The organism is Mesorhizobium sp. WSM4822, assembly GCF_055811155.1.
This window is the reverse complement of the sequence record NZ_JBVVQM010000001.1, coordinates 277,423-333,978: the sequence shown is the minus strand read 5'-3', so window position 1 is coordinate 333,978 and position 56,556 is coordinate 277,423. Positions and strand designations below refer to the sequence as shown.

55 protein-coding genes (2 of these 55 cut by a window edge) are annotated in these 56,556 nt (G+C 63.3%); 26 read left to right on the top strand and 29 right to left on the bottom strand.

The window, feature by feature from the left end; all coding sequences use genetic code 11:
• The 9 genes from doeA to ehuR form a co-directional block, all read right to left on the bottom strand.
• On the bottom strand, positions 1-265 hold the 5' end (the start) of the coding sequence (gene doeA, locus AC0L3E_RS01760; protein ID WP_127271633.1) for an ectoine hydrolase DoeA. 914 nt of this gene lie to the left of the window's left edge; the window shows 265 of its 1,179 coding nt (coding positions 1-265); the start codon lies at positions 263-265; the stop codon falls past the left edge of the window.
• 154 nt (positions 266-419) lie between these two features.
• Positions 420-1,412, bottom strand: coding sequence for an ectoine utilization protein EutC (gene eutC, locus AC0L3E_RS01755; protein ID WP_292634389.1), 993 nt, complete (start codon positions 1,410-1,412; stop codon positions 420-422).
• Positions 1,409-2,404: a hydroxyectoine utilization dehydratase EutB gene (eutB, locus tag AC0L3E_RS01750; RefSeq protein WP_473604090.1), complete on the bottom strand. Its 996-nt coding sequence runs from the start codon at positions 2,402-2,404 to the stop codon at positions 1,409-1,411. The genes eutC and eutB overlap by 4 nt, the downstream gene beginning before the upstream one ends.
• 183 nt (positions 2,405-2,587) lie before the next feature.
• The gene (gene eutA / locus AC0L3E_RS01745; protein WP_127398026.1) at positions 2,588-3,364 is read right to left on the bottom strand and encodes an ectoine utilization protein EutA; all 777 of its coding nucleotides are present in this window, start codon (positions 3,362-3,364) and stop codon (positions 2,588-2,590) included.
• 3 nt (positions 3,365-3,367) lie between these two features.
• Positions 3,368-4,027, bottom strand: coding sequence for an ectoine/hydroxyectoine ABC transporter permease subunit EhuD (gene ehuD, locus AC0L3E_RS01740; RefSeq protein WP_127270574.1), 660 nt, complete (start codon positions 4,025-4,027; stop codon positions 3,368-3,370).
• 34 nt (positions 4,028-4,061) lie between these two features.
• The gene (gene ehuC / locus AC0L3E_RS01735) at positions 4,062-4,721 is read right to left on the bottom strand and encodes an ectoine/hydroxyectoine ABC transporter permease subunit EhuC (RefSeq protein ID WP_013530328.1); all 660 of its coding nucleotides are present in this window, start codon (positions 4,719-4,721) and stop codon (positions 4,062-4,064) included.
• Positions 4,722-4,933: 212 nt separating this feature from the next.
• Positions 4,934-5,785: an ectoine/hydroxyectoine ABC transporter substrate-binding protein EhuB gene (gene ehuB / locus AC0L3E_RS01730; protein WP_256746102.1), complete on the bottom strand. Its 852-nt coding sequence runs from the start codon at positions 5,783-5,785 to the stop codon at positions 4,934-4,936.
• Between the two features lie 87 nt (positions 5,786-5,872).
• On the bottom strand, positions 5,873-6,664 hold the full coding sequence (gene ehuA / locus AC0L3E_RS01725) for an ectoine/hydroxyectoine ABC transporter ATP-binding protein EhuA (RefSeq protein WP_027035592.1): 792 nt from the start codon (positions 6,662-6,664) through the stop codon (positions 5,873-5,875).
• A gap of 272 nt (positions 6,665-6,936) precedes the next feature.
• A complete protein-coding gene (gene ehuR / locus AC0L3E_RS01720) occupies positions 6,937-8,322 on the bottom strand; it encodes a MocR-like ectoine utilization transcription factor EhuR (RefSeq protein WP_473604089.1) in 1,386 nt (461 codons plus the stop codon).
• Positions 8,323-8,403: 81 nt separating this feature from the next.
• On the opposite strand from ehuR, the gene AC0L3E_RS01715 reads away from it, so the two are divergent.
• From AC0L3E_RS01715 to AC0L3E_RS01700, 4 genes are all read left to right on the top strand, one after another.
• Positions 8,404-8,895, top strand: coding sequence for an Lrp/AsnC family transcriptional regulator (locus AC0L3E_RS01715; protein WP_127269511.1), 492 nt, complete (start codon positions 8,404-8,406; stop codon positions 8,893-8,895).
• A 415-nt stretch (positions 8,896-9,310) separates the two neighbouring features.
• Positions 9,311-10,804, top strand: coding sequence for an NAD-dependent succinate-semialdehyde dehydrogenase (locus AC0L3E_RS01710; RefSeq protein ID WP_473604088.1), 1,494 nt, complete (start codon positions 9,311-9,313; stop codon positions 10,802-10,804).
• A gap of 38 nt (positions 10,805-10,842) precedes the next feature.
• On the top strand, positions 10,843-12,222 hold the full coding sequence (locus AC0L3E_RS01705) for an aminotransferase (RefSeq protein WP_473604087.1): 1,380 nt from the start codon (positions 10,843-10,845) through the stop codon (positions 12,220-12,222).
• Between the two features lie 9 nt (positions 12,223-12,231).
• Complete coding sequence (locus tag AC0L3E_RS01700; protein ID WP_473604086.1) at positions 12,232-13,335, top strand: alcohol dehydrogenase family protein; 1,104 nt, start codon at positions 12,232-12,234, stop codon at positions 13,333-13,335.
• 12 nt (positions 13,336-13,347) lie between these two features.
• Here the strand turns inward: AC0L3E_RS01700 and AC0L3E_RS01695 are convergent, their stop codons facing one another.
• Genes AC0L3E_RS01695 through AC0L3E_RS01665 form a run of 7 tightly spaced genes read right to left on the bottom strand, consistent with a single transcriptional unit; the run spans position 13,348 to position 20,887 of the window.
• The gene (locus AC0L3E_RS01695; RefSeq protein WP_128309664.1) at positions 13,348-14,394 is read right to left on the bottom strand and encodes an ornithine cyclodeaminase; all 1,047 of its coding nucleotides are present in this window, start codon (positions 14,392-14,394) and stop codon (positions 13,348-13,350) included.
• A gap of 29 nt (positions 14,395-14,423) precedes the next feature.
• A complete protein-coding gene (locus AC0L3E_RS01690) occupies positions 14,424-15,053 on the bottom strand; it encodes an FMN-binding negative transcriptional regulator (protein WP_473604085.1) in 630 nt (209 codons plus the stop codon).
• Positions 15,054-15,056: 3 nt separating this feature from the next.
• On the bottom strand, positions 15,057-15,938 hold the full coding sequence (locus AC0L3E_RS01685; protein WP_378977323.1) for a branched-chain amino acid ABC transporter permease: 882 nt from the start codon (positions 15,936-15,938) through the stop codon (positions 15,057-15,059).
• Positions 15,939-15,943: 5 nt separating this feature from the next.
• On the bottom strand, positions 15,944-16,648 hold the full coding sequence (locus tag AC0L3E_RS01680) for an ABC transporter ATP-binding protein (protein WP_127382641.1): 705 nt from the start codon (positions 16,646-16,648) through the stop codon (positions 15,944-15,946).
• A 4-nt stretch (positions 16,649-16,652) separates the two neighbouring features.
• Positions 16,653-17,819: an ABC transporter substrate-binding protein gene (locus tag AC0L3E_RS01675; protein WP_473604083.1), complete on the bottom strand. Its 1,167-nt coding sequence runs from the start codon at positions 17,817-17,819 to the stop codon at positions 16,653-16,655.
• A 45-nt stretch (positions 17,820-17,864) separates the two neighbouring features.
• Positions 17,865-19,706, bottom strand: coding sequence for a branched-chain amino acid ABC transporter ATP-binding protein/permease (locus AC0L3E_RS01670; RefSeq protein WP_473604082.1), 1,842 nt, complete (start codon positions 19,704-19,706; stop codon positions 17,865-17,867).
• A gap of 14 nt (positions 19,707-19,720) precedes the next feature.
• A complete protein-coding gene (locus AC0L3E_RS01665) occupies positions 19,721-20,887 on the bottom strand; it encodes an NAD(P)/FAD-dependent oxidoreductase (protein ID WP_128287488.1) in 1,167 nt (388 codons plus the stop codon).
• 145 nt (positions 20,888-21,032) lie between these two features.
• Here AC0L3E_RS01665 and AC0L3E_RS01660 point away from each other — a divergent pair, with 145 nt between their 5' ends.
• Genes AC0L3E_RS01660 through AC0L3E_RS01640 form a run of 5 tightly spaced genes read left to right on the top strand, consistent with a single transcriptional unit; the run spans position 21,033 to position 26,014 of the window.
• Positions 21,033-21,971 (top strand): MurR/RpiR family transcriptional regulator, encoded by a 939-nt coding sequence (locus AC0L3E_RS01660; protein ID WP_256746093.1) that lies wholly within the window; start codon positions 21,033-21,035, stop codon positions 21,969-21,971.
• Positions 21,968-22,615, top strand: coding sequence for a cysteine hydrolase family protein (locus AC0L3E_RS01655; protein WP_127267229.1), 648 nt, complete (start codon positions 21,968-21,970; stop codon positions 22,613-22,615). Before AC0L3E_RS01660 ends, AC0L3E_RS01655 begins: the two co-directional genes overlap by 4 nt.
• Positions 22,612-23,934, top strand: coding sequence for a type I glutamate--ammonia ligase (locus AC0L3E_RS01650; protein WP_473604080.1), 1,323 nt, complete (start codon positions 22,612-22,614; stop codon positions 23,932-23,934). The genes AC0L3E_RS01655 and AC0L3E_RS01650 overlap by 4 nt, the downstream gene beginning before the upstream one ends.
• Positions 23,934-24,701 (top strand): N-formylglutamate amidohydrolase, encoded by a 768-nt coding sequence (locus tag AC0L3E_RS01645; RefSeq protein ID WP_473604079.1) that lies wholly within the window; start codon positions 23,934-23,936, stop codon positions 24,699-24,701. The genes AC0L3E_RS01650 and AC0L3E_RS01645 overlap by 1 nt, the downstream gene beginning before the upstream one ends.
• Positions 24,698-26,014: an aspartate aminotransferase family protein gene (locus AC0L3E_RS01640; RefSeq protein WP_473604078.1), complete on the top strand. Its 1,317-nt coding sequence runs from the start codon at positions 24,698-24,700 to the stop codon at positions 26,012-26,014. Before AC0L3E_RS01645 ends, AC0L3E_RS01640 begins: the two co-directional genes overlap by 4 nt.
• A 70-nt stretch (positions 26,015-26,084) precedes the next feature.
• On the opposite strand, the gene AC0L3E_RS01635 is transcribed toward AC0L3E_RS01640, so the two are convergent.
• From AC0L3E_RS01635 to uxuA, 4 genes are all read right to left on the bottom strand, one after another.
• On the bottom strand, positions 26,085-27,104 hold the full coding sequence (locus AC0L3E_RS01635) for an NADP-dependent oxidoreductase (protein ID WP_473604077.1): 1,020 nt from the start codon (positions 27,102-27,104) through the stop codon (positions 26,085-26,087).
• 24 nt (positions 27,105-27,128) lie between these two features.
• Positions 27,129-28,451, bottom strand: coding sequence for an LLM class flavin-dependent oxidoreductase (locus tag AC0L3E_RS01630; RefSeq protein WP_473604076.1), 1,323 nt, complete (start codon positions 28,449-28,451; stop codon positions 27,129-27,131).
• A 334-nt stretch (positions 28,452-28,785) separates the two neighbouring features.
• Positions 28,786-29,805, bottom strand: coding sequence for an isopenicillin N synthase family dioxygenase (locus AC0L3E_RS01625; protein WP_292335973.1), 1,020 nt, complete (start codon positions 29,803-29,805; stop codon positions 28,786-28,788).
• 316 nt (positions 29,806-30,121) lie between these two features.
• Positions 30,122-31,306 carry a mannonate dehydratase gene (gene uxuA, locus AC0L3E_RS01620; protein WP_473604075.1) on the bottom strand — a complete coding sequence of 395 codons (1,185 nt, stop codon included), beginning with the start codon at positions 31,304-31,306 and terminating at the stop codon, positions 30,122-30,124.
• A gap of 98 nt (positions 31,307-31,404) precedes the next feature.
• Here uxuA and AC0L3E_RS01615 point away from each other — a divergent pair, with 98 nt between their 5' ends.
• From AC0L3E_RS01615 to AC0L3E_RS01590, 6 genes are all read left to right on the top strand, one after another.
• Positions 31,405-32,190, top strand: coding sequence for an SDR family NAD(P)-dependent oxidoreductase (locus AC0L3E_RS01615; RefSeq protein ID WP_473604074.1), 786 nt, complete (start codon positions 31,405-31,407; stop codon positions 32,188-32,190).
• A 259-nt stretch (positions 32,191-32,449) separates the two neighbouring features.
• Positions 32,450-33,802: an extracellular solute-binding protein gene (locus AC0L3E_RS01610; RefSeq protein WP_473604073.1), complete on the top strand. Its 1,353-nt coding sequence runs from the start codon at positions 32,450-32,452 to the stop codon at positions 33,800-33,802.
• 110 nt (positions 33,803-33,912) lie between these two features.
• Entirely contained in the window at positions 33,913-34,851 is a 939-nt protein-coding gene (locus AC0L3E_RS01605) for a sugar phosphate isomerase/epimerase family protein (protein ID WP_473604072.1), read from the top strand.
• Positions 34,848-35,783: a carbohydrate ABC transporter permease gene (locus tag AC0L3E_RS01600; RefSeq protein WP_352584280.1), complete on the top strand. Its 936-nt coding sequence runs from the start codon at positions 34,848-34,850 to the stop codon at positions 35,781-35,783. The genes AC0L3E_RS01605 and AC0L3E_RS01600 overlap by 4 nt, the downstream gene beginning before the upstream one ends.
• Positions 35,783-36,682, top strand: coding sequence for a carbohydrate ABC transporter permease (locus AC0L3E_RS01595; RefSeq protein ID WP_292335979.1), 900 nt, complete (start codon positions 35,783-35,785; stop codon positions 36,680-36,682). Before AC0L3E_RS01600 ends, AC0L3E_RS01595 begins: the two co-directional genes overlap by 1 nt.
• 1 nt (position 36,683) lies before the next feature.
• Positions 36,684-37,754: a Gfo/Idh/MocA family oxidoreductase gene (locus AC0L3E_RS01590; protein WP_473604071.1), complete on the top strand. Its 1,071-nt coding sequence runs from the start codon at positions 36,684-36,686 to the stop codon at positions 37,752-37,754.
• Here AC0L3E_RS01590 and AC0L3E_RS01585 read toward each other — a convergent pair.
• Together AC0L3E_RS01585 and AC0L3E_RS01580 are read right to left on the bottom strand one after the other, a co-directional pair.
• Positions 37,751-38,557 carry an SDR family NAD(P)-dependent oxidoreductase gene (locus AC0L3E_RS01585; protein WP_473604070.1) on the bottom strand — a complete coding sequence of 269 codons (807 nt, stop codon included), beginning with the start codon at positions 38,555-38,557 and terminating at the stop codon, positions 37,751-37,753. The two genes, AC0L3E_RS01590 and AC0L3E_RS01585, sit on opposite strands and share 4 nt — an antisense overlap.
• Complete coding sequence (locus AC0L3E_RS01580; RefSeq protein WP_127807797.1) at positions 38,554-39,408, bottom strand: NAD-dependent epimerase/dehydratase family protein; 855 nt, start codon at positions 39,406-39,408, stop codon at positions 38,554-38,556. Before AC0L3E_RS01580 ends, AC0L3E_RS01585 begins: the two co-directional genes overlap by 4 nt.
• A 232-nt stretch (positions 39,409-39,640) precedes the next feature.
• Between AC0L3E_RS01580 and AC0L3E_RS01575 the strand changes: the two genes are divergently transcribed.
• Genes AC0L3E_RS01575 through AC0L3E_RS01565 form a run of 3 tightly spaced genes read left to right on the top strand, consistent with a single transcriptional unit; the run spans position 39,641 to position 42,111 of the window.
• The gene (locus AC0L3E_RS01575) at positions 39,641-40,285 is read left to right on the top strand and encodes a cysteine hydrolase family protein (RefSeq protein WP_473604069.1); all 645 of its coding nucleotides are present in this window, start codon (positions 39,641-39,643) and stop codon (positions 40,283-40,285) included.
• A gap of 48 nt (positions 40,286-40,333) precedes the next feature.
• The gene (locus tag AC0L3E_RS01570) at positions 40,334-40,873 is read left to right on the top strand and encodes a MarR family winged helix-turn-helix transcriptional regulator (RefSeq protein WP_473604067.1); all 540 of its coding nucleotides are present in this window, start codon (positions 40,334-40,336) and stop codon (positions 40,871-40,873) included.
• A 44-nt stretch (positions 40,874-40,917) separates the two neighbouring features.
• Positions 40,918-42,111 (top strand): amidohydrolase family protein, encoded by a 1,194-nt coding sequence (locus AC0L3E_RS01565; protein ID WP_473604066.1) that lies wholly within the window; start codon positions 40,918-40,920, stop codon positions 42,109-42,111.
• Between the two features lie 3 nt (positions 42,112-42,114).
• Here the strand turns inward: AC0L3E_RS01565 and AC0L3E_RS01560 are convergent, their stop codons facing one another.
• Together AC0L3E_RS01560 and AC0L3E_RS01555 are read right to left on the bottom strand one after the other, a co-directional pair.
• Positions 42,115-42,699 (bottom strand): amino acid synthesis family protein, encoded by a 585-nt coding sequence (locus AC0L3E_RS01560; protein ID WP_473604065.1) that lies wholly within the window; start codon positions 42,697-42,699, stop codon positions 42,115-42,117.
• On the bottom strand, positions 42,696-43,280 hold the full coding sequence (locus tag AC0L3E_RS01555) for an amino acid synthesis family protein (RefSeq protein ID WP_127319588.1): 585 nt from the start codon (positions 43,278-43,280) through the stop codon (positions 42,696-42,698). Before AC0L3E_RS01555 ends, AC0L3E_RS01560 begins: the two co-directional genes overlap by 4 nt.
• 255 nt (positions 43,281-43,535) lie before the next feature.
• Here AC0L3E_RS01555 and AC0L3E_RS01550 point away from each other — a divergent pair, with 255 nt between their 5' ends.
• The 6 genes from AC0L3E_RS01550 to AC0L3E_RS01525 all read left to right on the top strand — a co-directional run bounded on the left by AC0L3E_RS01550 (position 43,536) and on the right by AC0L3E_RS01525 (position 50,186).
• Entirely contained in the window at positions 43,536-44,540 is a 1,005-nt protein-coding gene (locus tag AC0L3E_RS01550; protein WP_127267638.1) for a BMP family lipoprotein, read from the top strand.
• Between the two features lie 91 nt (positions 44,541-44,631).
• Entirely contained in the window at positions 44,632-46,206 is a 1,575-nt protein-coding gene (locus AC0L3E_RS01545; RefSeq protein ID WP_127301659.1) for an ABC transporter ATP-binding protein, read from the top strand.
• Positions 46,203-47,243 (top strand): ABC transporter permease, encoded by a 1,041-nt coding sequence (locus AC0L3E_RS01540; protein WP_127272241.1) that lies wholly within the window; start codon positions 46,203-46,205, stop codon positions 47,241-47,243. The genes AC0L3E_RS01545 and AC0L3E_RS01540 overlap by 4 nt, the downstream gene beginning before the upstream one ends.
• The gene (locus AC0L3E_RS01535; RefSeq protein ID WP_352722388.1) at positions 47,231-48,217 is read left to right on the top strand and encodes an ABC transporter permease; all 987 of its coding nucleotides are present in this window, start codon (positions 47,231-47,233) and stop codon (positions 48,215-48,217) included. Before AC0L3E_RS01540 ends, AC0L3E_RS01535 begins: the two co-directional genes overlap by 13 nt.
• A gap of 11 nt (positions 48,218-48,228) precedes the next feature.
• Entirely contained in the window at positions 48,229-49,242 is a 1,014-nt protein-coding gene (locus tag AC0L3E_RS01530) for a nucleoside hydrolase (RefSeq protein WP_473604064.1), read from the top strand.
• Positions 49,239-50,186 (top strand): nucleoside hydrolase, encoded by a 948-nt coding sequence (locus AC0L3E_RS01525; protein ID WP_352584258.1) that lies wholly within the window; start codon positions 49,239-49,241, stop codon positions 50,184-50,186. Before AC0L3E_RS01530 ends, AC0L3E_RS01525 begins: the two co-directional genes overlap by 4 nt.
• A 184-nt stretch (positions 50,187-50,370) precedes the next feature.
• Here AC0L3E_RS01525 and AC0L3E_RS01520 read toward each other — a convergent pair whose 3' ends face one another.
• From AC0L3E_RS01520 to AC0L3E_RS01500, 5 genes are read right to left on the bottom strand one after another with little or no spacing between them, the layout of a single operon-like run.
• Positions 50,371-50,910, bottom strand: coding sequence for a prepilin peptidase (locus AC0L3E_RS01520; protein WP_256746073.1), 540 nt, complete (start codon positions 50,908-50,910; stop codon positions 50,371-50,373).
• Between the two features lies 1 nt (position 50,911).
• On the bottom strand, positions 50,912-51,454 hold the full coding sequence (locus AC0L3E_RS01515) for a tetratricopeptide repeat protein (RefSeq protein WP_473604062.1): 543 nt from the start codon (positions 51,452-51,454) through the stop codon (positions 50,912-50,914).
• A 54-nt stretch (positions 51,455-51,508) separates the two neighbouring features.
• Positions 51,509-52,459 carry a type II secretion system F family protein gene (locus tag AC0L3E_RS01510; protein ID WP_473604061.1) on the bottom strand — a complete coding sequence of 317 codons (951 nt, stop codon included), beginning with the start codon at positions 52,457-52,459 and terminating at the stop codon, positions 51,509-51,511.
• A gap of 18 nt (positions 52,460-52,477) precedes the next feature.
• On the bottom strand, positions 52,478-53,449 hold the full coding sequence (locus tag AC0L3E_RS01505; protein WP_473604060.1) for a type II secretion system F family protein: 972 nt from the start codon (positions 53,447-53,449) through the stop codon (positions 52,478-52,480).
• Positions 53,449-54,837, bottom strand: a complete 1,389-nt coding sequence (locus AC0L3E_RS01500) for a CpaF family protein (protein ID WP_473604059.1) — start codon at positions 54,835-54,837, stop codon at positions 53,449-53,451. Before AC0L3E_RS01500 ends, AC0L3E_RS01505 begins: the two co-directional genes overlap by 1 nt.
• Before the next feature lie 529 nt (positions 54,838-55,366).
• Between AC0L3E_RS01500 and AC0L3E_RS01495 the strand changes: the two genes are divergently transcribed.
• On the top strand, positions 55,367-55,585 hold the full coding sequence (locus AC0L3E_RS01495) for a Flp family type IVb pilin (protein WP_473604058.1): 219 nt from the start codon (positions 55,367-55,369) through the stop codon (positions 55,583-55,585).
• A gap of 76 nt (positions 55,586-55,661) precedes the next feature.
• Positions 55,662-56,556, top strand: the 5' portion of a protein-coding gene (gene cpaB / locus AC0L3E_RS01490) for a Flp pilus assembly protein CpaB (RefSeq protein WP_473604057.1). 140 nt of this gene lie beyond the right edge of the window; the window shows 895 of its 1,035 coding nt (coding positions 1-895); it begins with the start codon at positions 55,662-55,664; the stop codon falls past the right edge of the window.

The following is a 56,556-nucleotide window of genomic DNA, read 5'->3' as shown; positions in this document are numbered from 1 at the left end:
CGACGATATTGTCGTGCGCGAGATAGGCGGTGCGCTTGGCGCCGTTGGCGTCCTGGCCGCGGCCGTACCAGACCGGCTCGCCCGAAGGCGGCACGATAACCGCCTGGTGCACATAGAACGACCAGCCGTCATAGCCGGTCAACCAGGCCATGTTGGAAGGATCGCTGACAACAAGAAGATCGACGCCCTTGGCCTCCATGGCCTTGCGTGTCTTGGCGAGGCGATCCGCATATTCGCCGCGCGAGAATCTCAGGTTCGGTTGCATTGTTCTTGGTCCTCGTTTGTTGGGCCTTGCGGCCGGTATCAGCTTTGAATCCAACTCGTCGTTCTTGTTTGAGCGTGATCTCTGGACAAACGGAAAACCGTTTGTCCGAGAAAACCGGTTCCCACTTTTCCGGATCATGCTCCTGCGGCCAGCATCAGCTTTCGAAGATGGCCCCGGAACCGGCTACCCGCGCACGGTCTCGAGCGAGCGTGGCGATCGCCGTGTCCTGGACGCCAGTGCCGGTGAGATCGGCGATGGTGATGTCGCTGGCCGAGCGCCGTCCGTGTTTCGCGCCGGCGATGATCTGGCCGAGTTCGGTCACCTCTTCCTCGGCGGCCATCACGCCCGCCGCGATTGCATGATGCAGCTCACCCAGCCGCTTTGTCTGGCGGCCACTGTCAGCGGCATAGAGATCGGCCATGCGCAGGATTGCCGGCGCGATCTCGTTCTTGTGCTCGGCGTCCGATCCCATCGCGGTGATGTGCTGCCCTGCGGAAACGAAGCCGGCCTTGATCAGCGGCTCGGTCGAAGGCGTCGTGGTGACGATGATGTCGGCGCCGGCGACCGCGTTTGCCGCGTCGGGCTCGGCATGCACGAGAATGCCGAGCTTTTCGCGCAGGGCTCCGGCGGTTGCCTCGGCCTTTGCCGCATCGCGTGCCCAGATGCGCGCCTCGGCAATCGGCCGCACCAGCATGAGTGCTTCCAATTGCAGCCCGGCCTGGACGCCAGAGCCGAAGATCGCGGCAACGGACGAGTCCTGCCGCGACAGATGTTTGGCGGCGACGGCGCCGGCAGCAGCGGTTCGGATATCCGTGAGATAGCCGTTGTCGAGCAGCAGCGCTTCGACCAGGCCGGTCTTGGCTGACAGCAGCACCATCATGCCGTTGACGCTGGGCAGGCCGAGCTTCGGATTGTCGAAGAAGCCGGGGCTGATCTTGATGGCGAAACCGTCAATGCCGGGCACATAGGCGGTCTTCACGTCGACCTCGCCGCGATGCTCGGGAATGTCTAGCCGCAGGATCGGCGGCATCGCCACCGGCAGAGTGGCAAGCGCACGGAAGGCGTTTTCGACGCAGGCGACGGCATCGAGATCGAGTGTCACGATCGCCCGCAACTCTTTCTCGGTAAGGATGGTCATCCGGCTCATGCGGCGCGCTCCTTGAGCGATGGCGCTACGCCGCAAACGATTGTGCGGTGCGCGTCCATATCGATGTTGCGACCGGACAGCAGAACAACCACCGGCCCGTCCGACTTGACCTTGCCGGCCAGCAGTGCGGCGATGCCGACCGCGCCGGCACCCTCGACGATCTCGCGCTCCTGCGCATAGGTGTGGCGGATGCCCGCGGCGATCTCGTCTTCACTGAGCAGGACGACATCGTCGAGCAGGTCGCGGCACATGGCGAAGGTCAGCCGATTGTCGAGTCCGATGCCGCCGCCGAGCGAATCCGCCAGCGTCGGCAATTCTTCCACCAGCACCGGCTGGCCCGCATCGAGGCTGGCCTTCATCGCCGCGCCACGCGCCATCGAGACACCGATGATTTTTGTGCCGGGGCTGACGCCTTTGATGGCTGTAGCAACCCCTGAGGCGAGCCCACCGCCGGAGAGCTGGACCAGAACGAGGGCGGCATCCGGGACCTGCTCGATCATCTCAAGCCCGAGCGTGCCTTGCCCGGCGATAATGTCGGGATGGTCGAAGGGCGGCAGCATCATCAGCCCCTCTTGCGCGACCAGCCGATCGACCTCCTGTTGGGCATCGTCCTGGCTGTCGCCGACGATGCGGACCTCCGCGCCAAGCCGGCGGATCTCGTCGAGCTTGTTGCCGGGTACCAGGCGCGACATGCAGATTACGGCGCGCATGCCCTCAAGCTTCGCCGCATGCGCCAGCGCGCGGCCATGATTGCCGGTCGAGGCCGCGACCACGCCCCGCGCCTTCTGTTCGGCGTTCAACGAGGCGACGGCGTTCGAGGCGCCACGCAGCTTGAAGCTGCCGGTGGTCTGCCGGTGTTCGAGCTTGAGGTGAACAGGGACGCCGAACTGTTCCGAGAGGCTGTGGGACAAGACGGTGGGCGTGCGCTCGACTTTGCCGGCGATACGGTCACGGGCGATACGGATGTCCGCTAGGGCGACGGCGCGCGTCATGGGGCGACCCCCTCTGGCCTGCCGGCCATCTCCCCCTCGAGGGGGGAGATTGGCAGCTTCGACGCTGCCGTTCTTCCTGTCACGTCGGTGATTGGCGAAAGCCGGGCAGCAGCTAATCTCCCCCCTCGAGGGGGAGATGGCCGGCAGGCCAGAGGGGGTCGCTCGTGAATGTGGGACATCGTCTTACTGAACCAACGGCAACGTCATCAGCCGCCCGAACTCAGGATGCGGCGCCTCATCCCCGCACAATCTCAGGCAGTTCCAGGCGGTCGCCTGGTTGCTGGTCACCACGGGACGTCCGATCGCCTTTTCCATGCCGGTGAGCGCGAGGGCGCTACGCAGCGCCGTGCAGGACACGAACAGCGCATCGGCGGTGGCGCCGGTGGCTTCCCGCGCAAGATCGACAAGCGTTGCTGGTGCGATGCGCGCCATCTCGCGGTCATCCTCGAAACCGAGGCAGGTGAAGCTGACGATCTCGAAGCCGCGCGCCGCGAAATAGGTGGCCATCGGCCTGGATGTCTCGACCGTGTAGGGAGTGAGGATGCTGAGCTTGTTTGCGCCCAGCGCACGCAGCCCGCGCACGCCCGCCATCGGCGGTGTGACCACCGGCACGCCGGGCTTTGCGACCTGGATCGCCGCCTCGATCTCGGCATCGCCGATTACCACCGAGGCCGAAGTGCAGGAATAGCAGATGGCATCGAGCTTCTCGTCCGGCAGGATCAGGGCCGCGCCCGCCGTCAGCGCCGGCTGCATCTTGCGCAGGTTTTCAGGCGTCGTCGGGTTGGCATAGGGAATGCGCGCGACATAGACGCCGACCCGCTCGCTCGCCACCATGCGGCGGAAATCCGGTTCGCTGGTGTGATCAGTGGCCAGGATGATCAGGCCGATGCGCATGTCGAGCGGGCGTGCATCCAGCGCCGGCCGTTTCGGGTAGATCTTGATCTCGGGCAAGGGTTTCATCGGCTACCTCTCGATCTTGCCGTAGCGGCGTTCCAGCCAGCGCAGCAGCACGACCGAAAACAGACTGATGACCAGGAAGAAAGCACCGACCAAGGTGATCGGCTCGATATAGCGATAGTAGGTGTTGGCGACGCTTTTGGCCTGGTTCATCAGTTCCAGCACGGTGATTGCCGACAGCAGCGGCGTTTCCTTGAACATGGCGATGAAATAATTGGCGAGCGCCGGAATCATCGGCGGGATGGCCTGCGGAATGATGATGTGGGTCCAGGTCTGACTGGCGCTCAAATTGCATGCCTTGGCGGCCTCCCATTGGCCGCGCGGCACATTGTCGATGCCGGCACGATAAACCTCGGCCGTGTAGGTGCCGTAATGCAGCCCGAGCCCGATGACACCGGCGACCAGCGGCGGCAACAGGATGCCGATGTCGGGCAGCACGTAGAAAATGAAATAGAGCTGCACCAGCAGCGGCGTGCCACGGATGAATTCAGCCGCCCAGCCGACCGTGCGCGACAGCGCTTTGTTGGGCGAGCGGCGCGCCAGCGCAATGCCCAGCCCGACGACCGCCGCCAGCACCGAGCCGAGCAGCGTCGCCAGGATGGTGATCTTCACCCCCTGGATCAGCGTCGGCATGATTTCCCAGACGAAATTCCAATCCCATTCCATCAGCAGGCCCAATTTATCAGAAGGAAATTGGCCATCAGGCACGCACCCCATCGAGGCCGCGCGCCATGCGTCGTTCCAGCGAGCGCACGCCCCACGAGATGAGCAGGGCGAGGATGAAATAGATGATCAGGATGGTGGTGAACGGCACCAGGGTGTTGCCGGTCTGGGCGCGCACCACCTGCGCCTGGAAGGTCAGGTCGGTGAGCGAGATCAGCGACACCACGGCGGTCGCCTTGAGCAATTCGATGGCGTTGTTGCCGAAAGTCGGCAGCATCACCAGCAGCGCCTGCGGCAGGATGATGTGGCGCATGCCTTGCCACCGCCCGAGATTGAGCGCGGTGCAGGCCTCATACTGTTCGCGGCCGATCGACTGGATGGCACCGCGCACGACTTCGGCGGCGTAGGCGCCGACATTGAGGCCGAGCGCCAGCACGCCGGCCTGCAACGGGGTCAACGAAATGCCGATGAAGGGCAGCACGAAATAGGCCCAGAACAACTGCACGAAGATCGAGGTGCCGCGGAAGAATTCGATATAGGCGGTGGCCAACCAACGCAGCGCAAAGAAGCGCGATACGCGCCCCATGCCGGCGAGGAAGGCCATGATCAACGCCAGCACCGACCCCATCAGCGTCAGCTCGATGGTGACAAGCGCTCCCTGCAATATCAGGCCGAAATAGCCGGACCACTGGGTCATTTACGTTCCAACGTTGGGTTTAGCTCCTTCTCCCCGTTTACGGGGAGTTGAGGAGCGGTCCGCGTAGCGGGCGAAAAGCCAATTGCTTGGCTTTTCGAGCAACGAAAGCCGGCAGGCAGATGAGGGGCGGCACTAGAGTCTCAGAACTTGGCGCCGCCCTTCATCCGTCACTTCGTGACACCTTCTCCCCGTTGAACGGGGAGAAGGAAAAATCACTTCGCCGCGCAGAGCTTGTCGCGGCTGGTCGACATCGCCGCCGCCGCCGAGAAGCCGTAGGGTTCGATAATCTTGGCGAACTCGCCCGATTTCTTCATCTTGGCCAGTTCGACGTCGAAGGCGTCGCGCAGTGCCTCATCGCCCTTCTTGAAGGCGGCGCCGTCGCAATAGACCGGTGCGCCCTGCACCGGAGCGATGACTTCGAGGTTCGGATCGTTGGCCTTCTTGACCAGATCATTGATCGACAGGACGGGCAGCGAATAGGCGTCGATGCGTCCATCCTGGAGCATCTTCACGCCGCTCTGGCCATCCGGCACGACGATGACGCGATCGCGCGGCACGCCGGCATTGAGCGCGAGCTTCTCCTCGGTGCCGCCGCCCGGCGCGCCGATGGTCGCAGTCGTATCCTTGGCGACATCCTCATAGCTCTTGAAGCCCTTCGGATTGCCCTTCTTCACCAACATCGCCTCGGCATCGCAAAGCACCGGCTCGGAATAGACGACGGCGGCGCAGCGTTCCGGCTTCATGAACAGGCCGGCGGTGACGACATCGAAGCGACCTGCCTGCAGGCCGGGGATCATGGCGCCATATTCAGAGATCGAAGCGGCGACGTCGGCGACGCCGAGCCGCTTGAATATCTCGCGGGCCACATCGGGCGCGGCACCCGAAACCTTGCCGTCGGCGGCGACCGCCGTGTAGGGCGGCTCGTTGGCGATGGCGAGGCGAGCGAAACCTTGTGCCTTGAGTTGTTCGAGCTTGCTGTCATCGGCCGAACCCACGCTCGAGGCGGCCAGCACCGCCGCCAGCGTAAGGCTGGCGACGCCAGCCAGAATGCCAAGTTTTTTCATTGTTCCCAACTCCTTGTTTCTTGTCTTGCTTTGTTACGGGGCGGCCCTCGCCACCTCGGGACGACTTCGTCGCCCTGGGCATTGCGGTCAGACGCGATGTCCGGCCGCGATGATCTTCTTCAGGAAGCCTTGCGTACGCTCCTGCTTGGGATTGCGGAAAATCTCGTCGGGCTTGCCCTCCTCGACGATCCTGCCACGATCGAAGAACAGTACCCGGTCGGCGAAATCATGGGCAAAGCCCATCTCGTGGGTGACCAGCAGCATGGTCATGTCGGTCTCGGCGGCCAGCTTGCGCATGACGTTCATCACCTCCTCGACCAGCTCCGGATCGAGCGCCGACGTCACCTCGTCGAAAAGCATGATCTTCGGCGACAGCGCCAGCGCCCGGGCGATTGCCACGCGTTGCTTCTGGCCACCGGACAGCTGCGCCGGCATGGACTTGGCCTTGTCGGCCATGCCGACCATTTCGAGCAGTTCCATCGCCCGCTTTTCGGCGGCAGCACGCGGCGTGCCCTTGGTCAGCATCGGCGCCAGCGTGACATTGTCCATGACGCATTTGTGCGGAAACAGGTTGAACAGCTGGAACACCATGCCGATCTTCTGACGCATCCTTGTCAGATGCCGCTCATCGGCGGCCAGCAGCTGGCCATTGCGCTCCATGTGGTAGAGCTGCTCGCCGTCGATCTGGATATGACCGCCATCGATGCGCTCAAGCGTCATCAGGATGCGCAGGATCGTCGTCTTGCCCGAGCCCGACGGGCCGATCAGCGCCAGCTTCTCGCCGGGCATGACCTGCATCGACAGGCCGTCCAGCACCTTGAAGCTGCCGAAGCTCTTCGAGATGTCGTCGATCTTGATGATGGGCGCTGATGCGGACAAATAAATTCCCCGTGCTGGAGAAGCCTGTGCCCCTTAACGATGCGGAACGCGCCAAATCATGTCAATCGGGAAAATAATATCATGACAATATTTCCCATTCCGCACAATTCTTGAGCAACCAGTGCCGAAGAGTGCGCCGGGATTCGGGTCAGGCCGAGCCGAGAATGGGAGCCTCCGAGAACCGGAACGGAGCGTACTTTTCGTACGTGAGTACCGGAAGCGCAGGAGGCTGCCTTTCGCAGGCCGGCATCACCCGGATAGCGGCGCACTCGCTAGATAGCGAGCAGCAGGTGCTCGGGATCGCCGAGCAAAAGCTTGGTGACAACGCCGAGGCCGGCGCGCAGTTCCCCCTCGGTGGTCGAACCCAGCGAGATACGTACCGCCGGATGCCAGGGCGCAGCCGAAATACGGAAGGACGTGCCGGGTGCAATCGCCACGCCCTGCAGGCGAGCCTGGGCGACAAAGCTTTCCTCGGCCCGGTCGGCCGGCAGTTGCAGCCAGACATGCAACCCGTCGCGCCGGGCGCGATAGTCCACCCCCGCCAGCACTTGCGCTGCAATATCCTGCCGGCGCCGCAAAGCCGCGCGCTGCCAGTGGACAAGCTCCATCGCCGTGCCGTCGGTCACCCATTTGGTGGCGATCTCGGCCACCAGCGGCGTCGCCATCCAGTTCGAGACCAGATGCCGGTTGGCGACGGCGGCGACGTAGCGGTCGGGCGCGGCCAGATAGCCGATGCGCAGACCGGGCACGGTGATCTTGGTGAAGGAGGTGACGTAGAGCGTGCGCTCCGGCGCGAACGCGGCAACCGGCGGCGGCCGGTCTTCGACCAGCGGACCGAGCACATCGTTCTCGATGATGGCGATGTCGTGCTTGCGCGCGACCGCGGCGATCTCTTCTCGCCGCCGCGCATCCATCAGGGTCGCCGTCGGGTTGATCACCGAGGGCTGCACGAAGACCGCGCGGATGTCGGAAAGCCGGCAGGCCTCGTCCAGCGCTTCCGGGATCAGGCCGTTGTCGTCGATCGGCAGGCCTTCCAGATTGAAGCCGAGATAGCGTGCCAACGGCACCAGCGTATGGTGGCCGATCGCCTCGGTGGCAACCGTCGAACCCGGCGGCGCGACGCTCATCAGCGCCACGGTCATGCCGGCGGTGGCGCCGTTGGTCAGGCTGACGTTCTGCGGCGATGCATCGAGGCCACAAAGCCTCAGCCATTCGACCGCCACCGCGCGGTGGCGCGGAAACACCATGTTGGGCCGGAACGAAAGTGCTGAACTCGACGGCAGGTTCTCAGCCAGCCAGCCCAGTGCTTGTTTCAGCCGCTCCAGATGCATCGGCTCACAAACCGGTTTCAGGATCGACAGGTCGATGACTTCGCCGAGCCGCTCGGGCAGATATGGCGGCTCCGGCTCGCGGCGCTGCGTCTGGACGAAGCTGCCGCGGCCGATCTCGCCCGAAATCAGGCCGCGACGGATCAGTTCCTCATAGGCGCGGCTGACCGTCTGCACCGAAAGTTTCAGATCGTCGGCCAGCCTGCGATGGGTCGGCAGCCGCTCACCATTGGCCAGGCGCCCGTCATGGATGGCACGCGCGAACTGGTCGGCCAGCGATTGATATGCCGGCCGCCTGATGAGTGCGGGATCGGGTTGCCACAATGTCATGACTTATTAGAGATCGAAATCAGTGCAATTGACAATCGAAATAATGCGCCGTCATGGTACTCGGACGAAAAGTGAGCTCTGATGACATCAGCGAAACTCGACCCGATCGACCTGAAAATCCTCGACGCCATCCAGCGCGACGGACGCATTACCAAGCTGGCGCTGGCCGAGCAGGTCGGCCTGTCGCCGACGCCGTGCTGGATGCGGCTGCGCAAGCTGGAAAAGGCCGGCATCGTCTCGGGCTATCACGCCAGGATCGCCATGCGCGTCGTGGCACCCGTCGCCACCGTGCTGATGGAGGTGACCCTGGCCAACCACCGCCAGGCCGATTTCGACCGCTTCGAGCGCGTCATCCGAGACATCCCAGAGATCGTCGCCTGCTGGTCGGTGGGCGGCGGCGTCGACTATGTGCTGAAGGTGATGGCGCGCGACATCGACGCCTATCAGCGGCTGGTCGACGGCTTGCTCGACCGCGAAATCGGCATCGATCGCTACTTCACCTACATCGTCATCAAGACAGTGAAGGACGAGATCGCGCTGCCCATAGCCGACCTGCTGCCGGCGCAAGCATGAGGTCAATCTCCCCTACCGTACACCCAGGAGACTGATCGAAACCCCCGTCACGTCGTCATCCTGGGGCGAAGCAAGGAGCGCAGCGACGCGGCGCAGACCCCAGGATCCATGCCGCGACTTCAAAGCGCTGCTGCGGTGCAGAATTCTGCTCCGCTGCATTCCTCGACCAAGATCACGGCATGGATCCTCGGGTCTCCGCCGCGTCGCTTCGCTCCTGCTCCGCCCGTGGATGACGAAGGCGGGGAGGCTTCGGCCAATCTCCAGGTTTAGTGCCGCCCACCGGTCAGCAGAGAGATCATCTGCGCCCGCGGGCCAATAGAGACAATCTCTCTCTATGGGGCTGTCCAAACAGCCTCTCTGTCTGCATCGGGACGGATAATCTTCCCGCATCAGTCCGAACCGGGAGGTCTCGACCATGTCCGCGCATTTCGCCCGCTCGCATCGCCATGAAGCGCTCGATCGCCTCGCCGACCGCCGGCTGCTGCGTGAACTCGCCTATGTCGATGGCCACTGGACGGCGAGCGAGGCTGCCGAAAGCTTCGAAGTCACCGACCCGGCCACCGGCACCACAGTCGCTTTCGTCGCCGCGCTCGACGGCCGGCAGACGACGAAGGCGATCGATGCCGCCGCGCGCGCCTTCCCGGCGTGGCGGGCGCTGTTGCCGCAGGAGCGCTCGAAAATCCTGCGGAAATGGTTCGAGTTGATCATCGCTGCAAAGCAAGACCTCGCTCTGCTGATGACGCTGGAACAGGGCAAGCCGCTGCAGGAGTCGCTGGGCGAAATCGACTATGCCGCTTCCTTCGTCGAATGGTATGCCGAAGAAGCAAAACGCTTGAATGCCGAGAGCGTCACAAGCCATCTGCCGGGCGCCGAGATGATGGTGCGACGCGAGCCGCTCGGTGTCGTCGGCGTCGTCACGCCGTGGAATTTTCCGTCGGCGATGCTGACCCGCAAGGCTGCGGCAGCCCTTGCCGCCGGCTGCACGATCGTTGCGCATCCGTCCTCGGAAACACCGCTGTCGGCGCTGGCGCTGGCCGAACTCGGCGAACGCGCCGGCTTGCCCGCCGGCGTCTTCAACATCATCACCGGCAAGGCTTCGACCATCGTCGGGCGGATGTGCGAAGACCCGCGCGTTCGCGCCATGAGCTTTACCGGCTCGACCGAGATCGGCCGGCTGATCGCCGCGCAAAGCGCGCCGACCATGAAACGGCTGGTGATGGAGCTTGGCGGCCATGCCCCGCTGATCGTCTTTGCCGATGCCGATCTGGACAAAGCGGTTGATATCGCCATCGACGCCAAATTCGCCACGTCGGGCCAGGACTGCCTCGCTGCCAACCGTATCTATGTCCAGCGTCCGATCTACGATCGCTTCTGTGCCGCCTTCGCCAAGCGTATCCAGACGTTGCGGACCGGCAATGGCCTTGCTGATAGCACCGACATCGGCCCGCTGATGCACGAGCGCGCCGTCAAGAAGGTCGAGGAACAGGTCGCCGATGCCATCGCTCACGGCGCGCGCTGCCTCACCGGCGGCAAGCGGCACCAGGCTGGCCCCCTGTTCTATCAGCCGACGCTGCTGGCCGACGTCACCGACGAAGCGCTGATCATGCGTGAGGAGACTTTTGGTCCGGTTGCCGCCGTGACGCCGTTCGACAGCGAGGATGAAGTGATTGCCCGCGCCAACGCTACCGAATATGGCCTCGTTGCCTATGTCGTGACCGAGAATGGTGGCCGGCAGCAGCGCATGGGCCGCGCGCTCGACTACGGCATGGTCGCCATCAACCGCGTCAAGATCACCGGCGCGCCGATACCCTTCGGCGGCGTCAAGCAATCCGGCATCGGCCGCGAAGGCTCGCGCCACGGACTCGAGGCTTTCACCGATCTCAAATATCTCTGCCTCGATGTAGCTTAAGCTGCGCCGGAATCACCGTTTTGTCAGGAGTCAAAAGAATGCTCGACCAGTCCAACGAACTCGCCGCCTGGGATCGCGACCACTTCTTCCACCCCTCGACCCATATGGGCACGCATGCGCGGGGCGAAAGCCCGACGCGCATCATGGCCGGCGGTGAGGGCGTCACCGTCTGGGACAACAATGGCCGGAAGAGCCTCGATGCCTTTGCCGGCCTCTATTGCGTCAACGTCGGCTACGGCCGCCAGAAGATCGCTGACGCCATCGCCAACCAGGCGAAGAACCTCGCTTACTACCACGCCTATGTCGGCCACGGCACCGAGGCCTCGATCACGCTGGCCAAGATGATCATCGACCGCGCGCCGCAGGGCATGTCGCGGGTCTATTTCGGCCTCTCCGGTTCCGATGCCAACGAAACCAACATCAAGCTGATCTGGTACTACAACAACGTGCTCGGCCGGCCGGAGAAGAAGAAGATCATTTCGCGCTGGCGCGGCTATCACGGCTCGGGCGTGATGACCGGTTCGCTGACCGGGCTCGACCTGTTCCACAACGCCTTCGACCTGCCGCGCGCGCCGATCCTGCACACCGAGGCACCCTACTACTTCCGCCGCGCCGATCGCTCGATGAGCGAGGAGCAGTTTTCTCAGCATTGCGCCGACAAGCTCGAGGAGATGATCCTGGCTGAGGGTCCGGAAACCGTCGCTGCCTTTATCGGTGAGCCGATCCTCGGCACCGGCGGCATCGTGCCGCCGCCGGCCGGCTATTGGGAAAAGATCCAGGCGGTGCTGAAGAAGTACGACGTGCTTCTGGTCGCCGACGAAGTGGTGACGGGCTTCGGCCGGCTGGGCACCATGTTCGGCTCCGACCAATACGGCATCAAGCCGGACCTGATCACCATCGCCAAGGGCCTGACCTCGGCCTATGCGCCGCTGTCGGGCGTCATCGTCGCCGACAAGATGTGGCAGGTGCTGGTTGAGGGTTCCGACAAGCTCGGTTCGCTCGGTCATGGCTGGACCTATTCGGCGCATCCGATCTGCGTCGCCGCCGGTGTGGCCAATCTCGAACTGATCGACGAGATGGATTTGGTGACAAATGCCAAGGAGACCGGCGCCTATTTCCGCGCCGAGTTGGCCAAGGCAGTCGGCGGCCACAAACACGTCGGCGACGTGCGCGGCGACGGCATGCTGGCGGCGGTGGAATTCGTTGCCGACAGAGACGACCGGGTGTTCTTCGACGCTTCGCAGAAGATCGGCCCGCAGGTGGCGACGGCGCTCGCCGTACGCGGCGTCATCGGCCGCGCCATGCCGCAGGGCGATATTCTCGGCTTCGCGCCGCCGCTCTGCCTGACCCGCGAGGAAGCCGACATCGTCGTGTCGAAGACCGCCGATGCCGTGAAGAGCGTGTTTGCCAATCTCTGAGATCGACCGATGAATGCCATGACCAGAACCCTCCCCGCCACCATGGCCGCCGTGCTGCTCACCGGACACGGCGGACCGGAGAAACTCGTCTACCGCAGCGACGTAAAATTGCCCGGGCCCGCTCCCGGTGAAGTGCTGGTCAAGGTCAGCGCTTGCGGGATGAACAACACCGATGTCTGGGTGCGCCAGGGCGCCTATGGCACGGAGGAGGACGCTGCCGCCGTGTCGACATGGCGCCGCCAGGGCAACACGCTGAGCTTCCCCCGCATCCAGGGCACCGACACCGTCGGTATCATCGCCGCTGTCGGCGAAGGTGTGTCGCCGGACCGTATCGGGGAACGGGTGATGGTCGATTTCTCGATCTACAATCGCGACGACGATTCGCTCGCCGACATCGACTATATGGGCCATGGCCGCGATGGCGGCTACGCCGAATATCAGGCCGTGCCGGCCGAGAATGCCCATGTCGTCGACACCGACATGAGCGATATCGAACTCGCCACCTTCTGCTGCGCCTATCTCACCGGCGAGCAGATGCTGGAGCGCGCCGGACTCAAGGCCGGTGAACGCGTGCTGGTCACCGGCGCTTCGGGTGGTGTCGGTTCCGGCATCGTGCAACTGGCACGGGCGCGCGGCGCCATTCCCTATGCCGTCGTCGGCAAGGGCAAGGAACAGGCGGTGCGCGACATCGGCGCCGAGGCTGTCATCACCCGTGGTGTTGCCGACCTGCCGCAAGCCGTGAACGAGGCGACCGGAGGCCAGCCGATCGACGTGGTGGCCGACCTCGTCGGCGGCGCGGTCTTCAACGACCTGTTGCGTATTCTCAGGCCCGAGGGCCGTTACACTACGGCCGGCGCGATTGCCGGCCCGGTCGTGCAGCTCGATCTCAGGACCATGTATCTGAAGCAGTTACAGCTGCATGGATCGAGCCAGGGCACGCGCGCCGATTTCCGTCGCATAGTTAGGTACATTGAGGCGAGAAAAATCCGGCCGCTGGTCGGCGGCGTCTACAAGCTCTCCGATTTCCACCATGCGCAGGCGGATTTCATCGCCAAGGATTTCGTCGGCAAGCTGGTGGTGGTGCCGGATGCCATGTGGGGCTCGGCTGGCTGAACAACGCTCGTCTCAACCGTGCTGGGCCGCTCTTAGCAGCATGCCGAACAGGTCGCGCGGCTCGTCGGGGTCGGCCAGCATGTCGAGTTCCTGATAGAGGCCGGTCGAGCGCAGCTGATCCCTGACATAGCGCAGTGCCGAAAAATCCTCGATGGCGAAACCGACCGAATCAAACAGCGTGATCTGGCCGGGATCGCGCCGGCCTTGCACGGCGCCTGACATCACCTGCCACAACTCGGTCACGGGATGGTCGGCCGGAAGCTGCTGGATCTCGCCCTCGATGCGGGTCTGCGGCGGGTATTCGACGAAGATGTCGGAGCGCAGCAGGATATCGCGGTGCAGTTCGGTCTTGCCGGGGCAGTCGCCACCGACCGCGTTGATGTGCACACCGGAGCCGACCATGTTGTCGGTGAGGATGGTGGCGTACTGCTTGTCGGCGGTGACCGTGGTGATGATGTCAGCCCCTTCGACCGCCTCCTGCGCGGTGCCGCAGGCGACCATGTCGAAACCGAGACCAGCGAGATTGCGGATGCATTTTTGCGTCGCCGTGCGGTCGATGTCGTAAAGCCTCAGCCTGTCGATGCCGAGCAGCGCCTTGAAGGCCACCGCCTGGAATTCGGCCTGGGCGCCATTGCCGATCAGCGCCATGCAGCTGGAGCCGGCCGGCGCCAGGTATTTGGCGGCCAGAGCCGACATCGCCGCCGTGCGCAGTGCGGTCAGGATCGTCATTTCGGATAGCAAGACAGGATAGCCATTGTGGACATCGGCGAGCATGCCGAAAGCGGTTACCGTCTGGCGGCCTTCGCGCATGTTCTTGGGATGGCCGTTGACGTATTTGAAGCCGTAGACCTCGCCGTCGCTGGTCGGCATCAGCTCGATGACGCCCTCGGCGCTGTGCGAGGCGACGCGCGGCGTCTTGTCGAACAGCTCCCAGCGGCGGAAATCATCCTCGATGTAGCCGGCCAGTTCGACGAGGAAGCGCTCGACGCCGATCTTCAGCACCAGCTTCATCATATGATCGACGCTGACGAAGGGCACGATGTTGAGATTGGGGATCATTTTTTCTTATCCTTGCCGCATGCGGGCGGTCAGTCCTGGCGATGCGCGTTGTGCGCCTTCATCATCGCCGCCAGCGCCGGATCGTTCTGTTCCAGCGCCCCGATAGCTCCGCCCGTGTCGTAGAGGCGCTCATCCTGTCCCATCTTGAACTTGGCTTCGAGCCGTTCGATCGGCAGGTCAAACCCAAGGATATGCGGTATGCGCCGCTCCATGCCGCCTGGTCCCAGTTCGCGCATGCACCAGCGGTCGTCGCGCTCCTTCTCCAGCACGTCGACAAGCTGCAAGAGATGCCGGGCGGTGGCATGATCGTCGAGCGGAACCGGATGCCCATGACAATGCACGACGGCAAAGTTCCAGGTCGGCGCGCTGTCGCGCACCGGATTGCGCGGATACCAGGACGGCGAGATGTAGCCATGCGGACCGTGAAAGATGGCGACCGTCTCCCTGCCTTCGCTGATCAATGTGCTGTGCGGATTGGCCCTGGCGAGATGCGAGACCAGCGTTCCGTTTTCACCACGCGCTCGATCGAGCACGAAGGGCAGATGCGATACGACAAGCCCTTGCGGTCCCGCTGTTACCAGCGTGGCGAAGGCCGCCGCTTCGATCAGGCCGAACACCTCGTCGCGCGACAGCGGCGCAAATTCAGGCTTGCTGTACATAGATCAGCTTCGCTGGGCGCGGACCGCCGGGATCAGGCCCTGCGGGCGAACCAGCAGCACGGCGATGACACCCGACAGCACGATGGCGTCGCGATAGGGCGCGATCGCTCCCGGCAATGTCGCCTGCAGCAGCACCTCGATGATGCCGAGCAGGAAGCCGCCGGCGACAGCACCGGGCAAGCTGCCCAGCCCGCCGACGACGGCGGCGATGAACGCCTTCAGCACCGGCGTGAAACCCATCAGCGGGTCGACCGAGGCACGCTGCGCCACCCACAGCATGGCCGCCAGCCCGGCGAGCAGGCCGGAGAGCAGGAAGGCGGTGGCGATGATGCGGCTGGCCGGAATACCCATCAGGCGCACGACGTCGAAATCTTCCGCCGCGGCGCGCATCGCCGTGCCGGTCACCGAGCGGCGCAGGAAGATTTCGAGCGCAATCAGCGCCAGTGCGGAGACGACGATGGAGATGCTGGGACCGACGCCGATGGTGAAGTCGCCGAAGGAGAAGGCGCCGGTCATCCAGCCGGGCATGGCGACAGCCTGCGGCCGCGCCGAGATGCCGTTCTGGAAGACGACCTTCAGCAGGCTGGAGACGGCGAAGCTGGTCAGCAACAAACTTGTGACGCTGGCGCCACGCATCGGTCTGAACGCGATGCGCTCCATGGCGACAGCGGCGAGCGCGCCGCAGGACACGGCGACAAGTACGGCCACCGGGAAGGGAAAGCCAAGCACCAGCGAGGCCAGGAGCGCATAGCCCGACAGCGTCATCAGTTCGCCATGGGCGAAGTTGATGAGGCCGACGATGGAAAAGACGATCGCCAGCCCGAGCGCCAGCAGCGCATAAACGCCCCCGAGGCTCACCGCATTGATGATCTGCTGCGCGATCATGCTTCTTAAGCTCCCAAATAGGCTTGGCGGACGAGGTCCGATGAAGCGAGTTCTTTTGCCGTGCCCGACAGCACTACCTCGCCATTGGCAAGCACGACGGCGCGGTCGGCGATTTCGAGCGCCAGCGCCACATTCTGCTCGACCAGAAGGATGGTCAGGCCCTTGCGGCGCAGTTCGGCGATCAGGTCGAAGACGGTGTCGATCAGTTGCGGCGCAAGGCCGAGCGAGGGTTCGTCGAGCAGGATCATGCGCGGCTTGCCCATAAGCGCGCGGGCGATGGCCAGCATCTGCTGTTCGCCGCCCGACAGATTGCCGCCCTTGACGCGATGGTAGCGGCGCAGGATCGGGAACAGCTCCAGCATCTCCTCCTCGCGCAGCCTTGCCTCGGCCGCCGGCTGATGCACTGCGCCGCCGAGACGCAGATTGTCGGCCACCGTCAGGCTGGCGAAGATACGGCGGCCTTCGGGAACCAGCGCGACGCCCTTGCGGGCAATCGCCTCCGGCGCCAGGCCGGTGATGTCGACACCGTCGAAGATCACCTTGCCGGATGCCGCCGGCACCAGCCCGGCGACGGCGCCGAGCGTCGAGCTCTTGCCGGCGCCGTTGGCGCCGACCAGCGCGATGATCTCGCCGCTGCCGACGGTGAGGTCAACGCGGCGTACCGCCTCGACCTCGCCGTACCGGATTTTCAGGGCTTCGACGCTCAGCATGACATCACGGCGCGGGAACGTCGGCAGCGTCGGGGATCAGGGTCTGGACATGCTTGCCCTCGCCGCCCTCGTAGCGCATCAGCGCCACCGGCCTCAGCGGCATGCGATCGGTGCCGGCATAGGTGATCTTGCCGGTGATGCCTTCGAAATCCTTAAGGCCGGCGATGGCGTCGCGGATCGCTTTCGGCTCGTCGGAGCCGGCCGTCTTGACCGCCTGGTCGAGGATCAGGCCGATCTCATAGCCATTGACTTCATAGGTCGATTCCGGTGCGTGGCCTGCATATTTGGTGAAGGCGGTATTGAAGGCCTCGAGCTTGCTGCCCGGCTCGGCATAGCCGGCCGCGGTGTAGACGACGCCGTCGACCAATTTGCCGAGCGCCTTGATGGTCGGCGTGCCGATGGCATCGGCGCCATAGACCGGGATGGTGACGCCGGCGCCACGCAATTGCTGGATGAAGGCCGGGAAATCCGGCTCATAGGCCGCCGTCATGATCAGGTCGGGCTTGTCGGCCAGGCCCTTGATGTTGGTGATCTCGGCGGAAAAATCGGGCTGGCCCATGCTGAAGGTGCCGCGGCCGACAATGGCGCCGCCCTTCTTCTCGAACACCTTGCCGAAATATTCCGGCAGATTGGCGGTGTAGGTGGAGTCCGGCGAAGTCAGCAGGAACACCTTCTTCTTGCCTTCCGAGACGGCGAAGTCGGCGACCGCCGTCGCCTGCACATTGTCGGCCGGATAGGTGCCGAACATGACGTCGCCGACCGCGCCGGTGAGCACCGGGGCGGAGCCGCACAGCGTCAGGGTCGGAATGCCAAGCGGCTGGGTCAGCTGGCCGGCGGAAATCGAGGGATCGGCATCGCACGGCGTGATCATGATCTTGGCGCCGGCGTCGATCAGTTCCTGGGCGACGGTGGCAGTCTGCGCGGTGTCGGAGCGGGTGTCCTTGATCAGCAGCTTGACGGTGTATTTGCCGCCGAGCCCGCCCTTGGCGTTGAGCTCGTCGAGCGACATGCGCAAGCCGGCAAGTGCCGGCTGGTCGTAGGGGGCAAGGCCACCGGTCTGCGCGGTCGCGGCACCGATGATGATCTCCTCGGCGGATGCTGTCGAAATGGCGGCGATGCCGAACACGGCAGCGCACAAAGCGGCGCGATGGAGGCGATAGAGGCTTGGCATGTCGGTTCTCCTTCTGGATTTCTTATGGTTGGTCGTCGTTGCGGGTCATGCGGTCTGGTTTTCAGGCGTTTCGGTCTTGGCGCGCGCCGTGCGGCTGCCGAGATAGGCGGCGATCACGGCAGGGTTCTTCTGGACATCGCCGGGCGTGCCGTCGGCGATGACGCGGCCATGATCGATGACGACGATGCGCTCGCACAGGTTCATCACCAGCCGCATGTCATGCTCGATAAGCACGACGCCGATGCGGCGCTCGGTGCGGACCGTCGATAGGATCGAAACCAGTTCGGCGGTCTCGACGGCGTTCATGCCGGCGGCCGGCTCGTCGAGCAGCAGGAAGCGGGGCTTCAACGCCAGGGCACGTGCCACTTCCAGCCGGCGGCGCTGGCCGTAGGCAAGCCTGGCAGCCGGCTGATCGGCGAATCTCTCCAGTCCCATGCGTGCGAGCTCACCCATGGCCGCCGCCTCGGCGTGGCCAAGATCAGCTTCCACCTGGCGTGCGGCGACGACGACATTCTCCAGCACGGTCATGTGCGGGAAAACGCGGATGTTCTGGAAGGTGCGGGCAACGCCGGAGCGGGCGAAGCGGAAGGCCGAAGCCTGCCGGACCACGCCACCCACCGACACGGTGCCGGCACTTGGCTTGATATCACCGGCCAGCATGTTGAGCAGCGTCGTCTTGCCGGCGCCGTTGGGGCCGATGATGCCGGTGATGCTGTCGGTCTCGAAATTCAGGCTGACGTCGTCGACTGCGACGACGCCGGCATAGCGGCGCGACAGGTGGTCGGCGGTGATGCGGTCACTCGCGACATGCTGCGGTGGCGCCGTTGAAGCCATCACGGCCTGGCGTCCGGGTCGGCGCAGCAGGTTCAGTTCACGCTCGCCGAACAGACCGGTCGGGCGCCGCCAGATGACCAGGATCATGGCGATGGCGAGCACGCCCTGGGTCAGACCGAACAGGACAGGCAGATGCAGGCCGAGCACTTCGCCGCCGCCTTCGAAGCGGCGCACCACTTCGATCAGGACGATGGTGACGGTGACGCCGGCGAAAGCGCCGAGCGACGAGGTCATTCCGCCGACGATCAGCATGGCGAGCATGGTGAAGCCGAGGTCGAAGTAGAAATCACGTGGCGAGAACGCACCCAGAAACTGCGCCATCATGGCGCCGGCAGCCATGGCGGCGACGACACCCGCCACCCAGGCGGCCAGACGTGCCGTGCGCTGGTCGACGCCGACGGCGGCGGCACCGCGCTCGTCATTGGCGGCGGCGCGGGCGGCAAGGCCGAAGGAGGTTTCGCGAAACAGCCTCGCCGCCACCAGCGCCATCGACGCGACAGCGGCAGCCGTCCACAGCCCGACCTCGCGCGGCACGCCATAGAATGGCTGACTGCCGCGCGTGATCTCGCGCCCTGCGACCAGCAGCGTGTAGACGATGATCAGCATGGCAAGCGTTGCGATCGAAGCGCTCGATCCGGAAAGCCTAAGCAGCGGCGTGCCGGTCAACAGGCCGACGATGACCGCCAGAGCCAGGACGACGGCCAGCGCCGCGAGGAAGGAGAGTTGATGGCCGGCGAGGAATTGCGGCAGGTCGCGCAGCGCCGTTCGCTGCAATGCGGTCGGCATGGTGAGGATGCCGGTGGCGTAGGCGCCAAGGCCGACAAAGGCGGCCTGACCGAACGAGACGATGCCGCTGTTGCCAGAGAATATCTGCAGGCCGAGCACCGCCGTCAGCATGATCGCGGCATAGGTGACCACACGTTGCATGGCGGCGCTGCCAAAGATGAAGGCGGCAAGCGCCACCAGCAGCAGCACCGCGACCATGCACAGGGCATCGGCAGTGGCGTTGCAAAACGCGGCCGGCATGAAGCCACTGGGCTTGCTCTCGCTCATCGTCACCGACGCCATTACGCGGCCCTGAAGCGATCGGGTGAAAACGGCGCCAGGATAGGTTGCGCGCCTTCGGTGACCAGCCTGGCCACCGCCTCGCCGACTGCCGGCCCGGTCTTGAAGCCGTGGCCGGAGGATCCCGCCGAAACGACCAGCCCTTCGACGTCAGGCATGGCGCCGATGACCGGCAGATCGTCGGGGCTCATGTCGTAGAGTCCGGCATAGCCGGGCCGGATGCCAAGCTCGGCCATGGCAGGGACTCTGCCAGCGAAGGTCTCCAGAATCTCGACCGATTCCTGCTCCTCGACACCTTCCATGTAATCATCAGGATTTTCGACCAAACGCGGGCGGCCCGCATGTTCGTGGCGCAGGCCGGTGCCGCCACCAGCCCAGGTGCCGGCCAGGATGACGCCGTCATTGTCAGGCCGTGCATAGTTGCAGGAAATGTCGTCGCACCAGGCGAAAGGCATGACCTGCCTTGCCTTGCCGGCTGCGTCGAGGACGGCCATCGGATGGCGCTCGACATGCAGCGGCAGATCGAGGCCGACCGTCGCCAGCAGGCGGCGCGTCCACGGCCCGGCGGCCAAGACGACGGTACCGGCTTCCAGCACCGTTCCATCGGTCAAGGTGACGCCGGTGATGCGGTCGCCCTGCCGTTGAAGGCTCTCGACCAGCGTGTTCTGCATGATCCTGGCACCGTTGGCGCGGGCGGCACGGGCGATGGCGTTGGTGGCGCCGAAGGCATCGGCGTAGCCATATTCCGGCTCCCACAGCGCCATTGCGACATTGTCCAGGGCAAAGCCGGGTGCCGCGTCGGCAAAGGCCTGCGGCGACAATGTCTCGATGCGCGCGCCCTCGCCGCGGATGCGTTCGGCCGCCGCCGTCCAACTCACCTTGTTGTCGTTGCCGCAGACCCACATCATGCCGATTTCGGTGACGAAAGAGCCTTCGCCCGCGATTTCCGGCAGCGACACCAGGATCTCGCGGCCACGTATGGAAAGCTGCGACAATTCCGGCATCAGGTAGAAGGCGTGCAGCAGCGCCGACGATTTGCCCGACGGGCCGCCGGCGGGATGGGTCTGCTCGACCAATGTGACCTTCACACCGGCCTTGGCCAGATGATAGGCGGCGCTCGATCCGACAATGCCGGCACCGACGACGATGACGTCGCTTCCGTTTCGCATGGCTGTTCCCCACAGTCTCTTGGCTGCTTTCCGACAAGGTAGGGCCAGCGATCACGCAATGTCAACATCTCTTCATTGTTGACCAAGATTTAAATCTCTGTAATAAACTCGACAAAACAAGAGAACACGGATTTCGGGGAGGCCCATGGCGATACGCGATGTTCTGATGCGCGGGGATCTTGCGCTGACGCCGTCGGAAGAGAAGATCGTCCGACTGCTGTTGACGGACTATCCGACCTCCGGCCTCGGCACCGCCTCATCGCTCGCCCGGCGCGCTGGCGTCAGCGATCCGACCGTGGTGAGACTGGTCGTCAAGCTCGGCTATGAAGGGTTTCCGGATTTCCAGGCGAAGCTTCTGGCCGAAGTCGAGGCAAGACTGCACTCGCCGCTGCTGATGATGGAGGCCAAGCGGCAGAGCGGCTCCAACGACAGCGCCGTGCTGGCCTATCTCGACAGCGTCACCACGGCCTTGCAGAAAGCCACCGCCGCGACACCCATCCAGACATACGAGCGGGCGGCCCGCCTGCTGATGGAGGTCAAGGGCGAGGTTGTGATGGTCGGCGGCCGGTTCAGCCGTCACATCGCCGGCATGCTGGCCGGCTATCTCGTGCAGTTTCGCTCCGGGGTTCGCGATCTCGGCGTGCTTTCTCCACAGACTTTCGACACGCTCGCCGACCTCGACCGGCGCGACGTGCTCGTCGTGTTCGACTACCGCCGCTACCAGCTCGACGTCATGGCCTATGCGAGCCAAGCGGCGGCGCTCGATGTGCGCATCGTCCTGTTCACCGACCAATGGCTGTCGCCGATATCAGACCTCGCCGAAGTCACCATCGTCAGCCCGCTCGAAGTCGCCTCGCCCTATGACACGCTGGCGCCGGCGATCGCCCAGATGGAGGCGCTGGTCGCCCATATCGTTTCGACGCTGGGCGACGACGCGCGCGCCCGCATTGAGCGGCTCGAAAGGGTGCGACATGCCAATGCCGTGACACTCGACAGCGACCCGCAAGAGAACGGCGCGCGCAAGATACCCGGACCCCGCAAGACGCCGGGACCTAAATCAGCAAAGCAGGACGACAAAGCATGACCCAGGCCCTACCCAAACGAGACGAAGCCTTCCGTGCCGGCGAAACGGCCCTGCTGCTCGTCGACATGCAGCGCATCTGGCTGGAGCCGGGCGCAGATCCGTCGCATCCGGAGCGTGGGCCGGATCATTATTTCTACCGGCAGACATCGTCACAGACGATCCCCAACCAGGAGCGCCTGCTGGCCGCTGCGCGGGCCAATGGCGTCGAGGTGCTGCACACCATCATCCAGAGCCTGACCGAAGACGGCCGTGACCGCTCGCTCGACCACAAGCTGACGCCGATCCATGTCGCGCCCAGCCTCCCGGAGGGTCTGCCGGTGCCGGCGCTGGCGCCGGTTGGCGACGAGATCATGCTGCCGAAGACGTCGTCGGGCATCTTCAATTCGACCAATGTCGACTATCTCCTCAAGAATCTCGGCATCCGCTATCTCGTCGTGGTCGGCGTGCTGACCGATCAATGCGTCGACATGACGGTGCGCGACGGCGCCGACCGCGGCTATCTTGTCACCTGCGTATCGGATGCCTGCGCCACCATTACGCAGGAACGCCACGACATCGCGCTCAAGGCCTTCGGCGGCTACTGCTGGGTGGCCGATACCGACACGGTCGTCGGCCGCTTCAACGCTTTGGGAAAACCGGCATGACATCGACTGTCGAGCCTCTGGTTGCCGTCGTCACCACGGATCTCTCCGCCGTCACGCGGGGCCGCTTCGTTGCCGAAAGCAAGTTGCAGAAGACCGCCACGACCGGCGTCGGTTGGCTGCAGGCCAATCTGTCGCTGACGCCGTTCAACTCGATCGTCGATCCCAACCCCTGGGGCTCGTCGGGCGACCTGCGGCTGATCCCCGATCTCAAGGCGCGCTTTCGCACGACACGTACCGGATCGGCGACGCCGTTCGACATGGTCGCCGGCGACATCGTCGAGCTCGATGGCAGCCCATGGCTCGGCTGCACCCGCACGATGCTGAAAGAGGCGCTGGCCGATTTGAAAGCCGCAACCGGCCTGTCGGTCATCGCCGCCTTCGAGCATGAGTTCAATGTCGCCGACGGTGGCTTCGCGCCGGCGCATTCGATGTCTTTCGCCGCATTGCGCCGCACGGACCCCTTCGCGCCCAACCTGATGGCGGCGCTCGAGGAAGCCGGAGTCGCTCCCGAGGTGGTCATCGCCGAATTCGGCGACGAGCAGTTCGAGGTGACGCACGAGCCGGCGGACGCGCTGACGGCGGCGGACCGCGCCGTCGCCATCCGCGAAATCACGCGCGAATTGGCGCGCAATGCCGGCTGGCGTGCGAGCTTCGCGCCCAAAACCGCGCCAACTGCCGTCGGCAACGGCGTCCACATCCATTTCAGCTTCGTCGACGAGGCCGGCAAGCCGGTGACATACGATCCAACGCAGCCCGGAGGTCTTTCCGCCAAAGCCGGCGCCTTCTGTGCCGGCGTGCTGCGCCATCTGCCTGGAATGACCGCGATGACGGCGTCGAGCGTGTCGTCCTTCTACCGGCTGAAGCCGCACAGCTGGAGTTCGTCCTATACCTGGCTCGCCGACCGCGACCGCGAGGCGTCGCTGCGCATCTGCCCGACTGTGACGATCGGCGGACGCGATCCGGCGCGGCAATACAACATCGAATACCGGGCCGCTGACGCCACCGGCAATCCCTATCTGTCGCTGGCGGCGATCATCCGCGCCGGGCTGGAAGGGCTGAAGGCGGGCCTGCCGTCGCCGCCTTTGGTCACCGGCGACCCGACACTGATGAGCGAGGCTGAGCGGGCGAGTCTCGGTCTGGTGCGCCTGCCCGAAACCCTGCCGGCGGCACTGGACGCGTTGCTGGCCGACGGCATCGTGACGGGATGGTTCGCGCCTGTCTTCATCGAAACCTTCGTCGGCCTCAAGCGACATGAAGCCGAGCGTCTTGCCGGTCTCGATCCGGCCTCCATCTGCGATCTCTATCGGACGCTCTATTGATGACCGCGCAGGCCGGAAAAGATTGGCCCGAGGCCGTCGAGGTCCTCAACGAGCACGGCCGCTCCGATATCGTGCTGTTGTGCGAGCATGCGTCCAACCACATGCCGGCCGAGTATCGACAGCTCGGCCTCGATGCCAGCCATCTGCAGCGCCACATCGCCTGGGATATCGGCGCCGCCGAAGTGACCCGCCTGCTGTCGTCGAAGCTCGATGCACCGGCCTTCCTCAGCGGTTACTCGCGGCTGCTGATCGACCTCAACCGGCCACTGGGCACGCCAGGCAGCATTCCGGTGCTGTCGGAAGACACCGACATTCCCGGCAATGTCGGCATCGATTCGGCGGAGCGGATCCGGCGCGCCGAGATCATCTTTTCGCCGTTTCATGACCGGGTGACCGCGTATCTTGACCACCGGGCGCAAGCAGGCCGGCAGACGCGGATCGTGACGATCCATTCCTTCACGCCGGTCTTCCTCGGTGTCAGCAGACCCTGGCATGCCGGCGTGCTGCACGACCAAGCAAGAGATCTCGCAGAAACGATCCTTTCGGGCCTGCGCACCGACGTCGGGCTCAATGTCGCGGCCAACGTGCCCTATGTGATCAGCCGCGACGCCGATTACGCCGTGCCCATTCATGGCGATGATCGCGGCATCCCCGCCGTCCTCGTCGAGATCCGGCAGGACCTTTTGTCGACACGGTCCGGCATCGAGGAATGGGCGGACCGGCTGGCGGCGGCACTGCCGGCGCTCGAAACGGAATCCGTGTCGTGAGCAATCTCAGCCTGCGCGAACGTGATGCCGCGACCATCGCCCAGATCGGCAAGCTGCGTTTCTCCCCGCTCAGCGTCATCGGCGGCCGGGGCAACCGGCTGATCGAGGAAGGCGGCCGCTCCTTGCTCGACCTGTCGGGATCGGCCGGTCCGGCGGTGCTCGGCTACGGCCATCCGGCAATCGTCGAAGCGGTCGAGACGTCGATCCGCGACATGGCGGGCGCCAGCTTGCTGCTCTACCCGAACGAGCCCGCCGTATCGCTGGCGGAGCGGCTGCTGGCGATTACGCCCGGAGAAGGCGAACGGCGCGTCTGGTTCGGCCATTCCGGGTCGGATGCCAACGACTGCGCGGTGCGCGTGCTGCAGGCAGCCACCGGCCGCTCGCGCTTCATCTCGTTCATCGGTTCCTATCACGGCAATCTCTCCGGCTCGATGGGCATCAGCGGCCATACCGCCATGACCCACACGCTGCCCCGGCCGGGCGTGCTTCTGCTGCCCTATCCCGATCCGTTCCGACCGAATTTCAGCAGCGAGGACGTGCTGGCCCTGCTCGACTACCAGTTCGAGACCACCTGCCCGCCGCATCAGGTCGCGGCGGTGTTCATCGAGCCGTTGATGTCGGATGGCGGACTGATCGTGCCGCCGCCCGGCTTTCTCAAGGCATTGCAGCAGCGTTGCCGCAAGCACGGCATCAAGATTGTCGTTGACGAGGTCAAGGTCGGGCTCGCCCGCAGCGGCATGATGCACTGCTTCCAGCATGAAGGACTGACGCCGGACCTCGTCGTCTTCGGCAAAGGCATCGGCGGTGGCTTGCCGTTGTCGGCCGTGATCGGCCCTAAGGGGATCATGGACCATGCGCCGGCCTTCGCGCTGCAGACAACCGCGGGCAATCCGGTGGCGACATCGGCCGGCAACGCGGTGCTGAAGACGATCGAGACGGACGGCCTGGTCGAGCGCTCGGCGCGGATCGGCATGCTGTTTTCCGACGCATTGCGGGCGCTTGGCGACAGACACGAGATCATCGGCGACGTGCGCGGGCGCGGGCTTGCCATCGGCGTCGACCTGGTCAAGGACCGCACGACACGTGAGCCGGTTGCGGCGGCGACCACGGCCAAGATCATCTATCGCGGCTATGAGTTGGGTGCAGCCTTCACCTATGTCGGGTTGAAGGCCAATGTGCTGGAGTTCATGCCACCGCTGACGCTGACGGAAGACGAGATGACCGAGGGCGTCGCGATCGTCGACCAGGCAATCGCTGACGTGAATGCCGGCAAGGTCTCGGATGCGGACGTCGCCTCCTTCATGATGTGGTGAACAAAAAAGGCGCCGCGCCGGGCTGCGACAGCGATTGTCTCGGCAGCCCCGGCTCATCGTTGTGCAACAATTATTCCGCGATACGCACGATCAGCTTGCCGAAATTCCTGCCTTCGAGAAGGCCGAGAAAGGCCTGAGGCGCATTTTCGATGCCATCCACGATATCTTCCCTGTATCGAACCCGGCCGGATGCTATCCAGTCGGCCATCTCGCGATAGAAGGCCGGGCGCTGGTCGACAAATTCGCGCTGGATAAAACCCCTTATCGTCAGGCTGCGGTGCAGCACTTGCTGCATCAATGTCGGCAACCGGTCGGTGCCGGCATCCGCGATGACGTTGTACTGCGCGATCAGCCCGCAGACCGGCACACGCGCAAATTCGTTCAGCAGCGGAAACACCGCGTCCCAGACAGGACCGCCGACATTCTCGAAATAGATGTCGATGCCGCCGGGGCAAGCTGCCTTCAACTGCTCTGCAAAATCGTCGGCCCGGTGATCGACGACCGCGTCAAAGCCCAGCTCGTCTCGCACGAAAGCACATTTATCGGCACCGCCGGCGATGCCGACGGCACGCGCCCCCTTGATGCGCGCGATCTGGCCGACGGCCGACCCGACCGCACCGCTGGCGGCCGCGACGACGACCGTCTCGCCAGGCTTCGGCTGCCCGATGGTGAGCAGACCGGCATAGGCCGTGAAGCCCGGCATGCCGAGCACGCCGAGCGCGGTTGTTATGGGTGCAGCCGCGGGATCGAGCTTGCGCAGCCCGACACCGTCGGACAGGGCGAAACTCTGCCATCCGGAGTGGGACAGGACGATGTCGCCTTCAGCAAATTCCGGATGGCGAGACATCATCACGCGCGCGACGGTGCCGCCCTCCATTACACCGTCGACATCGACCGGCCTGGCATAGGACTTGGTGGCGTTCATACGACCGCGCATATAGGGATCGAGCGACAGATAAAGGATCTGCAACAGCAGTTCGCCCTCTCCCGGCTGGTCAAGGTCAACCGTCTCGATGCGAAAATCATCCGGCTTCGGCCGGCCTTGCGGTCGCGCCGCGAGCACGATGCGGGTGTTGGACTGGATTGACATGGAGACCTCTCCGCGAAGGGCGTTCTATTCGAAAAACCGGTTGGAGGGCCGCTTCAGGCCGAGATTCTCGCGCAGTGTCGACCCCTCATATTGCCGCCTGAAGATGCCTCGCCGTTGCAATTCCGGCACCACTTTCTCGGCAAAATCATCCAGCCCTGCCGGCAGGTAGGGAAACATGATGTTGAACCCGTCAGAGCCCTCGGCAACCAGCCATTCCTCCATCTCGTCGGCGATTGTTTCAGGCGTGCCGACAAAAGCAAGGCCGGAATAGCCGCCCAGCCTTTGCGCAAGCTGCCTGACGGTCAGGTTCTCCTCGCGTGCCAGTTCGATGACGCGCTCGCGGCCACTCCTGCTCGCATTGGTCTCGGGGATTTCGGGCAAGGGCGCGTCCGGGTCAAATCCGGACGCATCGTGTCCGATCGCGATCGACAGCGAGGCGATGCCGCTCTCGTAGTAGACGAGGCTGTCGAGCTTCGCCCGCCTGGCCTGCGCGTCCTCGACGCTGTCGCCGACAACGACAAAGGCGCCAGGCAGGATCTTGATGTCGTCACGCGAGCGGCCGAGTTTCTCCGCACGGCCTTTGACGTCGGCAAAGAAACGCTGTCCCGCCGCGATATCCGCATGGGCGGCGAAAATGACCTCCGCTGTCTCCGCCGCCAGTTGGCGTCCTGCCTCCGACGCGCCGGCCTGGACGACGACCGGCCAACCCTGGATTGGCCGGGCGATGTTGAGCGGCCCACGCACCGAGAGATGTTCGCCCTTGTGGTCGAGCACATGCAGCCTGGCCGGATCGAAATAGAACCCGCTTTCGGCGTCGCGGATGAAGGCATCGTCGGCAAAGCTGTCCCACAGGCCGGTGACGACATCGTAGAATTCCCGCGCCCGCCGGTAGCGCTCATCATGCTCGACATGCTCGTCGCGGCCGAAGTTCAGCGCCGCGTCAAGGTTGGACGTGGTGACGATGTTCCAGCCGGCGCGTCCACCGCTGATATGGTCCAGCGAGGCGAAGCGGCGAGCAACATGATAGGGCGCATCGAACGTCGTCGATGCGGTGGCGACCAGCCCGATATGGTCAGTGACGGCGGCGAGCGCCGACAGCAGCGTGAACGGCTCGAACGAGGTGACCGTGTGGCTGCGCCGCAACGCCTCGATCGGCATGTTCAGAACGGCCAGATGGTCGGCCATGAAGAAGGCGTCGAACTTCGCCGCTTCCAGGGTCTGGGCGAAGCGCTTCAGATGCGCGAAATTGAAATTGGCGTCGGCATAGGCGCCCGGATAGCGCCAGGCGCCGGTGTGCAGGCTGACGGGGCGCATGAAGGCGCCGAGGCGCAGTTGTTTTCGTGTCATGAAAGATGTTCCGGCCGATCGATACAGTCGAGCACAGTGCTCGAATCCTTCTCAGGATCGGACGGTCAGCCCAACTCGGGAAGGTATTCTGTTCCGCTGCGCCGGGCTTTTGCAGCATTTCAGTTTTGCGCCTGATACCCCAGGACAAAAAAAGGCCGGGCTCGAATACGGCCCGGCCAAAAAGAAGGTCAAAACCTTCAGAGGGGAACACCGTTCGGCGAAATGGGAGGAAACCGCCGAACGATTTTACCTTTTTGAGCTTATTTCCAAGCCTTGGCGACGAATGGCATTCCAAAAAACATGCCAAACGGCAAAAATTCGTGCCAGGCGACCGTCACGAACCCACCGTTCCAGTCTCCAGAAGATCGGCATAGTGGCGGCGTGCCACGTCGGGATGGGAACGCAGCCGGCTTTTGAGCACATTGATTCCGACGTCGCGGAACAACGGGTTGTCGGGATCGCTTGCCGGTCCGCGCGCCTGCGCCGCCAGTTCCTCGGAAAGGCCGAGAAGCGGGATGGTCGCATCGAGCCGCGCGCTGAAGAAGAAGGGAACGGAAATCCGTTCGACGCCGGCAAGCGGCGTCACGACTCGGTGCACGGTGGCCCGCAGATATCCATTCGATGCGAGTTCGAGCAGTTCGCCGATGTTGACGACCAGCGTTCCGGGCAGCGGATCCACATTCACCCAGCTTCCGTCATATTCGACCTGCAGCCCCTTGTTGTCGTCCTGCAGCAGCAGGGTCAGGAAGCCGCCATCCTTGTGCGCGCCGACGCCCTGGTCGCCTTCGGTCGCGTCACGGCCGGGATAACGGACGATCTTCATGCGATGGTTGGGCGAGTCCCGGTAGATCGCGTCGAAGGCGTCCTCGGGCTGATCGAGCGATAGCGCGAAGGCTTTCAACAGCCGAATCGCCACCGCGGTCGCCTTGGCCTGCCATGCAAGCAGTGCCGGCTTGAGCTCCGGCAATGCCGACGGCCATTGGTTGGGTCCTTGCAACCTTGTCCACGGTGCAATTCCAGGTCCCTGCGCTATGGGCTGGCGCTCGACGCCGATGTCGAGTTGCTCACGCCAATCGGCCGCGCCCTTGGTCAGTTCGCCACCGGCGCGGGTGTAGCCGCGGAACTGCTGGGATTTGACCATTTCGATCGCCAGCTTGTCGGCCTGAGGCAGCGCGAAGAACCGGCGCGAGGCATCGAGCACGTCGTCGATCTCCGAGGCCGAAATTCCGTGGCCGCTGAGATAGAAGAAGCCGACGTCTCGAGCCGCCGTGCGCAGGTCCAGGAGAAAGGTACGATATTCGGAGGCACCTTGTTCGAGACGGCTCAGATCGAGCACCGGCACAATTCTAGGCATGGTCAGGTTCCTTCTTTTCTCTGCCTTGGCTTAGGAGAAGTAGAAGCGACCACCGGCAAGAGCTTCGAGAATGAATGCATCTCAAAGTGACACGCAAGGCGTGCCGATCAAAGCAACAAGAAGTCCAATCTGGCCCGAATGGAAGAACGTCAGCGCTGCATATTGTGAACTGCCGGCAAATAATTTCCCGACACGTGCTTTACCCGCCATGCCTCTCGTAGGCCGCACTTTCCAGTGCGACATCGTATAAGTCACAGTGGAAGCGCAACCGCGCGTGATCGCCTGTAAATCCGCCAGCCGACCGGCCGGAGGGCATTCAAGCCAGCTCGAACCGCTCGATGGCGCGCATGATGCCACGCAGCTCGGCGAGGCCTTTCAGCCGGCCGATCAGCGAATAGCCGGGATTGAGCCTGGTCTTGCCGATGTCGTCGGCGAGCAGATGGCCATGGTCGGGCCGCATCGGAATGCGCCAATCGGCGCGGCCTTCCCGACGGCGGCGCGCCTCTTCCTGCATCAAAGCCAGGATAACATGCGCCATGTCCGTGCCGCCCTCGAGATGCTCGGCCTCGTAGAACGAGCCGTCATCCTCGATGGTGATGTTGCGCAGATGGGCGAAATGGATGCGGTCGGCGAACTCCTTGACCATGGCGACGATGTCGTTGTCGGCGCGCGTGCCATAGGAGCCGGTGCAGAACGTCAGGCCGTTGGCGGGGCTGTCGACGGCGTTGAGGATGAAACGCGCATCCTCGGCGGTCGAAACGATGCGCGGCAGGCCATAGAGCGAGAAGGGCGGGTCGTCGGGATGGATGCACATGCGCACCCCCTCCTCTTCGGCCACCGGAATGATCTCGCGCAGGAACCAGGCAAGGTTGTCGCGCAGCTCCTTCGGTCCGATCGCATCATAGTCCGCCAGGGCCTCGCGAAAACTGTCCCTGTCATAGCTGCGCTCGGTCGCAGGCAGGCCGGCGATCAGGTTGCGCTCGATCCTGTCGATCGCTTCGCTGCTCAATTCCTTCAGCCGCGCTTCCGCCTCGGCAATGCGGGCGGGGGTATAGCCGGCCTCGGCATTGACGCGCTTCAGCACAAACAAATCGTAGGCTGCGAAATCGATCGCGTCGAAACGCAACGCATAACCTGTCGTTGGCAGCCGATAGGCGAGATCCGTGCGCGTCCAGTCGACCACCGGCATGAAATTGTAGCAGACCGTCGCAATGCCGGCCTTGGCGAGCGCGCGAATTGAGTCACGATAGTAGCCGGCATAGCGCTCGCGTTCCGGCGCGCCGATCTTGAAGGAATTGTGGACCGGAATGCTCTCGACCACCGACCATGTCAGGCCGGCGGCCTCGATGACACGCTTGCGCTCCAGAATGCTCTCGAGCGGCCAGGCGCGCCCGTCATAGATATCGTGCAAGGCGCTCACCACGCCGGTCGCACCGGCCTGCCTGACATGATCGAGCGTTACCGGGTCGTTCGGTCCATACCAGCGCCAGCACTGTTCCATAGCCGCTTCCTTCTGCGAGAGGATGGCAACCTATTGTTGGACCACAATGGGTGTCAAACTAGGAACGGTTTCGGACAGCGAATGAAGGAGTTTTCCCAATGAAGGATTTCGACGGCAAGGTGGCTTTGGTGACGGGCACGACCGGGATTGGCCTCGCAACCGCCAGACGCCTCGCTGCAGGGGGTGCTGCGATCGTCGCCTGCGGCATCGACCGCGCGGCCAATGCTGCGCTGAAAGCGGAACTGGAAAGCTCCGCAGCCGGGGCGCTGGTCATAGACGCCGACGTCTCCGTGCCCGATCAGGTTCGCGACGCGGTCGCGGCCGGCGTGGAGCGGTTCGGCGGCCTCGATATCATCGTCAATTCGGCGGCGGTGCATCCGTACGGAACCGCGACCAGCACCGATTTCGAGACCTGGAACAGGGCGATGTCGGTCAATGTCGGGTCCATCTATCTGACCGCACATTTCGGCATCCCGGAAATGGTCCGCATGGGCGGCGGCGCCATCGTCAACGTCGCTTCGGTGCAGGGCTTTGCCTGCCAGCAAAACGTCGCCGCCTATGCCACCACCAAGGGCGCCATCCACACGCTGACGCGTGCCCTGGCCCTCGACCATGCGCGCTCCGGCATCCGCGTCAATTCCGTCAGCCCGGGCTCGATCCGCACCCCAATCCTGGAGAAGGCCGCCCGCGGGCAGAACGGCACGGATGCCGATGTCGAGGCCGCCTACAAGCGCTTCGGCGAAGCGCACCCCATCGGACGCATCGGCGAGCCGGAGGAAGTGGCCGAACTCATCGCTTTCCTGTGTTCGTCGAAGGCCGGCTTCTGCACTGGCGCGGACTACAAGATCGATGGCGGCCTGACCGCCGGCATCGGCGTGAAGTAGATTGCGAAGATTGGGGCTTGTCCGTCACCGGGAGCAGCCAGCATCCGACAATTGGTTTGCCGATCTTCTTGCAGATCAATGCCCAAGCAAATTGAACACCGCACGGGCCACGCCGAACATGAAAGGGGGCGGTGCGATCGATGAAATAATAGGCATTGTTGCCGATTGACAAAAACATCAACAGGCGACCAAGATCATATGACCATCAACGATATTGGTCCCGAGGTTGCCCCTCGGCATTGGCGTAAAGGAGAGCCAGATGCCCCTTCAGCAGAGAGTGACCCATCGTCCTAAACAACGTCCCGCCGCTCCCATCCTCGCCACCGCACTGCTAGGTCTCGGCCTGATCACAGTGCCCGGCATCGGCCACGCCGACGGGATCACGCTCAAGATTTTCGGCGGCTCGGCGCTCGACGAACTCGCGCCGCGTCAACCGCCGGACGAGCAAAAGAAAATCCAGCAACAGGTCATCGACGGCTTCCTCAAGGCCAACCCCGACGTCGCCGCCGTCGAATGGGATGCCCAGGGGCCGCAAACCGATTCCATTCAGCGCGTGATGACCGCAAAACTTGCAAACCAGGAAATGGACCTGATCGCCTGCCCGGCCTTCTACACCAATGGCGCCTATGTCAGGCGCAAACTGGTGATGCCGATTACCGACAAGATCAAGCCGTTCCAGGACAGGATCGACGCCGCTGCACTTGGCGCCTTCACGGTCAACGGCCAAGTCTACGGCGTGCCGATCTCGACGCTGTCGACATCGACGATCTTCTACAATGTCGATCTCTTTCAGAAGCTCGCCATTCCTGTCCCGCCAACCTATGACGACCTGAAGGCAGCCGTGCCGAAGTTCAAGACCGAGGGCGTGATCCCTCTGCTGCATCAGGGCTCGAACACCGTGATGTGGCCGATGTGGTACTTCGAGACCTTCTCGCAGGCCTCGGGCGACCCGGTCGGCAAGACGCAGAAGAACCTCGAGGGTACGGCGAAGTTCACCGACGCGCCCGATGTCGAGGGCTTCAAGCTGATCAAGCAATGGGTCGATGATGGCATCCTTTCCAAGGATTCGCTTTCCGTCGACCAGGACGGCATGCGTGCGGCGTTCGCCGCCGGCAAGAGCGCCATGTATTATGGCGGCACCTGGGAAATCCCGTCGCTCCAGTCGAGCGTCAAGGACTTCAAATGGGGCGTCTTCGCCTTTCCGAAAATGGACGGAACGCCGGGAGCGCCCGGCCATGGCGGCGGTGCCGACAACGGCATGTGCGTCGCCTCCTCGATCCCGCCCGAGAAGCTCGATGCCGCGGTCAAATTCATCGAATATCTGACACGGCCTGAAGTCGCGACGCTCTACCTCGCGCCGGAACAGCCGATCGCGGCCTCGATCAAGGGCGTGCCGCAGGTCGACGATGCCTATGCCGTCGAATTGCGCAAGCAAGCCTTCCCGAACACGATCAAGTTCCTCGACTGGATCTGGCCATCCGAGGTCGCGAGCGCCACGTCTTCGGCAATCGCCGGCATCGTCGGCGGCACCACGACGCCCGAAGACGCCGCCGCATCGATCCAGACCATCTTCGACGACCTCAAGGCCCAGGGCAGCTGGCCGCCCAAATGAGGCCCTGAAGTAGCGCCTGCAAGCGAGCGCCCATCCAGCCGGGCTGATGTGCCAGGCAAGAAAAACAGAGGCTGCCTGCTTCGGGCAGCCTCGCCCATCGGAGAAAACACATGACGACACATCGCGCCGAACGGCAGCGCTTCTCGATCGGCTATCATCTGAACAGCTGGGACCTGACCGGCCTTCCGCTCAGGCCGGCCATCAAGTTTCTCGCCGACCAGGGCTTCGGCTGGTTCGAGATCCTCGCCTTCACCAGCCTGTCGGACCAATACGCCCGCAAATACATGCAGCTCGGCAACCAGGCGCCGATGGGAGTGACCACCGACACCGACATCTTGCGGCGCTATGCGCTGCTGTCGGAAGGCCAGAGCGAGTATGGCATCAAGCTCTCCTCCTTCTACGTCAATGCGATTTTCACCAACCCTGTCGCCTGGACCTATGAACGGGACGTTCTCGTCGCGCTGACCAGGATGTTGAAGGGCTTTGGCTCACCGGTGCTGGTTCTCGGCGGCGGTCCCTCGGAAGCCGCTGCCGGGGCGCACACGGCCGACGACTACCGCGCCTTTTGCCGGGCGCTCGAGGATATCGGCAGGCGGACAAAGGACCTTGGCATCGAGACGGTCTATCACCCGCACCTCGACACCTTCATCGAGCGCCGCGACCAGCTCGACCGCATGATGGATGAACTGAATACCGACCTGGCCGGCCTGTGCATCGATCCGGCGCATCTTGCCCACACCAATTCCGATCCGGTCGACGCGGTCAGGACCTACATTTCCGCCGTGCGCTACATGCATTTCAAGGACACCAGGGTCGATCCGGCGCTGAAGGGCTATGACCGCTATGGCGCTTTCTGCGAGCTCGGCGCCGGGGTCGTCGATCTCGCCGGCATCGTCGACGTCCTGCTGGAGGCAAACTACGATGGCCTCGCCATCATCGAGCTGGATGCGTCCAAGAAAACGGCAGAGCAAAGCACGCTCGAGAGCATCGCCTATGTCAGGGACACGCTCGGGCTGGTGCTGACCCCGCAAGGCGCGAAGGCCACATGAGCACGCGACCGCAAGAGGAGGCTCCTGTTTCGAGCCGATCCGGCACCTGGCGCTTCAATGCCGGGGACGGGGCGGTCGCATTCGTCATGATCCTGCCCGCCGCGATCCTCTTCGGTCTTTTCTACCTCTGGCCGTTCGTCAACGGCTTCTGGCTCAGCCTGCACAATTGGGACGGGTTTTCCGACCCGACCTGGGCAGGTATTTCCAACTACAAGCGCCTCGTGCACGATCGCATTTTCCTCGGTGCGCTGCGCAACAATTTGATTTTCGTCGTTGCCGTCGTGGTCCTGAAGAACGTGCTCGGCCTCGGGCTGGCGCTGCTTCTGAACCGGGCGCTGCTTGGCCGCACCTTCTTCCGCGCCGCCGCCTTCGTCCCGGTGACGATGTCCTTCGTCGCCGTCGGCCTGCTCTGGTCCTGGATCTACAATCCGGTCTTCGGCCTGCTCAACAGCGGGCTCGATCTCATTGGCCTCGCCGGGCTGAAACGATCATGGCTCGGCGACGCCGACATCGCGCTCTACTCGATCATCGTCGTCGATGTCTGGAAATGGCTCGGCTTCCATGCCGTCATCTATCTGGCCGGGCTGCAGACGATTCCCTCGGAGCTTTATGAATCGGCGAAGATGGACGGCGCCGGCCCCTTGCAGCGCTTCCGGCACGTCACCGTTCCGATGATGATGCCGATCATCTTCATCAACACCATCCTCGGCCTCTCCGGCGCCTTCGTGCGCAATTTCGACATCGTCTATGTCCTGACCAAGGGCGGCCCGAACCACGCCACCGAAGTGGTGCTCACCTACATGATGAGCAAGGCCTTCCAGGACGGCGCCATGAGCTACGCCGCGGCGATCGGCTATGTGCTGTTCATGATCGTCGGGCTGGCCAGTGTCGGCCTGCTGGCCCTGATGCGGCGGCAAAGGCTCGACGTCTGATGAGAGCCGCCAACCTTTCGCTGAACGATGGCGCCGCCGGCTCTCGCCGTCGCGGGCTCATGCAGCGCCTCGGCATGCGCGGCATCCTCGAAATTGGCGGCATCTATGCCGCGCTCATTCTCGTGCTCTTCGAGACCCTTTATCCGCTGCTTTGGGTGCTGTTCGGTTCGCTCAAGACCAAGCAGGAAATGCTCAGCAATGTCTGGGGTCCGCCATCGAGCCTGGTGCTGCAGAACTATGCCGATGCCTGGCGGATCGCCGGCATGGGATCGCGCATCGTCAACAGCATCTTCGTCACCGGCTCGGCATTGATCATCCTGGTGGCCGTCGCGACGCCGTGCGCCTATGCGGTGGCGCGTCTTCGTTTCCCCGGACGCGGTCTTGTGGTCGCAGTCGCGGTTGCGGCCATGCTGGTGCCGCCGCAGGTGATGGCCATTCCGCTGTTCCTGGTGGCGCGCGATCTCGGCCTGATAAACAGCCGGCTCGGCATTGCCTTCATCTATGCCGCGACGTCGCTGCCGCTTTCGGTCTTCATCCTGCGCAGCTTCTTCATCACATTGCCGGCCGACCTCGAAGATGCCGCGCGCATCGATGGCGCCAGCCGGCTCGAGATCCTGATCCACATCATGCTGCCCCTGGTGCGGCCGGGCGTGGCGCTGATCCTCATCTTCGGCTTCATCGAGATCTGGAACGATTTCTTCCTGGCCTTCCTGCTGTTGCGCGACCCTTTGGTGCAGACCATCCCGCTAGGACTGGTCAGCTTCTTCCAGCAATACGACTCGCTCTGGACGCTCTATTTCGCCGCGTTGACGATCACGACACTGCCGGTGATCGTCGTCTTTGTCGCCATGCAACGGCAGTTCATCGCCGGCCTGACAGCCGGCGCCGTGAAGGGTTGACATGCAGGATCGCGTTATTGGCGTCGGCGTCATCGGCTGCGGCGAGATCGCCCAGCTGATGCACTTGCCTTATCTCATGGAATTACCGGCGTTTCGCATCGCCGCCTTGTGCGACATCTCACCCGGCACGGTCGACAAGGTCGCGGAACATTATGGCGTCACTGCCAGATATACCGACCATCGCGCGCTGCTTGCCGACCCGAATGTCGATGCGGTCGTGATCTGCACCTACGATCATGGCGAGATGGTCGCCGATGCAATCCGCGCCGGCAAGCACCTGATCGTCGAGAAGCCGCTTGCCTTCACGCCGCAGGAGGCGCGCCCGCTGGTCGAGCAGGCCGAGCGGAGCGGCCTCGTCGCCCTTGTCGGCTACATGAAATTCTATGATCCCGGCTATGAGACCGGGCTGGAGCGCATCGCCGCCATCGGCCGGCCGAAGTCGATCCATGTCCACGATTTCGCCGGCCGCTTCGACCGCTATGGCCAACTCTACACCCAGACCCGGATCACCGACGTGCCGGCCGATGTGTTGGCGGCGGGGCGCGAAACGGTCGCTCGGCGCATCGAGGCGGCGCTCGGTGTGGACCATGCCGGCTATCGCGATCTCTATCTTGTACTGCTCAGCCTCGCCAGCCACGACCTTGCCGTCATGCGCGGTGCTTTCGGCACGCCCGACCGCGTCGTCCATGCGCAACAGACCGGCCCGAACCAGTTGCTGGCCGTGCTCGACTATGGCGGCGTCCCTTGCCTCTTCGACATGGCACTTGCCCAGTATGAATGGTGGGACGAGTGGATCCATGTGCATGGCGAGCGCGACGAGGTGCGGATCGAATTCCAGAACCCCTATTTCCGCAATGCCTCGGCGACTGTCCGGCTACGTGAAACGACAGGCGAGGCTGCATCCGAACGCGTTCTGCCTGGCGTTCCTGATACGTCGTTCCGCCGCGAGTGGCTGCATTTCGCCGATTGCATCCTTGCCGGTGTTAAGCCGCGCACGCCGCTTTCGGGCGGGCTCGCCGATCTCGATCTTGCCGTCCGGATCATCCAGGCAATGCCGCCGAAAAGACTTTAGCGAAATTTCGGAAACGCGCCGCCGGCCGGCGCGTTGGCCCAGCTCTGCAAGGTCTGGCCGCCGTCGATCAGCCAATCCACGCCTGTGACGTGCTTCGCCTCGTCGGAGGCCAGGAAAGCCACGGCGGCCGCGACATCATCCGGCTGGCCGATGCGGCGCAACGGAATGCGGTCGGCGAAATGCTGGACGCTGCTCTTGAATTCGCCGTCGCCGGAAACCGGCACGCCAAGCGTCGTCTCGATCACGCCGGGGCAGATGGCGTTGACGCGTATGCCGTAAGGCGCGGCATCGAGCGCCGCGACCCGCGTCAGGCCGACCACCCCGTGTTTGGAAGCGACATATCCAGCTCCCCCCGAAAGGACGTCCCAACCGGCCATGGACGAGCCCATGTTGACGATCGAGCCACCGGTCCCGGCCTTGATCATCGCCCGAAGCGAAGCCTGCAGCACGAGGAAGATGCCGCGCAGATTGATGCGGATGGTCGTATCCCAGTCCTCGACCGGCAGGTCGTGAACGGGAGCGACGACGCCGGAAATGCCGGCATTGTTGAACACCACGTCGAGGCCGCCGAACGTCTCAACGGTCGCCTCGACGGCGCGCCGCACATCCGCTTCGTCGGTGACGTCGGCTTCGATGGCAATGGCGTTTTCACCCAGTGAGCGAGCCAGTTGCTGCGCCGCCGCGCCATTGCGGTCGACAATGGCGACCCGTGCGCCTTCGTCAAGGAAACGCCGCACCGCTGCGCTGCCGATCGCGCCCGCGCCGCCGGTGACGAGAACATTCTGTTTGTCGAACCGTTTCATTGTCCGGCCTCCGGCTTCGGATAGGAACGCCACGAATGGCTTGGCTCGAAGCCGATCGTTTCGCGCGCATGGATCGTGTCGAGCACGGCGCCGAAACCGGCGATCGGCCGTGACAGGGGGACATCAGGGTAGACCCGGCGCAAAAGCGCTTCGGTTTCCTCTTCCATGAATGTGTCGGCGGCGCTGAGGAGGACGCGCAGATGGCCGTCGCCTTGCCATTCAAGCGCCCGCAGGAAGCCCTGACCGGCGTCGCGCCCATCAAGATAGGCCCACAGGTCACGGGCACTGTCGGCAGTGGCGCGGCGCGGCGCGACGCCCTCGAAAAAAGAACCCGGCGTCTGGATCCACGGCATGCGGATACTGACCGCCGAAAAGGCGCCGCGGCGCACCGCCGCGTCGACGATTTCCTCGCCCAGCCATTTCGACAGGCCGTACGGGTCCTGCGCGCCGACCGGATGGTTCAGGTCGACCGGCAGATAGGGCGGTCGAACAGGTTTCTCGAAAAAGGGATAGCCGAAAACGCTGAAGGACGAGGCATAGACGAAGCGCCTGGCGCCGGCCATGGCAGCTGCCTCGACCACATTGTAGGCGGTCGCGATGTTGGTCTTGAACACCTCGCCGCCGGCCCGGCCGGTCGGCCGCGGAATGGCCGCGACATGCACAACCGCATCGCAATCGCGCACCAGCTGCAGCGTCGACCCCAGATCGGTCAAATCGGCGGTTGCGTGGCGCCATGCGACCTCACCCGGCACCACGGCATCGACACCAAGCACATCGTGGCCGGCCGCAACCAGAGCCTCGGCCACATGGCGGCCAAGCAGGCCACTGGCTCCGGTGACGATGGTTTTCATATCTCGACCTCGGCTCCGCAATTAAGCGGCTTGAATATCATTGATGGTCATACAAATCGAGCACATGCCTGACAAGCGTTGTCAAGGCCATTTCGCGATGGACAAATAGCGCATACGCTTGTCGGAGCGCGGTGCGCAAGGCCGACCAGCACGCTTTGCGTCGAACGGGATTGACTTGGCATCCACTAGGGTTTTTTGTATGAGCATCAACGATCGGTCAAAGGAGCTCGCCATGTCCGTGGACAGTTTTTCCTCACATCGGCACGATGACGCGGTGCGTCTCGATTCACGCCGTGCAGCCGTTGTCGTCATCGATATGATCAATGAATTCTGCAAGCCCGGCGGGGCCATGGTCCTGCCTGGGTACGAGACGCTGGTCGGGCCGCAACTGGCCGTGATCGAGGCCGCGCGCGCCGCCGGCGTGCCGGTGATCTGGGTCCATGACAGCCACCGGCCGGGCATGCGACGCGAGCGCGAATGGCTGAAGCGCACGCCGCATTGCCTGGACGGAAGCTGGGGGCCGGAGATCATCGAGGATCTCGGCGCCCGCGATGATGAGATCCATGTGATCAAGCGGCGCTACTCGGCCTTCTTCCAAACTGACCTCGACCTGACGCTGAAAGACATGCAGATCGATCAGTTGATCATCTTCGGCGTGGTCACCAATATCTGTGTGCGCTCGACCGTCCACGATGCCTTTTTCCAGGGCTATGAGGTGGTGGTGCCAAGCGATTGCTGCGCGGCGACGGGACCACGCGAGCAGGAAAGCTCGCTGTATGACATAGCGACCCATTTCGGCGTGGTCAGCGATTCGGCTGATGTCGTCGCAGCCCTCCGCGACGGGACGTCGCTTCAACCAGCGAGGGTTGCGGCTTGAGCCTTTTCCAGCCGACGAGATCCAAGACAGCGGCGATAGGAGTCCGGTGTGACGACTGAATCCGAAAAAGGCGCGACGCCGAAAACGCCGAGCGGCGATGCACCCCCGAGCCGCGAGCAGGTGCTGCAGCAATACGCCGAGACCGGCTATGAACTGGACCGCCACCCGGCGCACGTCATCCGCCGGGCGCATCAGCGCGCGACGTTGCGCTTCCAGCAGGTCATGGCCGGCGAAGACCTTTCGCCAACGCAATTCGCGGCGCTCGCCACGATCCTCAAGCATGGCGAAGTTTCGCAGAACCATCTCGGCCGGCTGACGGCGATGGACCCATCGACCATCAGCATCGTCATGCGCAAACTGCTCAAACACGGGCTGATCACGCGCAGCGCCTCCGAAACCGACCAACGCCTGACGATGATCGCGCTGACCAGCAAAGGGACCGACTACACGCTGGAGCGGCTCGAACGCAGCGTCGAGGTCGGGCGGCGGTTCCTGTCGCCGCTCTCACCGGCCGAGCAGGCGACGCTGCTTCGCCTGCTCCAGCGCATCAACGACGACGACCCATCGAATGGCGACGGCGGCAAATAAGCCGCGTCCAGTCCTTTTTTCCATAACAGCAAAAGTGAGAACCGATGTCGTCCGACCTCCAGTCGTCTGCCAACACGCTCGTCGTCCGCAATATCGGTCTCATGCTGAGTGGCGATCTCGCACAACCGATCATCGACGCCGACACCATCGTCGTGACCAATGGACGCATATCAGGCATTGGCAAGGCAGGCGACATTGATGGCGGCAGCGCGGCGACGATCATCGATGCAATGGGCTGCGCGGTCTCGCCGGGTCTTATCGATAACCACGCCCATCCGGTGGCCGGCGACTGGACGCCTCGGCAGAACCAGATCGGCTGGATGGATTCGACTGTGCATGGCGGCGTCACCACCATGATCTCGGCGGGTGAAGTCCACACGCCGGGCCGACCGCGCGACCTTGTCGGGCTTAAGGCGCTGGCGATCGCTGCCCAACGCACCTTCTCCAACTTCCGTCCGAACGGCATGAAGATCCTGGCCGGGGCACCGATCCTGGAACCCGGCCTTACCGAAGAAGATTTCCGCAGTCTCGCCGAGGCCGGCGTGACGCTTGTCGGCGAGGTCGGACTTGGCGGCGTCAAGGATGGGCCGACCGGCCGGATGATGATCGCCTGGGCGCGCAAATACGGCATGACCTCGATGACCCACACGGGCGGTCCATCCCTGCCCGGCTCCGGCCGCATCGGCGCGGATGTCGTGCTGGAGGTCGACGCCGATATCGTCGCCCACGTCAATGGCGGGCCAACCGCCCTGCCCGACGCGGAAATACGGCAGATCTGCGAGAAGGGCTCGAGGGCGCTTGAAATCGTCCATAACGGCAATTTGCGCACCGGACTGTTCGTGCTCGACCTGGCAAGGCAGCGCGACGAACTTTCGCGCGTCATCCTCGGCACCGACAGCCCGGCCGGATCCGGCGTGCAGCCGCTCGGCATCCTGCGGACGCTCACCATGCTGGCTTCGCTGGGCGGCATCGCTCCGGAAGTGGCGTTCTGTCTTGCCAGCGGCAACACGGCGCGCGTGCGCAGACTGGACGATCGCGGTTTGATCGAGGTCGGTCGCGCCGCCGACCTGATCTTCATGGATCAGGCGATCGGCGGCGCCGGCGACGGGTTGCTCGACAGCGTGGCGCTCGGCAATCTTCCAGGCATTGGAATGGTCGTCATCGACGGCGTGGTGCGGACCGGTCGGAGCAGAAATACGCCTCCGGCGATGCGCGTGCCGGAAGTCCTGGCTGCCTGACGGTCAGCCGACGCCGTCAATCCCGACAATCTTGTCGTTGGTCAGCCCGCCGACGCGCGGGTGCGGCCTGCCGGAATCGGTGACGGCGATAGCGACGACGATCTCGTCGGCACGCGGTGCGTCGGGAACACGAACCTCCATGCCGTCGAAATGGCTGCGCACCCGCGCCGCATCCTTGTGACCGAGCGGAATATCGAGCGGCACGCCGAGGCCGCCGCGCTTCTTCGATGAAGGAATGAGCGCGGCGCCCTTGCCGAGCACATCGCGGAACGGGGCGCCGAGCTTTGGATGAAGGATGGCGGCGGCATGTTCGAGCTCGCCATCGGCGCCGACGGCGGCGGCCTTGCCGAAGCTCTCGACCCGGTCGCCGGCAATGCCCAGAGCAGCGACCGCGCGCCTGGGCAAGATATCGCCCAAGGCTTCGCCTATGGCGCTCAGTGCCGACAGGTCCTCGACATAGGTACCCGCATAGGGGTTGCGGATCACCGCAATGGCTGCGGCACGCCGCGTCGGCGGATCGACGGGCCGTCCGCCTTCGATCCGGGTTTCCTCGACGATGGTGATGATGCGGCGGATTTCCGGGCTCATCGCAATCCGTCCTCGCCCTTGATGTCGGCGGCAGCAAGGCCACCGACCCGTGCATGGACGCGTGCGCCGGTGGTCATCGCCAAGATGACCGCCATTTCGTCGCCGCGCGGCGCATCGGCAACGCCGATCTCGATCGCATCGAAATGGCTGCGCACATAGGAGGCGTTTATGTGCGTGATCGGGATATCGATGCGCGTTCCGGGGCCGCCGACCTTCTTGGTCGAAGGCACGATCGCCTTGGCATTGCCGAGCAGTTCGCGCATCGCGTAGCCGCCCGGATTGTGCCAGAGCGCGCCATGTTCAAGCTCGCCGGCGGCGCCGACTATGGCACCCTTGCCATAGCCTTCGATGGCCTGGCCGCCTTCACCAATGGCGTCGATCAGGCGCCGGGCCATATCGAGACCGAGCGGCTTCAGGTCTTCCATGAAGCCGGTGATCTCTTCGACATAGCGTCCGGCAAAAGGGTTGGCGATGACCGCGACGACCGCGCCTCGCTTGAGCGGGCGTGCCGCGTGGGGTCCGCCCTCATGGAATATCTCTTCGACCTGAACCAGAAATTTCCTGACCACCACAGCCGGCATTGTTTCGCTTCCTTCATCCCGTCGTTCATGGAAACTCATTAGAGTATCAACAATTATGCCCGTCGACATTTGTCAAGCGCAGACGTCGAGCACGTGGGCGAAGGGCCAAGAAAACTGCATCGGATGACGATTGACAGCCTGTTAAGCCGCTCCTAAACTCATATGACCATCAACGAACTCGCCGTTATTACGGCGATATGTGGGGGATGGTCAAAGCGTGGCTTCAAAAGCTGAAAAAAGCTGAAGGGGAATGACATGAAAAGGGCGCTCAAGAGTTTATTTCTGGCCGGCACGATGCTTGCCATTTCGTTCGGACCGGCCGCCGCACAGGCCAAGGTTTCCGTGGCCGCCATCTCGGGATATTTTGCACAGGGTTTTGGCGTTTCGATCGTCAACGGCCTCAACAAGGCCAAGACCGATTTCGGCATCGACCTCAAGCTTGTCGACACCGGCAATCGCGCGCTCGACTACCAGCAGCAGTTCGAGAATCTTGCCAAGGGCAAGCAGTACGACCTCATCTTCGTGATGGGCTGGGAGCTGGTGGACTCGCTGCAAAAGGTCAGCGCCGAATATCCCGACCAGCGCTTCGTGTTCATCGATGGCGTCCTCGACAACCCCAAGATGATCTACGCCAATTTCGCCGAGGAGCAGGGATCCTTCGTGGCCGGCGCGCTTGCCGGCATGATCGAAGCCAAGGGCACCGCCTTCGACAAGATCGGCGACGGCAAGGCGATCGGCTTTGTCGGCGGCCGCGATATTCCGGTGATCCGCAACTTCCTGGGCGGCTACGAGCAAGGCGCCAAATATGCCGCGCCCGACGTCAAGGTAAACTCCGTCTTCGCCGGAACCTTCGACGACCCGGCCAAGGGAAGCGAACTTGCCCAGGCGCTTTACGGCCAGGGCTCCGACATTGTCTACAACGTCGCCGGCCCGACGGGTGAAGGCGTGATGCAGGCAAGTGCCGCGGTCGACAAATATTCGATCGGCGTCGACATCGACATGTGCGGCTCGGCTCCCGGAAATGTGCTCGCCAGCATGCTGAAGCGCGGCGACATCGCCGTCTACACGCTGATCAAGGACGAGGTCGAGGGCCGCAAGATCACCGCCGGCACCCGCACTTTCGACCTCGCCTCGGGCGGTGTCGAGGTCAAGGTCTGCGATGATATTGCCCCAAAGATCCCCGCTGACGTGACCGCCAAGCTGGACGAGATCAAAAAGGGCATCGTCGACGGCAAGATCGTGATCGCCAAGGCAAAGTAAGCCAACAACAGCGCCTCCCTCCCAAGAAAGCGCTACACTGATCCGCCGCGGCTTGCCGCGGCGGATCAGCGTCCAATCTGCGAGAGCCACGTTGTCGAACACGCCGGGGTCGCCGACCCTCCACAGCAATGCCGCGATAGCCGTCGAGTTGACTGGCATCACCAAACGTTTTGGCGCATTCGTCGCCAATGACGGCATCGACCTTGCGGTCCGCCGCGGCGAGATCCACGCCATCATCGGCGAGAACGGTGCCGGCAAGACGACGCTGATGAACATCCTGTTCGGCCTCTTGCAGCCGGACGAAGGCTCGATCCGGCTGAACGGTGAAGAGATCGTGATCGCCGATCCGTCCGTGGCGATAAAGGCCGGCCTCGGCATGGTTCACCAGCATTTCAAGCTGGTTCCCTCGCTCTCGGTTGCCGACAACGTCTTTCTCGGTATGGAAATCCGTCGCCATGGGCTGATCGACCACGCCGCACAAATTGCGCGCACGCGCGACCTGTCGAAGCGCTTCGGCCTGCAGGTCGATCCGACCGAGCGCGTCGGGCTGCTCTCGGTCGGCATAGAGCAACGCATCGAAATCCTTAAGGTCCTGGTGCGCGGCGCGCGCACCATCATCCTCGATGAACCGACCGCCGTGCTGACGCCGCAGGAAAGCCGTGAACTGTTCCAGACACTGCGCAGCTTCGTGGCCGAAGGCATGACGGTGATCTTCATTTCGCATCACCTGGAAGAGGTGATGGAAGTGTCCGACACGGTGACGGTGCTGCGCAACGGCAGGAAGGTGGCGACCCGGCCGACGGCCGAGCTCAGCAAGGACGAGTTGGTGCACATGATGGTCGGCCGCGAGGTGAGCTTCGACCGCCGGCCGCGCGCTTCGCTGCACGGCGACGTGGTGCTCGAAGTCAAGGATCTGTGGGCGCGCGACGATCGCCTGCTGCCGGCTCTTCGCGATGCCAGTTTCACCGTCCGCTCCGGCGAGGTGGTGGGGATCGCGGGTGTGGCCGGCAATGGACAGACGGAGCTGGCGGAAGTGCTTTCGGGCTTGCGACCGGCAAGCCATGGCGGGGCGTGGCTGAAGGGCCGGAATCTCACCGCGCTCTCCCCCGCCGCGATCCGCCAGGCAGGCCTCGCCCATGTTCCAGGCGACCGCATGGTGCGCGGGGTCGATCGCAACGCTTCGATAGCAGCCAACACCCTGATGGGCCGCCAGCACCGCGCCCCATGGAGCCGCGCCGGCATGCTCAACTGGAATGCCATAAATCAAAACGCCGAAACGCTGATCAAGAGCTTCGATATTCGCGCGCGCGGAGCCGGTGATGCGGTCAAGCGGCTTTCGGGGGGAAACATCCAGAAGGTCGTTCTGGCGCGCGAATTCACCAACGGCGCCGATTTCCTGCTGATCGACCAGCCGACGCGCGGCGTCGACATCGGCGCCCAGGAGGCCATTCATGACGAGATCATGCGCCAGCGCGCCGCCGGCCGCGCAATCCTGCTGATTTCCGTGCAGCTCGACGAACTGGCCGCCCTTGCCGACCGCATCCTGGTGATGTTCAACGGGCGGATCATGGGCGAGGTCGCCGGCGACGAGGCCGACGAGGAGCGCATCGGCATGATGATGGCAGGCGTGGCCGTGCCGGAATTCGCCGCGGAGACCGCATCATGACAGACCATTTGCGTGCCGTTTCCGGCCAGGTGATCGCCATCGGCGTGGCGCTGCTGATGGGCGCGATCATCATCCTCATGGTCGGCGAAAGCCCGGTGCGTGTGTTCATGACGCTGTTGCGCGGCGCCTTCGGCGATCAGGAGAAGATCGCCGGGACCTTGCTGCAGACGACGCCGATCCTGATCTGCGGTGTCGCCGCCTGCATCGGCCTGCGCGGCGGCATGTTCAACGTCGGCATCGAAGGCCAGCTGTTCCTCGGCGGTTTCGCCGCCGCGTGGGTCGGCTTTGCCATGCCCCTGCCCGCGGGCATTCACACGCTGGCGGCACTGGCGCTCGCGGTCGTGGCAGGCGCGGCCTGGGTCGCCATCCCCGCCTACTTCCGCGCCCGCTACAACACCAACGAAGTCGTCTCGACGATCCTGTCGAACTACGTGGCGGTGCTGCTCACGTCCTACTTCACCATCTTCCTGTTCAAGCGGCCGGGTGGCTGGTCGGAGACGCCGCCGATCCTGGCGACATCCTATCTGCCGGAGATCTTCACCTTTTCGCGGTTGAACTGGGGCCTGGTCATTGGCCTGGTGCTGGCGGTCGGCGCAGCCCTTGTTTTCCGCTACACCAAATGGGGTTACGGCGTCACGATGGTCGGGTCGGCGCCGAAATTCGCCGAATATGGCGGCGTCAACGTGAAACGGCAGGGTTTCCTGGTCCTGCTGCTTTCGGGGGCCGTCGGCGGGCTGGCCGGCGGCGTCGAGACGCTCGGCGTCCATCACCGCTTCATGGAAGGATTTGCTCCCGGCTTCGGCTTCGATGGGCTGATCGCCGCCCTGCTTGCCAATGGCTCGCCTGTCGCCACCATCTTCACCGCACTGTTCTTCGGCGCCCTGCGCAACGGATCGCTGCTGCTCGAGGTCGATACCAGCGCGTCGCGCGAAATCATCACCGTGATCCAGGCGCTGATCATCCTCAGCGTGTCGGCCCAGGTGCTTGTGAGAAAGCGTGGCGACAGCCAGGCAGGGGAGCGGCGATGGAAATTCTAGACAAGCTCATCAACGTCGCGCTGATCGCAGCCACCCTTCGCACCACGGCGCCCATCCTTCTGGTCGCGCTTGGCGGCTCGTTCACCACCAAGGCCGGCATCTTCAACATCGGCCTCGAGGGGCAGATGCTGGTCGGCGCCTTCTTCGCCGTCCTTGGTTCGATCTGGACCGGTTCCGCTCTGGCGGGCGTCGCCTGCGGCGTTGCGGCGGCGCTCGTCTTCGCCCTGGTTTTTGCCGTCCTGGTGGTGAGCTTCAAGGCCAATGAAGTGGTCGTCGGGCTGGCGCTCAACATCCTGGCCGGCGGCATGACGATCTCGCTGATGAAAGCCATCTTCGGCACGCGCGGCTCGATCGTCGGTCACGGCATCGTCGGCCTGCCGAAAGTCCAGCTGCCCGGTGCCCGCGACCTTCTCGGCTCATGGGCGCCGCTGATCTCCGGCTTCACGCCACTCGTCTATGTCGCCTTCATCGCCGTGCCGCTGCTGGTCGTCTGCTACAACCGGACACGGCTCGGCCTCTATATCCGCGTCGTCGGCGAAAAGCCGGAAGCCGCCGAGGCGCTTGGCATCTCGATCACCCGCGTCCGCTACATCGCGTCCCTGCTGTGCGGATTGCTGGCGGGCCTCGCCGGCGCTCATCTGTCGCTCGGCTACATCACCATGTTCACCGAAAACATGTCGTCGGGCCGCGGTTTCATGGCGGTGGCGATCCTGATCTTCTCCAACGGCGATCCGCTGAAAGTGCTGGCCGGCTGCCTGCTGTTCGGCTTCGCCGATGCTTTTTCGTTGCGCCTGCAGACGTTCGGCTATCCCTCCTACCTGGTTCTCACCGTGCCCTATGTCGTCGCGCTGATCGCATTGTTCGCGCTGTCCTACCGGGCGCGTCCGAGGATCATCGCGGAGACGCTGGAATCGATGCGTAAGCTGCTGTCGGTGGACAAGAACGCCGAACCCGGCGGCAAAAATCCCCAGTGAAGGAAGCCTTTATGGAACGCATAATCCTCGACGTGGATTCGGCCGGCGACGATATTCTCGCCGTGCTGTTTGCAGCGGTCAATCCGAAGCTGCGGCTCGAGGGCGTGACCACCGTGACCGGTGCCGCCGGCCCGATCGAGCAGGTCACCGACGTCGTCCTCAACACGCTGACGCTCGCCGGGCGTGACGATATCCCGGTTCACGCCGGTGCATGGCGGCCGATCGTCGGCAACGCCAAGGCCGACATGGAGGCGCCGGTGCATTTCGAAAAACGGCTCGTTGCCCGTTTCGGCGATCGCCTGAAGAAGTTCAACCCGTCGGCGCCGACGCCGGTGCGGCAGGCCACGTCGGGACATGCGGTCGATTTCATCATCGGCACGGTCATGGCCAATCCGGGCGAGATCACGCTGGTGACGACCGGTCCGCTGACCAACGCGGCGATGGCGCTGTTGCAGGAGCCGCGATTGACTGGTGCACTCAAGCGGCTGATCGTGCTCGGCGGCAATTTCCAGACGCCTGGCAACATCACACCCCTGTCGGAATACAACATCTGGGCCGATCCGGAGGCCTCGCGCATCGTGCTGAACGCCGATGTCGAGAAGATCCTCGTGCCGCTCGACATCTGCGAGGACAACCGCGTCGCCGATTCGATGCTGACGCGCGACGACATCGCCGACATGCAGGCCGTGGCGAGGGACAATCCCGTCCTTGAGATGATCGCCGACAGCTTCCCGATCTACATCGACATCTGGCGCGAGTTCTTCGACCTCGTCGGGTTCCCTATGGACGACGTGATCACCGTGGCGCTGGCTTTCGATCCCGGCCTGGCGACGATGACCGAGCCGCTGTTCGCCGACGTCGTGCTCGACGGCAGGCTGGCGCGCGGCCAGACCGTCGCTTATCGCGGCCGGCAATTGCTGCCCGGCGGCGGGCCCAAGACCACCCGCATCTGCACCGGCCTGGACGGCCGGCGTTTCCTCGACGGCTTCAAGAAAACCATAGCGCGCTACGAGCGGGCGGCGTGAAAGACGACATGATGACCAAGCCAACTCCTATCCTGTTCGACTGCGACCCCGGCCACGACGACGCCATCGCGCTGGTCATGGCGCATCGCTCGCCGGCCATCGAACTACTCGGCGTCACCACGACCTGCGGCAATGCGGAAGTCGAGAAGACGACGGCCAATGCCTTGCGCATCCTGGAATATATCGGCGCCGGCGACGTGCCTGTCGCGCAGGGCTGCCACCGCCCGCTGGCGCGCCCGCTGGTGCTAGGCACCGCCGACGGCCCGAGCGGCCTCGAGGGCTCGCCCTACCTGCCGCAGGCGACGATCAAGCCGGTTGACCAGCACGCCGTCGATTTCCTGGCCGACAGACTGCGCGCCGCGCCCGAACCGATCCTGGTCGTTGCCACCGGCCCGCTCAGCAATATCGGCCTGATGATCCTCAAGCATCGCGACGTGCTGCCCAAGATCAAGGAACTGATCTGGATGGGCGGCGTGTTCTACCGCAAGAGCGAGATCATCACGCCGACCGAGTTCAATGCGTTCTGCGACCCAGAAGCGCTGAAGATCGTTCTGGACAGCGGCGTGCCGATCCTGATGGTCGGCCTCGACGTCACCATGCAGGTGCTGATCGAGGCGCCGCAATATGCCGAACTCGCCACCATCGACACGCCGCTCGGCCGGCTCGTCAACGACTGGCTGCTGTTCTACGAGAAGCTGCACCGCAACTCGATGGGCGTCGGCGGCGCCATGCACGATCCCTTGGCGCTGGCGCTGGCCATCGACCCGACCTTGGTGCGCACGCGCCCTGCCCATATCGGCGTCGACCTGTCCGGCACCTACGCCTTCGGCGCGACCATCGCCGATTACTGGGGCGAGCGCGGTGAAAAGGACAATGCCCGCATCGCCCATGAGGTCGACGCGGACCGCTTCTTCAAGCTGATGTTCGACCTGCTGCGGGATTGAACGGAGCGCAGCGGCGCAGGCAGCGTTAGACGATAGGAATTTTTTCTTGACTCGCTGCAGTCAGCTATGGTACATTTTTGCCTATGGTGCAGATTTGCGCCGTGACCCGCCGCACAGGCGGGTTTTTCGTTTGATGCTCCGTCAAATCTCCCGCGCGACAATTCGGCCGCGTGAGATGTCAGGGTCAGTTGAGCTGGTTGAGGATTCCAGAGCTGCTCGCGACCATCAAGCTCCGGTAGATCAGGAACGCCAGCGTACAGATCGCGGCGAGCGAGATCGGCACGCCGAACGGCACCACGCCCTTGCGGTCCAGATGCTGCACGACAAGCCGAAAAGCGCCCGCCGGCAGCATGAACGGGTTTTTCACGATGACCGCGGTGGCCAAAGCGAAAACCAGAAGCAGCACTGAAAACACCGCGAGAGCGCCGCCGCTGATCAGGAATGGCACGACTGCCAGCAGCTTGACGTCGCCGGCGCCGATCTTGCGCAAGACCCAGAAGGGCAAGAGCGCGACGAACAGCAGAAGTCCGGCGAGAGCGCTCAGCCCCATGTCCCACCACGACCCGGATTGGAGCGACAGCAGCAGCAGGCCCCCGGCGCCCAGGCAGAGCAGCAGCAGCACGTCGCGGTTGGAAATCTTCTGCGTCTTGAAGTCGAGCCAGCCAATCCTTGCCAGCAGAGGGATGGCGAGCACCTTCAGCAGCAGCGCTTCGACGAGCAGCATGCTAGCGCTCGACGTTCTGCACGCTTGACGACAAAAGCTTCAGATTGTTGGTGACGGTCGGGTCGTTGGGCGCCAGTTCGTAAGCCTTGAGGAAGTTCGAGCGTGCATCCTGCAGCTTGCCGCGCAGCAGGTAGGAATAGCCGACATTGTTGTAATATTCGGGCGTCGCGCCGACCAGCTTGAAGGCCTTGGCATAGGCCTTGTCGGACAGGTCGAAGCGGTGGATCCGGTCGGTGCAGGCGGCCAGCCCCATCCAGGCGTTACCGTCATTGGGCGCCAGTTGCGTCGCCTTGAAGAACAGCGCGCCGGCATTGCCGTAATTCTCGGCACGGAACTGGTTCTTGGCCTCCGCGACGGCCTGGTCCGAGGCATAATATTCGACGTCGCTGACCGTTTTCAGCCCATCGAAGGCATCGCCAAAAGACGTCACGTCGCCTTTCGACGGCTCGTTGGTGCGCACGATGCCGTCGGTTGTATCCGCCGTCTGGCAGCCGGCAAGCACCGCCATGAGCAGACAGGCCGCGGCGGCGATAGACCTATTCATAAATGTGTCCCCTTGAGGTCCCCGACTCACATTAGGACCGAATGATATACCAAACTAGAAGAAAACGCCTCTCATGCGAATGATCACCGGCAACATGATCACCATCATAACCACAGGGAAGATACACAGGCCCAGTGGTATCATCATCTTTACCGGGAGAGAATTGGCGCGCTCCTCGGCACTCAGAATTCTCTGACTGCGCATTTCGGCGCTATAGACACGCAAGGCATCGGTGAGGCTGGTGCCGAGTTCTTCCGATTGACGGAACAACACGGCCAGTGCCCGCGCCTCCTCAAGCCCGATGCGATCCGAGAGTTCGCGTAGTGCCTCCCGCAACGGCTTGCCGGCGCGCAGTTGCAAATTCATGATCGACAGCTGTATTCCCAGCCATTTGTGGGTGGCAGCCATTTCGTGGCTGACACGTTCGACCGCTGCCTCCAGGCTCATGCCGGCATCGGCGCAGGTGATCATCATATCCATGAAGTCAGGAAAGGCCCGGCGATAGATCCGCTTCTGACCATTCTCGAAGCGATCGAGCATGATGCTCGGAATCACCATGCAAGCAAGGCCAAACAAAGCAGAGCCAGCAAAGGTTATGAAACCGGGCAGTTGTGGCGGTAGGACCCGCGACAGCAGGGCATAGATGGCCAAAAATCCGACGCAGACTGCAACCAGACGGGACAGGGTATAAACCAGCGGTGCGCTTGATTTATAAAAGCCGGCACGAAACAGCTTCGCCTCCAAAGCATTCGGCTCATCACGCTCCTTTTCGATCGACTTGAAGTATGCGTCTACTGGCCGTTGTGCCGCAACCTTGGCAAGCACGTCCTGTCCAAGCATGGACCGGCGATCGGCAATTCCTTCACCCATCAGGCTCTGCGCGACAAGTTTTCGTGTTTGCAGAGCCGGCAAGAAGACAAGTGCACCGAACAGGAAAAAAGATGTCGCCGCCGCAAACACGACGATCGACACCAATAAACCCAGATCTTGAATATTCGAAACCAAGTTTATTCGCCGCTCCTGTTAGAAATCGAAGTTAACCATTCGATACATGATGACGTCTCCGAATAAAGCCCAAACCCCGAATACAGTGAATACTGGGAATATGAGCTTGTCATTCCATACGCCTCCATAGTAAGAGGGTGCAAGAAGTTGAAGGATCAAGAACATAACGAGCGGAAACAGCGATATGATCCAGGCCGACACGCGCCCTTCAGCGGAAAGCGCCCGGATTTTCATTCGAAGCTTCTGCCTTTCTCGGAGCACCGAGGATAGGTTAGACAAGATTTCGGTCAAATTGCCGCCCGTCTTCGCCTGGATTGACAGGGACACCGACAGCAGCTGAAGACCTTCGAAGCCGACACGCTGCGAAAGCTTTCGCACCGCCTGCTCGATGCTGAGACCGAAGGTGATCTCATCGGAGACGATGCCGAACTCGGTGCCGAGCGGATCCGGCATTTCGCGCCCTACCAGACCGATGGCGACCGAAGCGGGATGCCCGGCGCGCAGCGAACGAACGATCATGTCGAGCGCATCCGGCAGTTGCTTGGCAAACTTCTGGATCCGTTTGTTGCGGGCACGCCGGAGGACCAGAAGCGGCAAGACCAGCCCGACGACCAGAAAGACAATGAGCGATGCCAAGGTGGAGACATTGAAAAAGATCGCCAGCAGCAATGCCATCGCCAGCCCCGCAAACAGGAACGTCGCGGCGAAGGTCAGGGGATTTCCGGTAATGCCGGATTGGGTATAGAGCCTGTTCAGCCAGACCATGCCGAAAAGAAAATCGCCGGAGTCCGTGAGGCCGCGCTCTCGGAGCAAACCTTGTAACGTTTGTTCGGCCGGGACATCGCCGGCGAGCCGCTTCACCCGTCGATTGACCGCCATGGACCGGGAGCGGCGGCCGGCAAAGGAAAGATAAAGGGCTTCGCCGGCAAGAATGAGTGAAGCCGCCGCCAGCATGTAGATGAAGTAGAGCAGAGCTTGACCCGTCGGCATCAGAGGGCAACCTGCGGGTTGAAGGCGTCCTTGGCGAAATGGTGGCCAAGCGTCGCCGCCTCCGGAGCGAAGCGCGGACGGACACCCGTTGCACGAAAGTCTCCGATGACCTTGCCCTCGGCTGTGACCTCACGGCGGACGAAATGATAGATTTCCTGAAGCTGCACGACATTGCCTTCCATGCCGGTCAGTTCCGATATGGAGGTGACACGACGGCCGCCGTCCGAAAGCCGCTGTGTCTGGACGATGATGTCGATGGCGGAGGCGATCTGCGCGCGGATTGACTCATGCGTCATCGGCATGCCGGCCATGCCGACCATTTGTTCGAGCCGCGAGATCGCATCGCGCGGCGTGTTGGCATGGATTGTCGTCATCGAGCCTTCATGGCCGGTGTTCATCGCTTGCAGCATGTCGAACGCTTCCTCGCCGCGAACTTCGCCGACGATGATGCGGTCCGGCCGCATGCGCAGCGCGTTCTTCAGCAATTCGCGCTGGCGCACCTCGCCCCTGCCCTCGACATTGGGCGGGCGCGTTTCCAGACGGCCGACATGCGGCTGCTGCAATTGCAGTTCGGCCGCATCCTCGATGGTTATCAGCCGCTCCTTGGAGGGGATGTAGCTCGACAATGCATTGAGCAAAGTGGTCTTGCCGCTGCCGGTCCCGCCGGAAACCAGGATCGATTTGCGTGCCTGCACGGCGATTCGCAGCAGTTCGATCATCGGCGGGCGGATCGAGTTGAATGCCATCAAGCGCTCGAGCGAATAGGGATTTTTCGAGAATTTGCGGATCGACACCAGCGGGCCGTCGACCGAGACCGGCCGCACCGCGATGTTGACGCGCGAGCCGTCCTCCAGTCGCGCATCGACCATGGGCGACGATTCATCGACACGTCTGCCGATGGCCGAAACGATCTTGTTGATGACGCGCAGCAGATGCGCCTCGTCCCGAAACCGGATCGGCGTTTCTTCGACGATGCCCCGCCGCTCGATGAAGACGCGCTTGTGGGTGTTGATCAATATGTCAGTAATGGAATCGTCCTTGAGCAGCGGCTCTATCGGCCCGAGGCCCAGCATCTCGTCGGCAGTGTCGCTGGTCAGTTGATCGAGTTCGCGCGCGTTCAGCGGCACCGCACGAGCGCGAACGAATTCGCGCACGATCGGACGGATCTCATTCAGGATCTCATCCTTGGAAGCATTTTCAAGTGCGGTCAGGTTGAACCGGTCGATCAAATGGCGATGCAACTCAACCTTGATCGTCAGGAAATCGTCACCATGCGCTTCGATCTCAGTTGACGGAGATAGTGCGGGAACAACAGCCAGCGCTGCGAACGGCTCGGCTTTTGCCTCGACCTTCGGCTCATTTGGCCCCTTGATGAACCGCCCCAGCATAATCGCTTATACTCCCCTAGCTCCTTATTTAGCGGAAACTAACTGTTAACCACGGGAGGCACAAGCGCCAGGTGGTAGGCGTGCCCTCAATACTTTCTACATAGTTAAGATCAGAAGCCTGTAATAACGCGCTTATTTGATAGGGTTGCCGGTTCGTGGTCAGGGCGTCGGCCCTGCTCTCCAGGATCTTCCGATTTTTGGGGGCAAACCGCCAGGAAGACGCTGCTAAACCATTAGATATAAAGGAATATGCGTTTGTGCTAATGCTTTCGCAATCTTGCCTCATCCGGGGCCAAATTGTGAACGAATGGTTAAAATCCTTGAAAAACGAAAAGAATCAAGCTGTTGTGAAAATTCAGAACTGTGATCTTCTTGCCGAATCATGTACAGGAAAGTTAAGGAACCCTTAATCTCGTTTGACTCTGCGTTTTCTCGGGACCTAGGATCGAGATGACGGGGGATGCTTGGGTATGGATTTCATCCTTTGCTCTGTCTCGTCGGGTTCCAACCTCCAAAGGGAGAAATTGACATGAACAAGCTCATGACGATGACCCGGCAGTTCCGCGACGATGAAAACGGCGCTGCCATGGTCGAATATTCCATCCTCATTGGTATCATTGCAGCGGCGTCGATTGTGACGATCATCGCTATCGGAACATGGGTCAACGGCTCGTTCACCAACCTCTGCGACAGCCTGACGGGCGTGACGGGCGTGACGGACTGCACCGTTCCGGCTGCTGGAGGCTAATAACCTTCCTATTCCAGGGCTCGGATTTGATCCGAGCCCTGTCGCCCGAAATGTCGCCTTCTTGGGGTTCAGGTTCATGCGCGCGAACACACTCATCATGATCGTTCTCGCCGGCGTGTTCGGTGTCCTGGCCGTGGTTTTGGTCAATATCTGGCTGGCCGGTCAGCGGAGCGCCATGGCGCAAACGGGCATCGTTCAAGGCAGCACTGTCGTCGTTGCGGCAATGCCGCTGAAATTCGGCGATACGCTGAGCGCAGACAAATTGCGCGAAGTCGCATGGCCGGCGGGGGCCGTCCCTACTGGCGCCTTCAAGACAACGAAAGAGGCCTTGGCCGGTGAAGGCACCAGGCAAGCGCTTCAAACTATTAGCGCCAACGAACCAGTCCTCGCCAGCAAGATCACTGGGCCAGGCCAGCGCGCCACGCTTTCGGCGGTGCTTGGCGAAGGCATGAAAGCTGTTTCTATCAGGGTGAACGATGTCCTCGGTGTCGCCGGCTTCGTCTTCCCCGGCGATCGGGTCGATGTGCTGCTGACACGAACGGTGCGCGGCGACGATGGCGCGGACAAGAGTTTTGTCGACGTGCTGCTGCAGAGCATGAAGGTGCTCGCGATCGACCAGGTGGCCGATGTGAGCAAAGAAAGCCCGACGGTCGTAAAGTCGGTCACGCTAGAGGCCAGCACTAAGGACGCGCAGAAGCTGACACTGGCGGCAGGGGCCGGCCAATTGTCGCTGGCGCTGCGCCAGGCAGCCGCCAACAAAGGCGAGACGACCGAACGGGTAACACTTTCCGACCTGATCGGCGAAACGCCGGCCGATGTCGCCGCCAGGCAGGCCGAGCTCGACAAGAAGGCAGCGGCGGAAGCGGCAGCAGCAGCCGAGCGCAAGCGCGCCGAGGACAAGATTGCCGGATTGACCCAGGCCGTGGAGCGGGTGGGAAGCCGCATCGACGAACTGGGCAAGGTAAAGCCCG

Coding starts and splice junctions, on each gene's coding strand:
- eutA (WP_127398026.1), bottom strand. CDS start 3,364: ATGAAACCCTTGCCCGAGATCAAGATCTACCCGAAACGGCCGGCGCTG.
- AC0L3E_RS01710 (WP_473604088.1), top strand. CDS start 9,311: ATGTCCGCGCATTTCGCCCGCTCGCATCGCCATGAAGCGCTCGATCGC.
- AC0L3E_RS01655 (WP_127267229.1), top strand. CDS start 21,968: ATGACCCAGGCCCTACCCAAACGAGACGAAGCCTTCCGTGCCGGCGAA.
- AC0L3E_RS01700 (WP_473604086.1), top strand. CDS start 12,232: ATGAATGCCATGACCAGAACCCTCCCCGCCACCATGGCCGCCGTGCTG.
- AC0L3E_RS01515 (WP_473604062.1), bottom strand. CDS start 51,454: ATGAATAGGTCTATCGCCGCCGCGGCCTGTCTGCTCATGGCGGTGCTT.
- AC0L3E_RS01615 (WP_473604074.1), top strand. CDS start 31,405: ATGAAGGATTTCGACGGCAAGGTGGCTTTGGTGACGGGCACGACCGGG.
- AC0L3E_RS01685 (WP_378977323.1), bottom strand. CDS start 15,938: ATGATCGCGCAGCAGATCATCAATGCGGTGAGCCTCGGGGGCGTTTAT.
- AC0L3E_RS01630 (WP_473604076.1), bottom strand. CDS start 28,451: ATGACACGAAAACAACTGCGCCTCGGCGCCTTCATGCGCCCCGTCAGC.
- AC0L3E_RS01590 (WP_473604071.1), top strand. CDS start 36,684: ATGCAGGATCGCGTTATTGGCGTCGGCGTCATCGGCTGCGGCGAGATC.
- AC0L3E_RS01715 (WP_127269511.1), top strand. CDS start 8,404: ATGACATCAGCGAAACTCGACCCGATCGACCTGAAAATCCTCGACGCC.
- AC0L3E_RS01535 (WP_352722388.1), top strand. CDS start 47,231: ATGGAAATTCTAGACAAGCTCATCAACGTCGCGCTGATCGCAGCCACC.
- AC0L3E_RS01565 (WP_473604066.1), top strand. CDS start 40,918: ATGTCGTCCGACCTCCAGTCGTCTGCCAACACGCTCGTCGTCCGCAAT.
- ehuC (WP_013530328.1), bottom strand. CDS start 4,721: ATGACCCAGTGGTCCGGCTATTTCGGCCTGATATTGCAGGGAGCGCTT.
- AC0L3E_RS01705 (WP_473604087.1), top strand. CDS start 10,843: ATGCTCGACCAGTCCAACGAACTCGCCGCCTGGGATCGCGACCACTTC.
- AC0L3E_RS01600 (WP_352584280.1), top strand. CDS start 34,848: ATGAGCACGCGACCGCAAGAGGAGGCTCCTGTTTCGAGCCGATCCGGC.
- AC0L3E_RS01560 (WP_473604065.1), bottom strand. CDS start 42,699: ATGAGCCCGGAAATCCGCCGCATCATCACCATCGTCGAGGAAACCCGG.
- AC0L3E_RS01605 (WP_473604072.1), top strand. CDS start 33,913: ATGACGACACATCGCGCCGAACGGCAGCGCTTCTCGATCGGCTATCAT.
- AC0L3E_RS01500 (WP_473604059.1), bottom strand. CDS start 54,837: ATGCTGGGGCGGTTCATCAAGGGGCCAAATGAGCCGAAGGTCGAGGCA.
- ehuD (WP_127270574.1), bottom strand. CDS start 4,027: ATGGAATGGGATTGGAATTTCGTCTGGGAAATCATGCCGACGCTGATC.
- AC0L3E_RS01660 (WP_256746093.1), top strand. CDS start 21,033: ATGGCGATACGCGATGTTCTGATGCGCGGGGATCTTGCGCTGACGCCG.
- AC0L3E_RS01670 (WP_473604082.1), bottom strand. CDS start 19,706: ATGAGCGAGAGCAAGCCCAGTGGCTTCATGCCGGCCGCGTTTTGCAAC.
- AC0L3E_RS01665 (WP_128287488.1), bottom strand. CDS start 20,887: ATGCGAAACGGAAGCGACGTCATCGTCGTCGGTGCCGGCATTGTCGGA.
- AC0L3E_RS01595 (WP_292335979.1), top strand. CDS start 35,783: ATGAGAGCCGCCAACCTTTCGCTGAACGATGGCGCCGCCGGCTCTCGC.
- AC0L3E_RS01550 (WP_127267638.1), top strand. CDS start 43,536: ATGAAAAGGGCGCTCAAGAGTTTATTTCTGGCCGGCACGATGCTTGCC.
- AC0L3E_RS01575 (WP_473604069.1), top strand. CDS start 39,641: ATGTCCGTGGACAGTTTTTCCTCACATCGGCACGATGACGCGGTGCGT.
- AC0L3E_RS01690 (WP_473604085.1), bottom strand. CDS start 15,053: ATGTACAGCAAGCCTGAATTTGCGCCGCTGTCGCGCGACGAGGTGTTC.
- AC0L3E_RS01495 (WP_473604058.1), top strand. CDS start 55,367: ATGAACAAGCTCATGACGATGACCCGGCAGTTCCGCGACGATGAAAAC.
- eutC (WP_292634389.1), bottom strand. CDS start 1,412: ATGAGCCGGATGACCATCCTTACCGAGAAAGAGTTGCGGGCGATCGTG.
- ehuR (WP_473604089.1), bottom strand. CDS start 8,322: ATGACATTGTGGCAACCCGATCCCGCACTCATCAGGCGGCCGGCATAT.
- AC0L3E_RS01650 (WP_473604080.1), top strand. CDS start 22,612: ATGACATCGACTGTCGAGCCTCTGGTTGCCGTCGTCACCACGGATCTC.
- ehuB (WP_256746102.1), bottom strand. CDS start 5,785: ATGAAAAAACTTGGCATTCTGGCTGGCGTCGCCAGCCTTACGCTGGCG.
- AC0L3E_RS01625 (WP_292335973.1), bottom strand. CDS start 29,805: ATGCCTAGAATTGTGCCGGTGCTCGATCTGAGCCGTCTCGAACAAGGT.
- AC0L3E_RS01580 (WP_127807797.1), bottom strand. CDS start 39,408: ATGAAAACCATCGTCACCGGAGCCAGTGGCCTGCTTGGCCGCCATGTG.
- AC0L3E_RS01675 (WP_473604083.1), bottom strand. CDS start 17,819: ATGCCAAGCCTCTATCGCCTCCATCGCGCCGCTTTGTGCGCTGCCGTG.
- AC0L3E_RS01505 (WP_473604060.1), bottom strand. CDS start 53,449: ATGCCGACGGGTCAAGCTCTGCTCTACTTCATCTACATGCTGGCGGCG.
- AC0L3E_RS01540 (WP_127272241.1), top strand. CDS start 46,203: ATGACAGACCATTTGCGTGCCGTTTCCGGCCAGGTGATCGCCATCGGC.
- AC0L3E_RS01530 (WP_473604064.1), top strand. CDS start 48,229: ATGGAACGCATAATCCTCGACGTGGATTCGGCCGGCGACGATATTCTC.
- eutB (WP_473604090.1), bottom strand. CDS start 2,404: ATGACGCGCGCCGTCGCCCTAGCGGACATCCGTATCGCCCGTGACCGT.
- AC0L3E_RS01645 (WP_473604079.1), top strand. CDS start 23,934: ATGACCGCGCAGGCCGGAAAAGATTGGCCCGAGGCCGTCGAGGTCCTC.
- AC0L3E_RS01680 (WP_127382641.1), bottom strand. CDS start 16,648: ATGCTGAGCGTCGAAGCCCTGAAAATCCGGTACGGCGAGGTCGAGGCG.
- AC0L3E_RS01610 (WP_473604073.1), top strand. CDS start 32,450: ATGCCCCTTCAGCAGAGAGTGACCCATCGTCCTAAACAACGTCCCGCC.
- AC0L3E_RS01520 (WP_256746073.1), bottom strand. CDS start 50,910: ATGCTGCTCGTCGAAGCGCTGCTGCTGAAGGTGCTCGCCATCCCTCTG.
- AC0L3E_RS01585 (WP_473604070.1), bottom strand. CDS start 38,557: ATGAAACGGTTCGACAAACAGAATGTTCTCGTCACCGGCGGCGCGGGC.
- AC0L3E_RS01555 (WP_127319588.1), bottom strand. CDS start 43,280: ATGCCGGCTGTGGTGGTCAGGAAATTTCTGGTTCAGGTCGAAGAGATA.
- AC0L3E_RS01695 (WP_128309664.1), bottom strand. CDS start 14,394: ATGATCCCCAATCTCAACATCGTGCCCTTCGTCAGCGTCGATCATATG.
- uxuA (WP_473604075.1), bottom strand. CDS start 31,306: ATGGAACAGTGCTGGCGCTGGTATGGACCGAACGACCCGGTAACGCTC.
- AC0L3E_RS01635 (WP_473604077.1), bottom strand. CDS start 27,104: ATGTCAATCCAGTCCAACACCCGCATCGTGCTCGCGGCGCGACCGCAA.